The following is a 56420-nucleotide window of genomic DNA, read 5'->3' as shown; positions in this document are numbered from 1 at the left end:
AAGAAGATCATGCTCTATGACATGAGCATTACTATCGTGACGCTTCTGATTTTGGTCTTGCTGTGTTGGTGGCATCCGTCTGTCTGGTCATTGGCAATCGGAGGTGTCGCTAGCTCGACAATTAACATGGTGGCGAGCCATTTCGTCAATCGTAAACATCACAATCGCTTTCGGTTTGATAAAGAGATTCTCAAAGAAATTCAGAATTTTGGAAAATGGATTGCGGTGGCATCGTCGATGATGTTTTTAGCGGATCAAGCCGATCGCTTTATTTTGGCAAAGCTCCTCTCGTTTGAGAGGTTGGGGGTATATACGATCGCTTACACGTTAGCGAGTATTCCGCGGAGTGTGATTCAAGAATTGAGTGTAAAGGTGATCTTTCCCACCATCTCGAAGCAGTTGGATTTGTCGCGATTGCAGCTTCGCGCCAAAATTGTGAAACAAAGATGGTTACTTTTGGTGGGTACAGCAGTCTTTCTAGCCGGATTGACGGTGTGCAGCGATTGGTTCATTATGCTGCTGTATCAAGGGCGAAATAAGCATTGGGAGCAATACCAGGATGCAACTTGGATGATGCCAATTCTGTGTTCTGGAATTTGGTTTTCGATTCTGTTCTATACGACTAGCCCGACTTTAGTGGCAATTAACAAGCCGATGTATTCGGCGCAAAGTAATTTTGCTCGACTGAGCATCGTGGGCTTAGGGATGCCGTTAGCATTTTCTCAATTTGGTGAACTCGGTGCGATCGTGGTTGTGGCGATGAGTGATTTTCCGTTGTATGTGGTGAATCTTTACGGGTTGAAGCAAGAAAAGCTATCGTGTACGACGCAGGATGTTTATTGTACGGCTTTCTTTGTAACGACGCTTTCTCTCTTGCTTTTGCTGCGATATTCATTGGGTTTAGGTGTCCCAATTCATGTGCTTTTGCAAGGGTCTTAATAAAGTACAGCCTTTGATCATTTAGGAGAGGGTTACTTTGCAAAACAACCAAAGACAACCTTAGAGATTAAAAATGCCTAAATGAATCAGAATTGCTGTTAAGGTGTGAGATCCTAATCTTTTACAGAGTTCGTCCATGATGAAAGATCTTGATCTCGACAAAACAACTTACTTACTCAATTCCATTATGGAAGCAGAATTGGCGGGAGTTGTTCGGTATACGCACTATGCTCTCATGGTGACAGGACCCAATCGGATTCCGATCGTGCAATTTCTAAAAGCCCAAGCGAGTGAATCCCTGCTACATGCTCAGCAAGTTGGGGAGATTCTGACGGGATTAGAGGGACATCCGAGTTTGCGAATTGCCACGATCGAAGAAACCGATAAGCACTCGGTCTATGATATTTTGCTGGAAAGTTTGAACCATGAAACGAATGCCTTGAATCTATACAAACAACTGCTGGATGTTGTTGAGGATGCCAGCATTTATTTAGAAGAATTTACACGCGGAATGATTGGACAGGAAGAATTGCACGGCATGGAATTGAAGAAGATGCTGCGCGATTTTCATCCGAATTTAGCTTAGTCTACGTGCCAGGAAGCTGCCGAACTCTAACCCGAGATAGCCAATTGCGGCGCTTCCTAGCCAGTACAGTAAAGCAAGGCTATGATTGCCAGATTTGACCAGCACTGAGGTTTCGAGTGCGTAAGTCGAAAATGTCGTGTAAGAACCAAGAAATCCGACCGCAAAAAATAGCCGTAGTTCTGGTGTGCCGATGCCTCGATCGAGAAAATACGCCACAAAAAATCCCATCAGCATTGCCCCGGTAATGTTGATGAAAAAGGTTCCATAGGGAAATTGCACCCCAAACACCCGCCCAAACCATAAGGTGAGATAGTAGCGACTGAGTGCGCCTGGAATTGCACCCAGACTAATGGCGATCGCAGAAGAAACGTTCACGATTATAGATTTGTAGATGATGGACTGCGAGCTAGTTTTGAGCGTTTTGATTTTTGCGTGGATTCAGTTCTGCACATTTTGCAACGGCAGCTTCGTAGGCTTGAGTGTACTCTTTGCCACCTAGCATCAAATCTCCGTAATATTCATACGGGGTTGATCCATAAATCGGCAGTGGATCATCTTCTGGATAGTCCTCTTGCGCTTCTTCTAAAGCTTTTCTCAACTGTTTAGCTGTTAATTTTTGAGCAGGATAGTAGTGAATGTGTTCGGGCTTGCGGTTGAGATGTGGCAAAGACGGATCGAGAATGCGATCGCTTAACTCTAACCAGCCATGCTCGATCGGTTTATAGGGTGCACCAACACAAGCTACAAAGCCCTGCACATACAATGCGCCATCGACGACTGAAACTGCTTTCGAGGCATTTTGAAAACTTGATTTGGCTTTACTCTTGATGCGAGTCGCAAGCTCGATCGATTGGTCTGGATCTAGAGGTTTATCCATATTACATCAGTAGGATTCAGGCTCTTTCTAGGGTATCGAGAAACGGGCAATTTAAACAAATTCACCTTTTGCGACCAAAATTGTTTTGCCGCCCACAGAAATATCAAAGGTCTGATTTTCCTGGCTAGCTCGTAAGAACAACACTGAAGGTCGTCCGATCATATACCCTTGTTCGACTCGAATATCAATCTCCGTTTGCCCAAAGTAGGCATGTTGGACTAAATATGCGGCAAGGCATCCATTCGCACTGCCTGTTGCCGGATCTTCAGGAATGCCTAACCCATCGGCAAAGACGCGTACGCTCAGTTGATTGGCTGCATTGAGTGGCTCAGGGCAAAATACAAGGATTGCTTTCGCGTCCATCGTCTTGATGCGTTGGAAAAATAAATCTTTGTTCACTTTCGCCTGTTGCAAAGCGTCTTGAGTTTTCAGCGGCACGATCAAGAATGGAACGCCAGTCGAGACGGTTTCGATCGCAAACCGATCGTCAATTTGATCTAAACTCAGCCCTAGGATAGATGCAACTTCAGCATGATCTAGACCCATACCAAACGTAGGTTGATTCTGCTGCATCCAAAGCATGTCAATGGACTGATCGGCATACTCGATCGTCACTGGAATCTGCCCAACTTGCAAATTTAATCTCACGATTGATACTGAATCTTGGATAATCATCTGTTGCAAAACGAACGCAGTGCCAAGCGTGGGATGCCCCGCAAATGGTAACTCCTGCTCTGGTGTAAAAATCCTCACGTTATAGCCTTCTGATTGCGGACTTTCAGACAGAATAAAGGTCGTTTCAGAATAGTTCATTTCCTTTGCAATCGCCTGCATTTCCTCGGTAGTGAGTTGGGTACTAGCTCGAAAAACAGCAAGTTGATTGCCTGCAAATTTGTGTTCAGCAAATACATCTACGATATAGAACGGTAATGGCATAGTTTTAAGTTGTGGGAATGTGCCAAAAGGTACACGATTAAGCCAAAAAAGGCAGCTAGCCTAGTGAAATTACGCCTTGGGGATAATCCATTTTGTGTCGCGAGAACTTTATAATAACCCTTGGTAAAAGTGTATTGCTAAATACAATCTTGAGATTTAACCTCATCACAAATAACCAAAAATGTTGATACTCGGACTTATGTGGGTCGCTTCATGGTTTAGTGGAATCCCGAGTTTTGGGACGAAGCTACTAGAAACGCCCAAATTTCTCACCCATGTTCTGTGTAACAGCCGCGCGTGCCATTCTACCGTGCTACCTTCTTCTTCGCTTCAACCGCTGGTACTCGGAACTTCACCAACTTCTTCTGTTACTTCTTCTGTCTCGCTCGATCGCTCAGAAACTTCCACTTCCCAAACCTGGTTGAGCACAGTCGAGACACTCGTCTTTAATTCAGAAATTGCTCCAAATCTCAATACGATTCATCCGGTAACGCAGTTTATCGATGCAATGCAGTCTGTGTTTGATCAGTTGCCAGTCGTGGCTGACTCGAAACAGATGGACAGAGCGATTGCGATCGTTGAAGTGGGCTATGACGGAGCGCTGCTCGGCGAAAATCCTCCTATTCTCCCGAAACTGGGATTTTGGCAATGTCCAACCTGGCAAATTGGCTCGTCTGATTCGATTGGAGGCTATCAAATCTGGCTCAAGGGCTGCCAAATTGCAACGGTTCGCGATCGTTCGACCGCAGAACTGTTTAGAAAAGAGTTACGTCGAATGATGACGACTCCGAATTTCGATGCTTCAAAGGTGCGGGCTGCAATGGAATTGGGTCAGCCAAGGTTGAAGTTCGGCGATCGCAGCCTCTTGACGATTACGGATCAGATTGCTGCCCAAACTGGTCGTCCAGCGGAAATGATCGCGATCGAATGGGCAAACAATCTCCGCATCGCACTGGGGCAACCTAGCTTGGCTTTAGCAGATGCCCAAGCCCAGATGTATGGATTAGAGCCAACCCAGCAGTTTATCGATGGCATGGCATCCTGGTATGGACCCTATTTTCACGGTCGCCAGACGGCAAATGGAGAAATTTTCGATCAAAACGATCTGACGGCGGCACATCCGACCTTGCCTTTGGGGACATTTCTCAAAGTGACGAATCAACTCAACGGCAAGAGCATTGTCGTGCGGGTCAACGATCGCGGTCCGTATTTTGACAATCGCGTTCTCGATTTGTCGAAGCGCGCTGCTGCCATCATCAATGGCGAAGAGCGGGGCGTTGTCCCGATCGAAGCGGTAGTCATGCAGTCGGCGGTCGTCGCTCGGACTCCCATCAACAAACCCCCGCAGCAGGTGGCGCGCTTGGTGACAGGCTATTGATGCAAAATGATGTGGCGCTTGGTGTCGATAGAGAGCCAGCCAGCTTGTTTCAATTGACCGAGTAATCGAGTAACGGTCACACGAGTTGTGCCGATCGCGTTGGCTAATTGCTGATGCGTCAGGCGAATTGTGAATCGGGTGCCGCGTTGAGTCGGCTGCCCGATTTCATGCTGGAGCAGAATCAGTAACTGTTTCAGGCGTTCTTCAACGCGACGGCAGCCCGATAGCGCCAAAAAAGCTTCTGATTGTTGAAGTCGGCGGCTGAGGTGGCGAAACAGTCCTTGACAGAGTGCAGGAGAGCGTTCGACTTCTGCGATCGTCAAGGGCAGCAGATCGACATCGGTTAATGCGATCGCTTGATAGGGTGTAATCCAGGTCAGCGGTAATCCAAAGGGCATCGAAGGAGTCACGATACTGAGGAGTGCTTCATCGCCTGTTGGATGCAAGGTGTTGATCACGACCACACCGCGACAAGTCACCCAAATCTGATCAGGGCGCAATGGAATTCTCTGACCGCTTCGGAAGGGTTGAAGGGTTCGTTCTCGGTAAAGTTGTTCTAAAAGTCGTCTTGAATCGGGTAGCTCAATCTGTGGTGGTGCGAACGATTGAATCATGAACTCTGCTCCATCTTGAAAGCCCGCCATTCACTGTAGTCTTTGAAGATCAAGGGCAGGTAATCCCTGGGTTTGGATTGGGTTAAGATTTGCAGCACACTCCAAAACCGCGAAAGTCTTGCAGAGTTTTGCTAGGGCGACAATAATAGTCCTAATGCTTTGAAGGACGAGCCAGTGGCAGAGGAAAAACGATCTGATTCAGTAAACGAGCCAAATCATTATGCGTTGTTAGGGCTGCATCCTTCGACTTCGGTGCGGGAGATTCGTCAGGCGTATCGGGAACTGAGTAAGCTTTATCATCCGGATACGACGGAACTGCCGACCGCGATCGCAACGAGGAAGTTTCAGCGCTTAAATGAAGCATACGCGACCTTGAGCAATCCGGAGCGTCGTACAGCATACGATCGCGCAATTGGATATTCGCGGGTAGTTGTGGTGCGCCCTTTGCCGAGCCTGCACAAGCCGAATCAGCCTGAACCGAAGTCTTCAGCGTATTTGGATGCAACGGATCGACCTTTATCTCCGGGCGAATTGTTTGCGCTGTTTATTCTGGGTGTAACGTTTGTTGGATGTTTGATTTTGGCGATTATGATCGGCATTACTCGCGGTGATCAAGCATTTCAGCCACTCACGGCTCAGCATTTCACAGTGAAAGAAATTGTAGAAGAAGTGCAGCCAGTTCAAGAGACACCTGCACAAGAACTTTTACCCTCGCCGGAGACTGCATCTGAAAATTCTGCATTGAACTCTGCATTGACCACAGAGATTGAGCAAAAGACTGAGCCATCCAATCCGCCAGTGTCTTAGAGAACTTGGCTTTGAATTGAGGAATGAGCCAATCGTTGATAGAAATGAGATATACCCCAAATCCTTACAGGTGAAATTACTCTAGCTATGGCTTTACCTTCTGCCGACACTCCGCTTTACAATCATCCGCTGCCTGCGATCGAAGAATGGCTGTCTGATATGGGTTGCGAACAAGATAGCCAGGAACTTCACTGCTGGACGATCGAACGCCCAAAATGGCAGGCTGAACTGATGTTAGATGTCGATCAACTGAGCGTGCGATATCTCAACATTGAGGGGCGTGATATTCAGCGATCGTTCAAATATTCGCTCAGTCGTCAAGATGTTGAGGATGCGGTATTTGGTGGTCCTTAGGGCTTGAGTTTGCGCAGTCCTTGGAAGGCAGTTTGTCGCATCGATTTGGGCAAGAGCGACAGGGCTAAACCCGTATAGGCTTTAGAAATTGAAGCAAACTTGCCCGATCGCACCAAGTTTCGTCCGGTTTCGGTATCGCCGATTTCGATCAGACGCAATCCAAGCAGCAATTGAGTTTCAGCGAGCCGCGATCGCCGAATTTTCTCTAAACCTGAATCAGGGAATTCAAAATTGTTGAGATAGATAAGCTTGTCTTTGAGATAAGGAATGGCGCGATCGATGCCTTGCTGTTCCGCATGAACACGGTATTCCATGAGGCGTTGAGGTAAGTAGTATCCTTGCTTTCCCTCTAAGGCTAATCTGACGAACAAATCATTATCTTCGCAGTTTTGAATGTTGGGGCGCATGTAGTCTACCTCATGCAATGCTTGTGTTCTAAACAGCGTCGCTCCAATTTGAAAACTTTGTCTGACGAAGACCGTTGCTAATAGATTGTCAGGAATGCCTTCGGATAGTTCTGTTCTGCCCCATTTGTGAGAGTTCTGATCGCTAAAAGCATGGTCTCTCTGCCCTTTGGAATCGATGATCCAATGATCAGTTCCGACAAAATCTATCGTTGAAGTGCGATCGAGAATTTCACTTGTTTTCTCTAAGAACTCAGGTGTTAAGCGATCGTCATCGTCGAATTTAATAAAATACGTTCCGGTTGCGATTTCAAAGCCCGATCGCATGTTGTTACTTTTGCCAACATTGCGAGAATGCCGGATGTATCGAATTCGGGGGTCGTGATAGCGCGATAACACTTCTGGAGTGGCATCTTTTGAGCCATCGTCACAGATGATCAACTCCCAATCGGCAATCGTTTGTGCAAAAACACTGTCGATCGCATCCGGCAAAAGGTGGGCGCGATTATACGTGGGAATACAGATGCTAATTTTGGGCATATCGAAAGGGAGGTGGGTTCCCATTCAATATCGACAAGATTGGGGCGTGAATATCAGAGGGAGTGGGGACTTCCCATTCCCCTACTTCCCCACCTTAATAGGCAGTCGCAGACTTACGATGCTGAATCGCAGTCATTCCCGTCGTTTCGAGGACTTTGCCATTCTCGACAGTCGCGTACAGTAACCAATGATCGCCGCAGTCCATCCGGTTTTGGATTTTGCACTCTAGATAGGCGAGTGCATCGAGTAACACGACACAGCCGTTTGCCGCAGTTTCTGTACTTAATTCAGCAAAGCGATCTTCTCCGGGGGCAGTCATCTTGATGAAATTCCGTCTGACATTTCGACCTTCTCTCAGAATGTTCAGAACAAACGGCGTTTCAGCTTGATCGAGCACACCCTCAGCCCGACCTTTCGGAACCGCGATCGTCACACCAGGTGGTGTAAAAGTCGCTTGCGAAACCCAAGAAGTGAGAATTCCAAACGGCGTTTCTCCCTGATTTGCGGTAATGACGCATAATGACCCAATGACACGACCTAAAGCTTGCTCAGTACGATCGCTTTGAACTTCTGCAACAACTTGACGAGGCGCACGCGCTTTTTTCGCTTTCTTCAATGCCTGAGCGAATTCTGTCCCTGCCTTTTCACAGTGCTGTAAGTCTTCCTCAGTCGGCTTGAACTTGACGCGAATGGTGTCAAATCCAAAGGCAAATCCAGCATCTTGCAGTTTACTTTCAAGTAAGTCGATCGCTTCTCCACTCCAACCATACGACCCAAAAACGCCCGCAATCTTGGTCTTAGAGGCAGTAGAAAGGACTAAACCTAATGCAGTTTGCATTTGAGTGGGGGCATGTCCGCCGAGGGTTGGAGAGCCGATGACAAAGCCATCACATTGCTCGATCGCGGCTGTAATCTCTGCTGGATCAGCGAGTTCACAATTGATTGATTCGACGTTGATTTCAGTATCGGTTAAGCCTTTCGCGATCGCGTGAGCGACCGTTGCGGTATTGCCATAGGCGGAAGTGTAAAGCAGGGCGACGGAGAGTTCTTGAGTTTCTTGCTGCTCGCACCATTCTAGATATTCAAGTTTCAGGCGGCTTTGACTGTAGCGAACAATCGGGCCATGACCGACTCCATACCATTTGGGACGGAAGCGGGAAAGCTTGTCGATCGCATCTTCAACTTGTTTGGACTGAGCTGCATGTAGACAATCGAAGTAGTAATGTCGATCGTCATCGAGTTTTTTCCAGTTCTCATCGAAGATCGGATCATCGCAAACGTGAGCGCCAAAGAACTTGTCTGTATAGAGAATTCGAGTCGCTGGATCGTAGGTGCAGATTCCATCGACCCAGCGTGGAGTGGGTGTAAATGCAAACTGCAATTCATGCCCTTTTCCGAGATCGAGCACTTCTTCCCCTCGAACTGCGTAGAGGTTGAGTTCTTGATTGGGAAACGCCGCTTTCAGAGTATTGACCGCAGGTTTAGAGCACACGATCGTAATCTGTGGCGCAATTTCCAGCAGTCGCTTGATAGTCTCAATCCGATTGGAGTTCACGTGACCGAGAATCACGTAATCCAGCTTTTGAAAGTATTGATGATCGTGGAGTTCTTTCAGAAAAATATCGGTGAAGGATTCTCCGGGTGGATCAATCAGGGCACTTTTCTCAGCCTGAATGAGATAGCTATTCGCGGTTGTGCCTTTTTGTCGCGCGTATTCGACTTCAAACTTGAGACGATCCCAAGTGCGAGATCGTAAGACGCGCGTATTTTGGGCAATTTCGGCAACTTGGACATCTCGCGATCGAGGTTGAACCATAGGACAAATCAAGGGTTAGGGGGTAGGGAGTGGGGGGTAGGGAGTGGGGAGACGATAAGAATTTTTTGTTCTTTGAACCCTGAGGCGCAAACTAACTTACTCCCTACTCCCCACTCCCCACTAAAATTAATAGTGGTTTCCAACTTTCCGATGATGAACCGCTGTAAGCGAATCTGCTTTCGCAACTCGTCCAGCAGTCACGGTGCTGTAAACAATCCAGTGATCGCTACATTCCATTCGGCTGACGACTTCGCATTCCATGTATGCCAAGGCATCCGCAAGAATTGGTGAACCATTGGTCGCGGGATAGTTTGCGACATCAGCAAAGCGATCGGCTCCTGGGGCAAATCGCTTTAGGAAATGCTTCATTAAGGTCTGATACTTGCCCTCTTCGAGCGCATTCAGCACAAAGCGATCGCCGACATGCAGGAACGATTCAATTGCTCGATCTTTGGCAACCGCGATCGAGACTCCTAACGGCTCAGAACTCGCTTGAGCAACCCAAGAAGCCAACATCGCACTAGAGATGTCGCCCTTTTTCGCCGTGATGATGTACAAACCGCCGCTAATCCGACCGAGGGCTTTATCTAACTCGGTATCGAGCGCTTTCATCTGTTTGACGGTGCGATCGCGCGTTAGCCATTGTCCTAAGTCGGTTCCAGATTCTTCGCAAAGCTGATAAATTGCTTCGGTGGGTTCGACTTCAATCTTGATCGGCTCGAACTTCTCAGTTAATCCAATTTCACGGAACTGGTTGCGAATCGGGTAAACGGCTTCATCGTTTCCGCCCCCGACTTCAAATAATCCAAAGTTCTGTTTGGAGTTCGCCGCTGCCAGAATAGTTCCCAGTGCTGCCTGCGCGTTTTCTGCAATTTCGCCCACTTGAGGAGCCATGCCTAGCACGACCGCGCTGGATAATTCAACCAATTCCCGCACGTCTTGAGGTTCTGCAACTCGCAGATCCATCATTTCAACCGCAACGCCTGTTTTCGTGATTCCGGCTGCGATCGCTTGGGCAATGCGATCGCCATACCCATACCCGGAAACATAAAACAACCCAACGGTTGTGGTTGCTTTCGCTTGGCTCTGACTCCAATCTTTGTAGCGTCCAACTAATTCTGCAATGTTGTAGCGCAGCAGCGGGCCGTGACCAGTCGCGATCGTGGTGAATTCTGGCAATTCGCTGATGCGTTTGATGGCACCAAGTACCGATCGAGCATTCGGAGCCATCAAGCAATCGTAGTACAGACGAAATTCAGCTTCGAGAATTTCTAAATCTTCGTCGTAGGTGTGATCGTCGCAGAAGTGCATCCCAAATGCATCACAGGTAAAAAGCGTCTGGGTTTTGTGGTCGTAAGTAAAAATGGTGTCAGGCCAATGCAGATTCGGAGCAGAGACGAATTCGAGTTCGTGACCGTTGCCGAGATCTAAGCGATCGCCACTTTTAACAATCTTGCTCTTGAAAGACTGATGCACGAGTCCTTCTAAAAACTGAATCGCCACCTTTGCCCCAATCACCGTAATCTCAGGGTTGAGCGCTAAGACATCGCGGACTAAGCCGCTGTGATCCGGTTCAGTGTGGCTGATGATGAGATAATCAATTTCCTTCGGATCGATCAACTCATTCAGTGCGTCTAAATAGAGTTCTTGAAATTTGGCGTGAGAGGTATCAACGAGCGCGACTTTCTCACCTTTAATCAGAAAAGAGTTGTAGGTTGTACCGTTTTCGAGTGAGAATTCGATGTCGAAGCGATCGCGATCCCAGTCTAAACAGCGGATCGTCGTTGTCTCAGGAGCAATTTCAGCGATTTCAGTTGTGAGGCGCACTCTTGATCGAGCGGGGCGAGAAGCAGAAGCGACCATATACCAATCTCCCTACGAACAATATGTTAACGGTAAAACAATTTTCTTAATCTGTTTCAATTCTCTCTCGTTATAACTCAGTTTGTAAAGTTTTAATAAGCAAGGATACCTATAAATGAATCTAATCGATCGTGAATGGCTTGCGCTCAATATCGGCAATTCCCGGCTGCACTGGGCTGTATTCAAAAATGATCAGATTCAAGCAAAATGGGATACCCCGCATATTGTCGAGAAAACACAGGATTTATTGCCTTATTTTCCTTCTAATCGTATATCACATCTGATTAATTTTACTAATCAATCAAAGCCACGGAATGATATTGACTGCGAGCTATGGATCGCGTCTGTTGTTGCGAAGCAATCCAATTACTGGTCTGATTATCCTCAACTGTATTCAATTCAATTGCAAGATGTTCCGATTCAGCAGCTTTATCCAACTTTGGGTATCGATCGAGCTTTAGCGCTTTGGGGTGCAATTCAAGTTTATGGGAGTCCAGTGCTGGTAATCGATTGCGGGACAGCGCTGACCTTTACAGGGGCGAATGAGAACAATCAATTGGTTGGAGGTGCGATCGCGCCTGGCGTGCGGTTGCAATTTCAAGCGTTAGGAAATCACACAGCAGCATTACCTACGATCGAGCAAGTTGCAACGTTGCCGAATCGTTGGGCAACCAATACAGTTTGCGCGATCGAGAGTGGGATTTTGCACATTCTCTTAGCAGGTATCCGAGATTTTATTGCCGATTGGCATCGACAGGTGGGAGAAAGCGCGATCGTGTTAACGGGAGGAGATGCAAATTTGATTGCTCAATTCTTGGAGTTGGAACAGGTTCAGGTTGATTTAGATTTGGTGTTTTGGGGAATGCGATCGCTTCGGAATCATCAGAAAATGGTTTAGAGAATGCGGTCAGCTTTTTCGAGCGAAAACTCTGCATTGCCGCGATCTCTACTTACCATGCTCTATTGATCATGCCCTGGTCTATTAGGTCGCTTTAAGCATTGTTTCGACGATTTGTGCGGCTCGATTCAATCCATCAGTTTGTTTTAGCCTTGTAGCCATGTGTAAAGCCTTTTCCTGATAGCACTGATTGTGCAGCAGTTGATGAACTTTATCGGATACATCAATGCGACTAAAATTGCGTTTATTGATCTTTAACGCAACGCCCAAATCAACTAGCCGCGCGGCATTGTAATGCTGATCTCCGAAGAAAGGTAAGGCTAAAATTGGTTTGCCATAATAGAGAGACTCATGAATACTATTCATGCCGCAATGGCTGACAAAAACCACAACGTTAGGATGAGATAAAACTGCGGGTTGAGGGACAAAAGATTCAACTCGAACGGTAGAAAGTAACTTGGGCATAATTGATCGTTGGCTTTCCGGTAAAGACCATAGAACCTTAAGCCCAGTTTCCACTAACCCTTCTATGAGTGCTTTTGCTTGCCAAGCAGTGAGGGTTGCTAGGGTGCCAAAAGCCATGTAAATTACTCCAGTTCTGTCTGACTCTAACCACTCTCGCAGTGAATCGCCTACAGGTTTCTGACGACTTGAAAAAATCGGGCCAACCATATGAACTTTGGCCGGTAGTGGACGTTGTTGCTCAATACCAAATGAAGTTCCTACAATCATAGTTTGGTTGTCCCAAGGGCTGGGCAAATCTTTCTGGCTAGTACACTCCTGACGTACTTGATTCAACTTGAGCATTGTGGGCAAAAGGTAAAACGTTTCCAACCGTGGACTGAGAAAATTCAAGAACTTTTGCCATAGGTTCATCTGAGCAGGGTTATCAGTACCAAACTGCGGTTGATGGGAGCTGGGCTTGACCAAGTTACCCAAAAAACGAGTCTGAATTATGAATGGCAATTGCTGCTGGATTGCTAGATCTATCGCGGGTACCACTGCTCGATCGATCATTAGACAGTCCGGCTGATGCTCATACAGAAGTTTTTTAAGCGATTCATACATGGGACGGTAGAAAGTAATGACTCTTTCTAACATCAATTGGTTACTGCGCCAGGAACGAGGTTCCTGAGAGATTTTGTCCCAAAATTTGTTCTGCTGAGCAATGTATTCATCATCGCTGGTTACGGATTGAACTATCCAAGGAATAAACTGAATATTGTGATCGGTGACCCATGTCTTTGCCGCTGGATGAATCACAATGCTGACTGTGTAGCCTCTACGTGCAAGTTCTTCGGATAATGCTATGAGTTGGTTGGTGTGCCCCATGAGGGGTACCGAAATAGCCATAATATGATTTTTCATAGACAATATAGGCACGGGAGATCAGTGCAGAACTACGCGATTAGTAGGTAGTCTATCATCCGTATACGTTCTTTGATCTATCAGTGCTAGTGCAGTACCTCAAGACTAGCCATACCGTTGCTAGCAGAAATCCATTGTACTCTGCTGATAAACTCAAACCTGTAACCTTAACTGTTCACTTCAAACTACCTTAAGCTGATGCATCACAAAACGACTCTCGAACTATTTCTTCTACTTGAGGACTTGCGGCATAATGGTGAAGCTCAACAGCGGTGGATAGCTTTAGTATTCTCACCAAGACTCGATTCTGCCCGTTGCAGCGCAGTGTCGGAACTAGCTACATAGCGGTTCTTACCCGAGCGAGGTACATCCTCCAGCGCGAAATCCTTACTAGTAAGAGCTGGGTATACCTCATTAGTTCAAGAACCGCTATTACAAGCTATTACTGCGCACATTGATTAAATGGTTCACGAATGAAGTATAGTGCATCTCGACCTTGAACTTCGATTCCGCCGCGATTCCACGTTCCCCACCGAGTGACAAACTTCCTATTATTATCCTTTCTCTCAATTGCGACAGTAAAATTATTTCGTATTTCTTTGTAGCATCCCTCTAAATTGGTGAGCGTCAAATCCATAACCGGAGCATTAAATTTACCCAATCCCTTGTTAACAATAAAGAATCCTTCACTACCCCGTTCCATCATTAATACGGTTGGGCTATCGATTGTCTGTAAAACATTAGCCTTTACGTTACGGCCTTGGTTCTCTCTCTCATGCATGATCTGACGGAACTTGACTCCAGCAGGAATATAAGGAACTAAATTGTCTGGCCCAAATATTAATGGAGTGCCCTCCTGCCTAGCCAACACATAGGCTGTCGCTAGATAAGAATCTGTTTCATCATCGTAGGAATCTAAAGCGTCACTATTCAAACGTTTAATCTGGTCATGGTTTCGCCCAAATACTACGCTACGTGAATCATTAACGGCAAAGGGGACGCGCAGTGATCGCAGATCCCCACCAAGGGTAAATGCTTCTTTCATTGAGTTGTAGAGAACAAAGTCTTCTACAGCAGCAATGAAATTATAGTTGGTTGCACTCGTATCATTATCTTCAATTACCTCAAGATAATTCCATGCATGATTATTACTCGCTTGATTGATGTAGCTAATGTACTCTTGAACAACTTCTGGTGACATATGTTTAGCCGCATCAAACCGGAAGCCATCAATTCCCAAATCTAGCAACTTCTGCAAATGGGCTTTCTGAACCTCCTTAACAGTTGAATTGTCTTGGTTGAGATCAGGAAGAGCACCTCCCAACCAACAATTTACTTCCGTGTATCTGTTGCCATCATTGTAGTTGATGTTACACTGCTTGTGAAAGTAGGTCGATCCATTTTTCCTGACATCGCTAGCCATGGGATCGGGAAAGTCAGGAAAGTTAGTTAGAGAGCTATATTCATTCATGCTTGCCATGTGATTAAAAACCACGTCAGCAATCACCTTTATCTTACAGCTATGGGCCTTATTAGTTAGAGTTTTTAAGTCTTGCTCAGATCCTAATCCGTTAATCACTCTATAGCTAACAGGCTGGTAGCGCCCTGCCCATACATTTACAGCGGCATTTGGATCAGAATTAACGTTGTTAGGATTCGATTGTTGTGCGGGTGAGATTTGTATGTGGGAATATCCTTGATTAGCAAGCGTACAAACGAAGTCGTCAATCTCACTGTATTTTTGGTTAAATGCATGAAAGATCGCGATGGGCTGTTCTGCGGCAAATGCTTTGCTAGAAAAATCGAAAATCGTTAAAAATAGGAAGATGCAGCTAAACTTTTTAAAAGACATAGCTAAATGTTCTCCATTGGCTTTAGTTCAAATTCAGCAGGTTTCTCAAAATCACTGTTGCCGAGTCAGTCAAACTATTGTTTAGCCTGGCTCTTTACCGTCTAATTACCCGAACTTGGACAGCCCGAAAATAGTCGGCATAACATTCCTGTGGAGCGATTTAGGCTGTTGAGAGTCGGTACAACACCCTAGATTGGGAGTTAGAGCGACCGTTGCTGCCTAATTCCAGCTTTTGGAACATTAGATCGGCTAATTTTCCGCATAATACCCCTCGACAGCAAATTAGACGGAAAATTTAAGTATTTCTTCTCTAAGAAAGCAAGTTCTCGTCTGTCTGCGATCCAAGTTCATCTGACTAGGCCAAACAGTAACGATTTTGCTGTGTGGCGATGAAAGAACTATCAATGAAGCGAGGAAACTTTATTTGCTGCTCAAACAGAGCTGTGAACTAGCTGTAGAAGTTTTAGCTTGACTTCAAACTCCAGTTTGGAATAGTAAAAACAAACATCAAATTCAAGAAGAAGTTCCTCTGTCCCAAAACGAGGAAGTGTTGGGTCGCTTCATCCCTGCGAAAAGTCATTCGAGTGGCGGAAATTTTCTGAGTTCAGAGATCGCTTCAAAAGCATTGCTGAACTGCTACGATCGCTCACTATTTTGCTTTTGGAACTTACTTACTAATTGCATAGCAATAACAATCTCTTGGCTCTTCGGAAATATTCGGGTGAATGAACCATCGTTTCAAAACCCCTTCTCTCTGCATTCCAACTTTCTCCATCACTCGTGCCGATGCAGGATTTTCAACATCACAAAAAGCCCAGACTCGATAGATCTCATCCTGTGCTAATGTCCAATTCGTCAGTGCTTGCATCGCTTCTGTCATATACCCTTTACCCCATTCTGATCTTGCAAGAACGTATCCTAAATCTGCTTTGTACTGATTGATGCGAATTTCTGTCATCCCAATCAGTTGGGCATCTTGCTTGCAGATCAGTACATAAGGAAATGCAGAGTGATTCGCCCAAACCGAAATACATCGATCGATGAACTCATCGGTCTCTCTAATAGACTGATGAGATTGCCAACTCAGATACTTCGTTACCTCTGGGTCTTGTGCGTATTGCTCAAATATCAATCCTGCATCTTCAGGTATTGGCTGTCTCAAGCATAATCGCTTCGTTTCTAGAGTTTGTGGTGGTTTCATAGCACATTCCCAAGTTCCAGACTCAACTCACAGCTTACTAGATAGGCAAGGGCAGTGCAGACTCAACTCAGAATTTCAGCGCTAGGTTTCTCCAGTGTCGTCATAGAAAAGTGTGGAGCTTTTCTAGCTCTTGTACGATTTCGACTGCATGAGCAACTCCATCTTCAGCTTGAATCTTTGCTCCTAGATCGGCAGCACGTTGGCGCATTGCTGAATCACTCATAACCTGCTGAATTGCTTTTGCCAATCTTTCAGCAGTGAGGTCTTTACGAGGAATCGGTGCTGTCCCTATGCCTAATTCTGCAACGCGATGTCCCCAAAAAGGCTGATCACCAAAGAACGGAATCACAATGGTCGGTATCCCTGCTCTGAGTCCCGCGGCTGTTGTCCCTGCACCCCCATGATGAACCACAGCCGCGACACGTGGAAAAAGCCAAGAATGGGGGATTGAATCCACCATAAAAACTGTATCTGGCAAATCACGCTTACTCAGACCCCGCCAACCCGATTGCAAGATAGCACGTTGTCCCGTAAGTGAGATCGCTTGTAAGACTAGATCTGCTGTTTTTTCTGGATTTCGACTCACCATACTCCCAAATCCAATAAACACAGGGGGAGAACCACTTTGTAGAAACTCTAGTAAAGCGGGAGATGGAGACCAATTGGGAGGCTCATCTAAGAACCAATAGCCAGTCATATGAGTATTCTGCCAATCCGAGGGTTTCGCAATCACAGATGGACTTAACCCATACAGGATGGGATAACGCTGAAGATGAACCGAATGATAATCTCCCCAAAATGGGGCAGCGGGCAACTCTAGCACTTGTTGTCGTGCTAATCCATCCCCTGTCCGCGCTCCCTGCCACATGATCTGTCGAAAGACATGATGCGACAGTCGATTGACAGTTCCGCCAAATTTAGCAATAGATTGAGGAAACAAAACAGCGGGAAAGGCTTGAGTCGGCGTAAAAGGAAAGATGTATGCCTGAAGCAACGGGATCTTCAGCTTCTCAGCAAGGGAAACACCGAGGAAGAGTCCGCCTACGCCTGCAACTAGCAGATCCATTCCCTGAGCCGCGACCAATCCGCCCTCTGCCCAATTGATCGCGGCTCGTTGAGAAGCTTTCGCTGTACGTGCATTAATTGCCAGAAAATTTCCGGTTTCTAGCAACTGACGGTTCGCGGGGTCTTCTAGAAAAGCTTGGACGTTTCCCTTAAGCGGATAGAACTCTAGCTCATATGAATTGACTAACGATTCAAAGTTTTCATGCGTGGCAAGTCGAACGCTGTGTCCTGCGGTTTTCAGCCCCTTGCCCAAAGCAACGTAGGGCTGAACATCGCCTCGACTTCCCATCGCCATAATCATAATTCGCATCATTGACTCTCTCTTTTCATTGCTTGCTGTAGAACTTGCTTGTAAAATGTGAGTAATTACTCATAATTTTATGGGCGATCGCACTCCTCTGACAACTCGCATTTCGAGAAGCCCTACCGATGTCTCCTAAGCCTCCTGCAACCCCACGTAAACAACCCAAACAAGAGCGATCGCAAGTCACTGTTGAAGCGATTCTCTCGGCAACGGCTCACATTTTGACGGAAAACGGGTATAACCAACTGACGACGAATCGGGTGGCTGAACGGGCTGGTGTGAGTATCGGCTCGCTGTACCAATACTTTCCGAATAAGGAAGCTTTAATTTTTGCTTTAGCGGAGCAGCATGCTAATGAAATGGTGCAATTAGCAAAGCAGCATTTAGAAGGACTCAGCGATCGCACAATTCCAGAGGTGCTGCGACAAATTATTAAAGCAGCATTGGCGGCTCATGCTGTGAATCCTAAGCTTCATCGCGTTTTGCATGAACAGATTCCCCATAGTGAAGTGATGAAACGCTTAGATCAGGCAAAGATAGAAAATCTGCTGCAATCCTTTCTCGCACAACGCTCTGATCAGCTTCGACCCAAGAATCTAGAGTTAGCAGTTTTCATGGTTGAGCGCACGATCCGAGCTTTGATTCATGGGGCGATGATCGATCATCCTGAGTTGCTCAAGACTGGGGAATTGGAACAAGAACTAACGCTGATGTTGTCAGCATATTTAGTCAAAAAGTGACCAGAGTAGATTCAAGAGTTGCTTCAACAGATGGCTTTTAACATAAAAGTATTGGGCAGTCATTTTCTGCTATTTAATCCCAATCACCATCGAATCTGGGCCAACTAAATGCTCAATCCGGATCTGAGAAAAACCAGCTTCTTTCATCCATCCAGAGCAGTCAGCACCTGTGTAGTCGAAGCCTCCCGGTGTCTCGATTAGCATGTTCAGGCTCATCATCAAACCAAAGGCATTCTTTGAGCGATCGTCATCAATGAGTGCTTCATATACGACGAGAGCACCTCCAGATGGAACAGCATCGAATGCTTTTGCAATCAGCATTTTCTTCGTCGGTAGATCCCAGTCGTGCAGAATATGCCCCATCAGTACTACGTCAGCTTTGGGCAGATCGTGCTGGAAAAAATCACCTGGCACAAACGACAGACGGTCTGCTACCCCTGATGTCGTGCTGTACTCTTCAAAGAAAGGAGCAACCTGGGGCAAGTCGAATCCGAAACCCTGTAAATGCGGGTTTGCTTTTGCGATCTGAACTGCTAAATCACCTTGGGCTGTGCCTACATCTACGAAGGTGCGGTAGTCTTTCCAGGGAAAGCGTTGTGCGATCGCTACATTGGAACCCCGGCTCACTCCTGTCATCGCAGAAAGAAATTCCTTCAAGCGGTCTGGGTCGGCATAGAGGGTTTCAAACAGGCTAGGATTACCTGTCCGATATTCGTTTTGCGGTTGCCCAGTGCGAAGGGCGTCAGTTAGATGACCCCAGAAGGGATACAAGCGGTGATTCGCCATCTCTAGTATCCCTCCGACGTAGGATGGCTTGGTTCGATCGAGGAATAGATTAGTCTCGATCGTATTCGAGTAGAGATCGCCTGTGCGTTCCAGGAAGCCAAGCGCGACTAACGCATCGAGGAAGTCACGCGCCGAGCGTGGGTGCAACCCTACCAGATCTCTGATTACGTCAAATGGCTTGGCACCATCTGCCAGTTTAGTAAATAGGTCGATTTCGATAGCACTCAACAGCGTCTTTGATGCCCAGAAAGCTAGCCCTGTTTGCAAGATTTTCTCTGGACTTGGTTGTTCACTCATGCTGTTCTCCTAAAACCCAAAAGTCGCGCTCAGATATTATTTTTGTTTACTATTTACGATAGATTTACCCAACTTGTACAGACGAACGATTGTTCCGAATCATACCTTTCGACAGCCGATTAGACAGACAATTTAAGGATTTCTTCTCGAAGCGCTTAGCGCTCAAAAAAGTTCGTCTGTCTCAGAATGAATGAAATATTGGGGAGCTTCATCCCTGCAACAAGTCATGCGATCGGCGGAAGTTTAGCGCTCTCACAAAAAACTAGTAGATTGCTAAGATTGCCTCTCGCTTACTAACAAAAGCACTCCAAGTCTTTCAAAGACTTGGAGTGCTTATCTTATGAACTAACCTAATTACGAACTAGCCCATTCGAGATCGATAGTCCTCATACCCAAACGTTCGCCACAATTCAAACGAACCATCTTGTTTGAGACAACCGATCGATGGATGCGTTACCCCGTTAAACATTGTTGTTTTAACCATGGTGTAGTGCATCATGTCCTGGAACAATAAGCGATCGCCAACCTCTAAAGGTCGATCAAACTGATAATCTCCCAAGAAATCTCCAGCCAAACAGCTAGCACCACCTAAGCGATACCCAGTTTGACCTTCTGGCAACACAGAGGCTCCAGTAATCTCTGGCTGATAAGGCATCTCTAAGCAATCTGGCATATGTGCTGTGAATGAAACATCTAACATCACATGCGTCATGTTCGGCATTGGAATCAGATCCAAGACTGAGCTTAGTAAAAAGCCTGTCTGCCAAGCGATCGCTGAACCCGGCTCTAGCATCAATTGCAAGTTCGGATACTTCTCATGGAAAGCTTTCAGAACTGCGATCGCATGATCGACATCGTAGGTTTCATGCGTCATCAGATGTCCGCCCCCAAGATTGAGCCATTTCAACTGAGGCAGTAAATGACCATAGTGTTCCTCAATGTTGAGCAGCGTTTTCTCCAAAGCAAACGAATCACTTTCACAGAGGTTATGCGAGAGAAACCCCTCAATTCCATCCGGTAAGCGATCTCCCAATTGCTCAGGTAGTACCCCCAAGCGTGATCCTGGCACACAAGGATTGTAGAGCGCAGTTTTCACAGGAGAAAAGAGCGGATTGATCCGAATCCCGATCGAAGCATTGCGCGGGAATTTGAGCGATCGCTCCCACTGACTCAAAGAATTGAACGTCAAATGCGAAGCAGACGCGAGTAACTCCGGTAAGTCCTCGTCCCGATAAGCAGGCGAGTACACACACAGCGCACCCCCGAAAAACTCCGATGCCAGTTGCGCTTCCCACAGTGAACTTGCAGACGCTCCATATAGACTTTCGCGAATCATCGGAAAGCTATGAAACAAGGCAAAGCCTTTCAGCGCCAGTAACACTTTCACAGGCGCATCTCGTTGAACCCGCTCGAAAATTTGCAGGTTGCGTCTCAGCTTTGCCTCTTCCAGCACAAAGCAGGGCGAAGGAATATTCGCCAAGACCTCATTGACTTGTTCCATCAGTTAGATCGCCTCAAAGGGAGAAGGTTGACCGATGACTTCATGCCAAGGCAGCCCCATGTCACCCAACTTTGCTAAGAATGGATCAGGATCAAGCTGTTCAACGTTGAACACACCTGGTTTTTGCCAAGTTCCATTCGCGACCATCAGAGCGCCTAGTGCAGCCGGAACGCCTGTGGTATAGGAGATTGCTTGTGCCCCGACTTCTTGATAAGCCGCAGCATGATCGCAATTGTTGTAGATGTAGTAGGTCTTTTCTTGACCATCTTTGATGCCGCGAATGTGACATCCGATCGAGGTTTGCCCAGTGTAAGTTGCTGCTAGAGAAGCCGGATCAGGAAGCAGCTTCTTCAACATTTTCAGAGGCACAACGGGTGTCCCTTCATAGTCGATCGGATCAATTCGGGTTAATCCGAGCGTTTCTAGCACCTGAAGGTAGTTGATATAGCTCTGTGAAAAGGTCATCCAGAACCGTGCTCGCTTCAAAGTCGGAATGTGCTTCACCAGCGATTCGAGTTCTTCGTGATAGAGCAAGTAAGATTCGCGATCGCCGATATGGGGATAATCAACAGGGCGATGAATTGATAAAGGCGGAACCGTGATCCATGCGCCTTTTTCAAAATAGCGTCCCGGCTGAGTAATCTCGCGAATATTAATCTCTGGGTTGAAATTCGTTGCAAATGCTCTGCCATGGCTACCGGCATTGCAATCGACGATATCTAGCTCGTGAATCTCATCAAAATGATGTTTCAGAGCGTGAGCAGTAAAAATGCCGGTCACACCTGGATCAAAGCCACAGCCTAGAATCGCAGTTAGTCCGGCATCATAAAAGCGGTCTTGATAAGCCCACTGCCAGCTATACTCGAATTTCGGATTGTCTGGAGGCTCGTAATTCGCCGTGTCAAGATAATGCACACCTGCATTCAGGCAAGCATCCATCAACGCCAGATCTTGATAGGGCAATGCCACATTCACCAAGACATCTGGACGGAACGACTTCAAAAGAGCCACAGTTTGAGAGACATCATCCGCATCGACTTGCGCGGTTTGGACATGCCTACTGGAAATACTTTCTGCAATCTGGTTACACCTTTCTACCGTTCGGCTGGTAAGCAGAATTTCCTCGAATTCTTCCAGTGCAGCAAGTTTGTGAGCCACTACTCTGCCAACCCCGCCTGCGCCAACGACCATCACTCGTGCCATTTTTTCTCCTTTGCGCTTCGTTTAGAAGTCCGCGATTATCGATCCCCTAGATACTTCTAGATTTTCTGGACACATCATTATGACACGGGATCTTGTTCGTCGTTATGTATCAACAACACAATCTGGAAATTTCATTCAATCCACTGATAGGCGCGTTGAAATCGATCGCAATTCGTCTGGAATTTCACTGACTTCTGGAAATTCCAACAGCGTCTCAGACAATCCTAAGTATCCGGATTCTGCGAACGATAACAGCATTCGTTGTAATGCAAACCAAACTTCCGGCTCAAATTCCCAGTCGCGTCCTCGTTTGGCTCGACCTGCGATCGACTTTAATGCCCAAAAGTAACTATTCCGGACGATTGACCCACCTTTTTTGAAGGGCGGGACATCTTCGTGATGCAGATACAAAATATCCGACTCAATTCTTGCTCTCATCTGTCTTGAATCCAAAAGAAATTCCCCTAATGCACACACATTAGGGGAACCTAAATTTTAGCGAATCAAATTAATAGCGCTGCGAGAATCCACCGCTACGACCGCCACGACCGCCGCCACTGCGACCACCGCCGCCGCTACCCGATTCTTCACGGGGCTTCGCCTTGTTGACGCGCATGTCGCGACCCATCCATTCCGCACCATCGAGTGCCTCGATCGCTGCGTCCTCTTCGGCATCCGAAGACATTTCGACAAACCCGAACCCACGCATCCGTCCAGTTTCACGATCAACGGGAAGCTGAACGCGCTTAACAGATCCGTATTCTGCGAAGATCTCAGTTAAATCCTCGCGTGTAACCTCATAGGACAGGTTACCTACATAAATCGACATTGAAAGAATTCTCCAGAACCAGAAATGAACGAGGCAATCGTATCGGAGGGTGTGCCTGCTTTAGCGCTAACAAACTTGCAAGTTTTAATGGAAAACGAACGAGTCACTGTCTAGGAAAAACAAACTGAATCAGCCGAGCTAAATACCTCTCATTACTCACTGTAACACGAATCTTTATTGCAGACCGTTTGATTCAATTACACTTGAGAAGTTTCGATGTTGTCGCGGAGATGGCTATGGCTGTTGCATCTTATGGGGCGTGGAAGTCCCCGATTAGCTCAGATTTGATTGTGGCGGGCGCGATTGGGCTAGGTCAAATCAAGCTCGATGGAAAAACAATCTATTGGAGCGAATCGCGCCCGACCGAGGGCGGAAGGAATGTGATTATTCGACGTTCAGAGAACGGTCAGACAGTCGAGGTCACACCTACTGCGTTTAACGCTCGTACCCGAGTGCATGAATATGGAGGTGGGGCGTTCACAATCATTGATGAGACAGTTTATTTCTCAAATTTTGCTGACCAGCGCTTGTATCAGCAGAGGGTTGGAGAGGAACCGATCGCGTTAACTCCCGAAGCTGCGATTCGCTACGCAGATGTGATTTTAGACAAAAAACGCGATCGCTTAATTTGCATTCGAGAGGATCATCAAAATGCAGATCGAGAAGCAGAAAATACGATCGCGAGCATCTCTCTCAAGGATCACTCTCAAACTACCTTAGTCGCTGGATCTGATTTCTACATGTTTCCTCGATTAAGTCCGGACGGATCTCGATTGAGTTGGATTTGCTGGCATCATCCTGACATGCCTTGGGATGGAACCGAGTTATGGACAGCCAAAATTCAAGAGGATGGCACATTAGCAACGCCTGAAAAAATTGCAGGGGGACGAGAAGAAGCGATTTTTCAGCCGGAATGGTCGCCGGATGGAAATCTGATTTTCGTCAGCGATCGTACAGGCTGGTGGAATTTTTACCGCTGGAATCCAACGACTCAAACTGTAGAAGCCCTGTGCGAAAAAGCTGCTGAATTTGGATTGCCGCTTTGGGTGTTTGGCATGTCTACCTATGGATTTGCAGGCAACAACATTATTTGTGCTTATACCGAGAATGGGATGAGCAGATTGGCGAGTCTGGATCTCAACACACTTGAGCTTAAAAATCTTGAATCTCCCTATACCAGCATTGCAGGTGTTCAGGTTTGTCCAGATCATGCGGTTTTTGTTGGCGGATCATCGACTGCACCGAGCGCGATCGTCAAATACGATTTCAACACTCAACAGTTTGAAACTCTCAGACGAGCCAGTGAACTCAGGATTGATCCAGGCTATTTGTCCATTCCAGAAGCGATCGAGTTTCCCACGGAGAACAATCTCACGGCTCATGCGCTTTACTATGCGCCGAAGAACAAAGACTTTCAAGCTCCCGAAGGCGAGCTTCCTCCGATGTTAGTTAAAAGTCATGGAGGCCCAACGGCTGCAACTTCTGCTTCATTCAACTTGGGCATTCAGTACTGGACGAGCCGTGGGTTTGCTGTCCTTGATGTGAACTATGGAGGCAGTACTGGATATGGTCGAGCCTATCGAGAAAGACTCAAAGGGACTTGGGGAATTGTCGATGTGGCTGACTGTGCAAATGGAGCAAAGTATCTCGCAGAACAAGGAAAAGTTGATGGAGATCGCTTAGTAATTGCAGGGGGAAGTGCAGGCGGTTATACAACGCTGTGTGCTCTAACTTTCCGCAATACTTTCAAAGCAGGTGCAAGTTACTATGGCGTAAGCGATCTCAAAGCGCTTGCAGAAGATACGCACAAATTTGAATCACGGTATTTAGATGGCTTAATTGGAGCATATCCAGAACGGGCTGATTTGTATCACGATCGCTCTCCGATCACTGCTGTCGATCGCTTGTCTTGCCCAGTCATCTTTTTCCAAGGTGACGAAGATCGGATTGTGCCGCCAAATCAAGCTGAAATGATGGTCGATGCTTTGAAAGCGAAAGGCTTACCTGTTGCGTATGTTCTATTTGAAGGAGAACAACATGGATTCCGCAAAGCAGAGAATATCAAACGCGCATTAGATGGCGAGTTTTACTTCTATTCGCGAGTATTTGGCTATACGCCTGCGGATACGATCGAACCTGTTGCAATTCACAACCTCTAAAGTTCAACGTTTCCAAGCCTTAGATGGATTGCACCCTGATTTCAAACTGAAATGAGGTTCTACTGATCAAGTAGAACCTCAAAACGTCTTAGCGGAGACAAATGAATACCGAGTCAGCTTTCAAAGTGAACAGATTGACTGAACACGCCAAACTCTAAAATCCGAAAATTGTACTAGCTAGCACAGATAGGCTTATTGTTCGCATTCAAGCGAATCTTACCTTCTGACCCACCCACCATAAACGGTGCAGTCTGATCATCAACCACACGCACGAATGCAGGCTTATCTTTCAGGCAAGCACTCACGGCTGCGCCCCAAGCTGGCAAATCTTTCGCCATTTTATCAGTAATCGGGGTATCGCTAGTAACACTCGCTTCCTGAACAACAGCAATTTGGATCGGTAAGGTAAACTTCGCTGCTGTGTTAGCACTCTCAGGTAAAGTCACTTGCTGCACACCCGTGATCGTTTCGCTTTCTAGCACAGTTGTCGTTGCCATGGGTTGCGTGCTAGGAGTTGAAGACTGTTCAGCCGGAGCAGTTGGCTGAGTAGGCGTAGTTGTCGATTCCGGTGTGGTCGAAGGGGTAGTGGGAACCGTGGTATCCGGTGTGGTCGAAGGGATAGTGGGAACCGTAGTATCCGGTGTAGTTGTCGATTCCGGTGTGGTCGAAGGCGTACTCGGAGTCATCGGAGCGCTTGTTGGAGAAGCAGGCGTTGTCGATGAATCAGGAGCAGGCGTTGTTGTATCCGGAGTCGAAGGCGTTGTCGTTGCGCCAGGAGTCGAGGGAATTGAAGTTGGGCTGACAGGTGTGGTCGCGGGGGTTGCAGATTCAGCAGGCTTCTCGACTGTGGGTAGCGTCGGCTTACTCTCAGATGGCTTCTCTGTTGTTGGCATCGTTGGCATGGAGGTCGGAGTCGATGCAGGAGTCATCGTCGAAGGAGCCGAGGTCGGCATAACTGGGGTTGAACCTGGATTAGCAGGAGTGGTACTGATTGACGGCATCGAAGGCATTTCCGGCTTTGCGATCGGAGTCATTGAAGGCGTGCTGGTCTGGTTTACCGTAGGAGTTGCAGACTCAGTGTTAGAAGGCTTCTTCACCGATTCAGCGATCGTTGGAACCGCATACCCTGCTAAGACAGCAGCAGCTATACCAAAAGCAGCAATCTGTTTCCGTTTGCTCACGTTAGATCTCCGAAATTTGCTAGAGGGGCTAAATCTTCTTTCGTATTCAGGACGCACCTGGATGATTCACACAGCTGACATCTAGAGGTCGAGCAATGTCCGCATGAATTGGAAAGCGGCAGACTAAGCGAACCGTACCGAAGGATGTGTAAATGGCTCAACCAATCGGGAGACAGATAATAGATTGGCACAGGGTTAGGATACAAAGATGCAAAATCAAGGTCTTAAAGGCGAAATTCGGCGCTAAAGTAGGCTGTGCAGTAGGCTCAGTAGTGTGTTGAGGGAATCGAGCATGCAAGACCCGTATTATCGGCTAGCGCCTTTCATTCAGGAGTATATTTACTCACAAGGTTGGAGCAGTTTACGCCCAATTCAAGCAGAAGCATGTCGAGTTTTATTCGATACCGATCAGCATCTTCTAATCGCCGCAGGTACAGCATCCGGGAAAACTGAGGCTGCATTTCTTCCAGCGTTGACGTTACTGCATGAAAATCCATCTCGCAGCGTTGGTGCAATTTACATTAGTCCGATTAAAGCTTTGATCAATGATCAGTTCGATCGATTAACGGATCTCTTACGGTTCGCGGATTTACCTGTGTGGGCATGGCATGGAGATGTGTCTCAAAGCCGGAAGAAAAAGCTACTGGCAAATCCGCGTGGCATTCTGCAAATTACGCCTGAATCCTTGGAGAGTTTGCTGATCAATAAAAGTTCTGACATCGATCGTATATTTGGCGACCTTCGGTTTGTGATTATTGACGAAGTTCACGCATTCATTGGCAGCGATCGCGGTTGCCAAATCTTGTGTCAACTTTCGCGCCTTGCGAAGCTGACAGGTAACCAACCGCGTCGAATTGGACTGTCTGCAACTCTGGGCGATTATTCTTTAGCAGAAGCGTGGCTGCGGGCAGACACTTCTCCATCTGTCACCACCCCAAAAATTGAAGGAGCCGCGAGAAAAATTCAGTTGTCGATCGAACATTTCTATGATCCGGGTTTAGTTGTCCGGGCAAAAGGAGATACCCGCGATCGCGTCTTTAATCCCTATCATTTGTATTTGTTTCAACAGACAGAAGGACGCAAGAGCCTGATTTTTGCGAATGGGCGGACTGCAACCGAAGAAGCGATCGCGGCATTGCGAGAAATTGCCCAGGCGAAAGGCGCACCGGATATTTATCACGTTCATCACGGCAGTATCTCGGCAGCATTGCGAGAGACGGCTGAAGAAGCCATGCGGGATGAGGAGAAGCTCGCTGTGACAGCAGCAACCGTGACGTTTGAAATGGGAATTGATTTAGGACATCTCGATCGCGTGCTGCAACTGGAAGCACCTGCTTCGGTTGCTAGCTTTCTGCAACGCTTGGGTCGATCAGGGCGAAGAGGCGATACCGCCGAGATGCGATTTGTCTGTGCAGAAGACAAACCGACCGGCGAGGAGATTTTACCTGAGCAGATTCCCTGGCAGTTATTACAAGCGATCGCGATTATTCAACTTTACATTGAGGAAAAATGGATTGAACCTGCACGGGAAATGCAGTATCCATTCAGCTTGCTCTATCACCAAACAATGAGTACGTTGGCAGCGCTAGGAGAATTGTCGCCAAGTGCGATCGCGCAAAATGTTCTCAAATTGCCCCCCTTTCAGTCGGTGACTCAAGATGATTTTCGCTTGTTCTTACGGCATTTAATCGACATTGATCATTTAGAACAAACCCCGACTGGAGGCTTGATCATTGGCATTACAGCCGAAAAAATCATTAATAATTTCAAGTTCTATGCAATTTTCCCGGATACCGAGGAGTATCTCGTTAAGCATGATGGCAAAGCAGTTGGCAGTATCATCGTTCCGCCAATGGAGGGAGATCGCTTTTCGCTAGCAGGCAAAACCTGGGAAGTGATCGAGGTCAATGCAAAGAAAAAAACGATCGTTGTGATTCCTAGTACAAAATCCGTGACTTCTAGCTCATGGCGCGGCAGTATGGGCGAGATTCATACTCGAGTGTTGCGGCGCATGAGAAAAGTGCTGCAAGAGACAACGATGTATCCTTATTTGCAACCCGGTGCGAAACGGCGACTCCAAGAAGCAAGAGAGCTAGCGCAATACAAAGGCTTTTTACATCAGCCGATTCAATTGATTGAAGAGGATGTTTGCTGTATTCTGCCCTGGATGGGAACGATTCCATTTCGGACCTTGGAGCGATTTTTGCGGTTTTACGCGAAAGATGCTTTGGGACTGAAAAGTATTAAAGGGCGATCGCCTTATTTTCTAATCGTTCGATTGGGAAAATGCAAGCTAGAGACTTTGGATCACGAGATTCGATCGTTAGCCAATCGCCGCTTAGAAGCGAATATGCTCCTGCCTGATGATGAGATTCCAAAGCTGCAAAAGTTTGATCCTTACATTCCATCAGAATTGCTCAGAAAAAGCTTCATGAGCGATTATTTGGATCTAGAAGAACTCACGACGGCGATCGCCAAGTGGTAATACTCAATTTCACCAAAGCAGAGTTGAAGATGAAAGCCCTTAAGCGGAAAATCTGTCATCGTTTAACTTGGGTTAACTTGCCAACTTTTGCGGCGCAGTTCCCAGAGCTTCCTCTTCACTCTCAAAAATCTCAAATACTGAATCCATCATCGTGACTTCAAAGACCAGTTTTGCCTCTGGATGCACATTGCAGAGCTTAAAGCTGCCGCGTGCTTTATCTGCATCCCGCATCCCTGCTACTAGCGAAGTCAGCCCAGAACTATCAATAAAATTTACCTGACCTAAGTTGACAATAATATGATTTGTTTGTTTCGCAATACAGTCCTGTAGCTTGGTGCGGAACTGCCACGCTGTTGTGATATCTAAGCGCCCGCTCGGATTAAATACGACGATCGTATTGCCATCCGGGGTACTAAATACTCTTTGCTCCATGAGGATCGACTTCTGCTCCATATTAATCAGGACTTGCTTCGTGCAAGCGATTGGGGGGATTCTCTAGGTCAGTTATGCCCAAATCAGGGAAAATGCTAACACCATTACCTTCTGCAAAAAGAGGGAAGCGCTAGAAAAACGCTTCCCTCGACATGCAAGGCTTAACAAATGGATGTTAATGGCTAATCACCATTAAGCTGAGTGTGCCCCGTTTTGTGACCAATTGATCCAATCTTGTGGCTTCAAGAAAATGTCATACAACCGAGCTTCTGGACTTCCAGCTTCTGGTTCATACCCATATTCCCACCGCACCATCGGAGGCAGTGACATCAGAATCGATTCTGTGCGTCCATTGGTCTGTAAGCCAAAAATTGTGCCGCGATCGTAGACCAGATTAAACTCGACGTACCGTCCCCGGCGATAGAGTTGGAACTGGCGTTCGCGATCTCCATATTCGGTATTTTTGCGTTTTTCAGCGATCGGCGTATATGCAGGCAGAAACGCATTTCCGCAAGATTGAATAAACGCAAACAGATCTTCCCAAGTCCGACCTTGCACTGCACCCACTTGTTGACTGTATTGTGCGGCAGGAGTGTCCATTTGCGAACCTGGATAGAAAATCGGATACAAAACGCCTTGAGTGTCCTGATAGTCAAAGAAGATACCGCCAACTCCACGAGTTTCATTGCGGTGCTTCAAATAGAAGTACTCATCACACCAGAGTTTGAAGGTGGGATAGTATTCGGGATGATGCTGGTCACATGCTTGTTTTAGTGTTTGATGAAAATGGATAACATCTTCTTCAAAGGGATAGTAAGGCGTTAAATCAATACCACCGCCAAACCACCAAACGGGACCTGCTTCAAAGTAACGATAGTTCAGATGCACGGTTGGAATGTAAGGATTCCGGGGATGCAGTACCATCGAAGTCCCCGTCGCATAGAAGCTATGACCTTTCGCTTCAGGACGTTGTACCAAAATCGAGGGTGGCAAATCCTTGCCCCAAACTTCGGAAAAATTGACTCCGCCTTGTTCAAACACACGACCTTCGCGCATGACTCGCGATCGCCCGCCACCGCCTTCGGGTCTCGTCCAACTATCTTCGCGAAACGTCGCTTCACCATCAACGGCTTCTAAGCCTTTACAAACTTGATCCTGGAAAGATTTCATCCATTGGCTCACCCGCTCTCTTGAATCTTGAGGCGGTAGCGCTTGAGTCGTTTCGGTCTTGTCGGAAGTGGAGAAGGCAGTCATAAACGTCGGTTCCTGGAACGAATCGCTTTACTATCGGTGAAGAAGTTTAAAGGTTCCGTTAGGTTCGAGCAGCAGGATTGCTCAATCTAGACGGTTCAATTAGACTATCGCGAAACGGTTCCTGTCTAAACAGTTGAGCCGATTTACAAGGTGCGAATCGCGCATCCTGTGCGGAAAGTAGAGATCGTAAATGTTTATAACGTTCTGTGACTTCTGCCCCAAGAAGTCGGTCAGCATCTTGAGAAGGATGACGATCGGGGACTCAATTTGGCTAAGATCAATCACCCCGGCTTTAGCGTACAGGTTCGCCTTAGAGGAGATGAATATTATGCTGAACTTTCCTTGGACATTCTTCTACCGCAAGCGGCGACGTGTCGAAATGACATTAGCGCGATCGTACCAAGCGATTAGTTCAGCCTCGGTCGATGATCTCTGGAAAAAAGTCATCGATTTAGCGGATGTCTCGTGGCATCCGATGATTTCGCACACGAATGTTCCGCGAGGGCAGGTGGCAAAGCCGGGATTGATTTATGAAGCGGTGACGCGATTGGGACCGTTTCCGATTCGGATTTTTGTCGAGCGGGTTGATCCGCGGGAATTGTTGAGTGTGAGAATTATGGCAATTCCTGGGCTTGAGGAACGGATTCAGTACGAAGTGAAATCAACCGTTTCGGGCACGAGTATTGCGTATTCGGTGACATTGCAGGGGTGGTTGTCGCCATTGATTTGGTCAATTATTAAGCCCTATGCGGCACGAGTGGCTGAGGATTTGGCACATGCGGCGGAACAACCGGAATTACCGCGATCGAATCAACGCAGTTGTTTAGACTTCTAACGAGATCCGTAGAACGGTAAGATCGAATCAAACCCTGACTCGATCTCTCCATGCTAGAAACTCTTAGTGCAGAATCCGTTTTAGAAGTGCTTAAACCAGTTCAAGACCCTGAACTCCAAAAAAGTTTGGTGGCGTTGAACATGATTCGCAATGTGTCGATCGACGATGGCAATGTTCGATTTACATTGGTCTTGACGACTCCTGCCTGTCCGTTACGTCAGTTTATTGTCGAAGACTGTGAGCGGGCGATTAAAACTTTACCCGGTGTGACATCCGTCGAAGTCGAAGTGACCGCTGAGACACCGCAGCAAAAATCTTTACCCGATCGTACTGGGATCGAGGGTGTGAAAAATATTATTGCGATTTCCAGTGGTAAAGGTGGCGTTGGGAAAAGCTCAGTTGCCGTTAACGTTGCAGTGGCATTGGCGCAAGCTGGCGCTAAAGTCGGGTTAATCGATGCCGATATTTATGGACCGAATGCTCCGACAATGTTGGGGCTTGAAGGATCGGGTGTTGCAGTTACGCAAACAGAACAAGGTGAAATTCTCGAACCTGCCTTCAATCACGGAGTCAAATTAGTTTCGATGGGGTTTCTGATCGACAAGGATCAGCCTGTGATCTGGCGAGGTCCGATGTTGAATGGTGTCATTCGTCAGTTTCTCTATCAAGTTCGGTGGGGTGATCTCGATTATTTAATCGTCGATATGCCTCCGGGAACTGGAGATGCTCAATTGACGATGGCGCAAGCGGTTCCGATGGCGGGGGCAGTGATTGTTACAACTCCTCAAACGGTTGCGCTACTGGATTCTCGGCGCGGGTTGAAGATGTTTCAACAATTGAACGTCCCAGTATTAGGCATCGTTGAGAATATGAGTTATTTTATTCCGCCGGACATGCCCGATCGACAGTATGACATTTTCGGTTCAGCCGGAGGCGAAAAGACTGCGGCGGAGCTAAATGTGCCTTTGTTGGGCTGTGTACCGTTGGAAATCCCGCTGCGTCAGGGCGGAGACAAGGGAATTCCGATCGTCGTTGGCGATCCCGATTCTGCTTCGGCAAAAGCCTTGACACAAATTGCTCAGCAAATTGCTGCTAAAGTATCCGTTGCAGCACTCGCATAAGCTCAAATTTCTATGTTTCGCAAGAAAAAGTCTCCGATTCCGTCTACGCTCCGACCTTGGCTTCAACCCTGGCAAGATATGGACTGGTTTTTGTTAGGCGCAGTCCTAGCATTGACTATTTTAGGAGGGTTGATGATTCACAGTGTGCAACTGAATCATACGGAGCGACGGGACTGGATGTTTCACGCTCTGATTGGGAGTGTGGGCACCTGTTTGATCTTCGTCATCTCTCGGCTGCGTTATGACGCGCTGCTGGCTTGGAAATGGTGGATTTATGGTCTGACCAATGTAGCACTGCTGCTGGTAATGGTCGTGGGAGTCGAGGAAAAAGGGGCACAGCGATGGCTAAATGTCTTTGGGTTCGGGATTCAGCCGTCTGAGTTTGCGAAGTTGGGCGCTATTATTACGCTAGCTGCGATTTTGCATCAGCGATCGGCATCGACGTTGCCTCAAATGCTGAAAGTTTTGGCGATCGCTGCTTTGCCTTGGGCGTTAATCTTTTTACAGCCTAACTTAGGCACATCGCTGGTATTTGGTGCCATTACATTCGGGATATTGTATTGGGGAAATGCGAATCCGGGCTGGCTATTGTTGCTGATTTCTCCAGTCATTTCTGCGATTTTGTTCACAACGCTGGTGGCAAAAGGCGCGATCGGGATTGTGGGGCTAGGACTGTGGATTGCTTTCGTTGGGGTGGTTGCCTGGAGAACTTTGCCGTGGAAGACTTACGGGATTTTAGTACCCGTTGTGATTAATACGGTCGCGGGCGGGCTTGGTCAAGTGCTGTGGCAATTTGTGCTGCATGACTATCAGAAAGCTCGGATTCTGACGCTGATTGATCCAGATCAAGATCCGCAGGGGGCTGGGTATCATGTCATTCAGTCACGAATTGCGATCGGGGCTGGAGAAACTTTCGGACGAGGATTGTTTCATGGCACTCAAACCCAGCTAGAGTTTGTCCCTGAACAGCATACAGACTTTATCTTTACTGCGATCGGTGAGGAATTAGGCTTTGTCGGTTCGATTTTTGTGTTGGGCGCTTATCTGCTGATCTGTTATCGTCTGCTGATTATTGCTCAAAGTGCAAAGGATGAGTTTGGTTCACTGATTGCCGTGGGTGTGTTCTCAATGATTATTTTCCAAGTGTCGATCAATATCGGCATGACGATTAATCTTGCGCCTGTTACGGGAATTCCGCTGCCTTGGTTAAGCCACGGGAATGCGGCATTGCTGATGAATTTTTTGGCGATCGGGTTAGTCGAATCAGTGGCGAACTCTCGACAGAAGTCAAAATTCTAATCAATTGGAAAAGTGCGATCATCGCATCGACGAGAATCAATATCAGGGAAGCCGAGAGCCACGGTAAACTGATAGTGAAACGTATTGAAGCAGAATTATGTTTTTACCAGGTTCAGCCGTTCGCGTGACGAATGTTAACGATATTTACTACGGGTTCCAAGGACTCGTACAGCGGATTAGCGATGGGAAAGTTGCAGTCCTGTTTGAAGGTGGCAACTGGGATAAACTAATCACGTTTAGAATGTCGGAACTTGAAGTGGTTGAAACTGGGAAGAAAAAGGCAGGAAAGTAATCTGCTCAATTTTTTGAAGATTCTTTAGAACTCCAGGTTTTCTGAAAACTTGGAGTTTTTGCAATATGCAGCTTCCCAATAGGAAAAAGTGCAGTTCCTACTTCTCTACACTCAAAAATTCTTGTAATAGTCCAGCCACGATCGCAGGTTGCTCCAATGCGACTAACACTCCCGAATCCGGCACGACTTCAAACGATCTCACTCCTTCATTCAAGTCCGACAACCGTTGTCCTAATCGTACATCGGTAAACTGCGCTTCTTCTCCCCAAACGATTGCAGTGGGCACTGTCAATTGCGGCAAGTATCGTGACAGATCAAAATACAAATCTCCTCTTAAAAACGCCAATGCTGCATACTCTGCATTGGGCTGGCGCGCAGATGCAAGATAGGCATTTACCATCTCTGGAGTAATGCGATCGCGATTCACAAACAAGAAATTCTCTAAGAAATTCCGAACGGCGAATTCATTCGTGGCTCCGATCGCATAAATCACGCGATCTAAAATCGGTGTATTAATAATCTCTCTGGGAATTCGTCTGCCTGCTCCCTCGCCAAAATCATCAAATCCAGATGGACACACCAGAAACAGTGACTTCACTAAGTCAGGATGCTGAATTGCGACGCGAATCGCTAATGCACCACTCAATGAAGAAGCCACTAATATTGCAGGTTCACGGGTTACTTTTGGGAGAAATTCAGCGATCGACGATACATAATCTTCGGCTCGGTAATTTCGTGCAGGATGACTTGACTCTCCCCAACCTAAAAGATCCGGCACAATGATTTGATGCTGTCTTGCAAATACTGGATAGACTTTTGACCATTCATAAGCTGAGGAGCCACCACCGAAGCTATGAAGGAAGACGATCGGTGATTGTTCTACCACTTCAGTTTGAGTGTAGTAAGCGATCGTTCCTAAGCTAGTTTGAGTATTCTTCTGTCTAAATCCTGGGGGCTGAAATTGCAGCATGAGCCTCGCTTTGAACGCATCAAATATATTCTAGCTAGCTCTCACATTCGGCTGATGATCAATACCTTGCAATAGAGTTTGAGAAGTAGAGGTTAAAATGTACTATGAGCATATAATGCTAGAAATAAAAGACTAGGCGACCTGCTTGGGAATCGACCAAAACTATCAGACACCCCATCATCGCAATGAGTTCTAACCTGGCTTTTGACAAAATTTTAGGTGAGCGGCTGCACGTTTCTCCTGACCAAATTGCTGAATTCTGTCAGCGTTGGCATGTCCTGGAGTTTGCTCTATTTGGCTCTATCCTGCGCGACGATTTTCAACCGCATACAAGTGATGTCGATGTGCTGGTAGCGTTTCATCCAACGGCAAAACAAGGGCTAACGGAATGGCTAGATATGCAAGATGAACTCGAAGCGCTGCTTCAACGTAAAGTGGATCTCGTTAGTAAGAAGGCAATTCAGGAAAGCCGAAACTGGATTCGGAAACGCAACATCTTGGAATCGGCACAGGTAATCTATGGCAACTAATCGCGATGCAGAAGCGATTTTAGATATTGTAGATGCTGCTCAACAAATTCAGCGTGCCGTGCGGGCTTTGACCCTTGAAGCGTTTCAGTCTGATCGAGAAAAGCAAGCGGCAGTCCTCTACTTTTACATCATCATTGGCGAAGCAACGAAGCGCGTTTCTACAGAACTGCGATCGCAGTTCCCCGATATTCCTTGGCGCGACATGGCTGGTCTTCGAGATATTGCCGCTCACCAGTACGATCGCGTGGACTTAGAGACAATTTGGATCATTACACAGACCAGCATCCCTGATTTACTCATCCGCCTCGAACCCCTACTAGAACCGCCCGAAGAGAGCCAGTAACGAGCGGGGTGGGGAGTGGGGAGATGAGGTGATGTAACCATAACTATGATTTCAGACCTTTCCCCTATCTCCCTATCAGCTTGGTTGTGATGAACTACTACCTTGGAGTGGGAGGCTTTAGAACCACTTTCTAAAACCGCAGTCAGACTTTTATCGACCTGCCGCAGGCTGATTTGGCTGCGGAATCGTAATATCTACAGCTGTTACAGGTTGTCCCAAAGTCGATAACGGTGGATTAATTTCCTTCTCATTTCCAACTACGATCGTGACTAACTTTTCAGGCTGTAAATATTTCTGTGCAACCCTTTGTACATCTGCAACTGTCGTCGCTTCTACGCCTTTACGGTACTGGAAAATGAAATCCTTGGGATAGCCATAGTACTCATACCGCAACAATCGAGAAAGCGTCTGTGCTGGATCTTGGAAATTAAAGATAAACGAATTCAAAACTGTATCTTTCGCAAATCCTAGCTCCTCTTGTGAAATCGGCTCTTTGCGAATCCGTTCAATCTCTTTTTTCACAGCTTGAATGAATGGCACGGTTGCCTGCGATCGCGTTTCTCCCGCTGCTAAAAACACACCCGGATGATCAAACTGCGCCCCCCAACTTGCATACACTGAGTAAGCTAAGCCTTGACGCGATCGCACTTCATTAAACAATCGCCGCCCAAACCCACTTAGCACATCTTCCATCACGCTTAAAGCCGGATAGTCAGGACTGTTCAACGATCCGCCTAAATGTCCAATTTGCAGATAGCTCTGATTCAATTGAGGCTGATTGACAAAGAAAATGCCGCCTTGCTTGGCTTGAGTGACCTGTGGAAGCTGACGAGGCATCGCTTGACCTGTCGGTTTCCAGGTTCCAAACTTTGCTTCGATTAGCGATCGCATTTGTTTCGGATCAAAGTCTCCCACTATTCCAAGGAGCATCTGATCCGGGCGGAACGATCGCTGATAGAAATTGACTAAATCCTGGCGAGTAATGTTTGCAAGTGTTGAAAACTCAGTGATTCGAGCATAAGGACTCTCAGCACCGTAGATCAATTTCTGAAACTCTCGTCCTGCAATACTATTCGGGTCATCATTGCGTCGAGCAATTCCGCCCTGGGCTTGAACTTTCGCGATCGCGACTTGATTGTCTGCAAATGCAGGTTGTTGAATCACTTCTGCAAACAGATCAAAAACTTCTGGCAAATCTTCGGTCAGCGTATTGAAACTCGCATTTCCAGCCGTGGTTGAAATACTCGTTTCAATGCTGGCGGCACGTTGTTCTAGGAATTGATTCACCTGATTGGCACTGCGTTTCTGAGTGCCGCCAGAGCGCATCACGATTCCTGTCAGTTCACCGAGTCCAACTTGATTTGCAGGTTCAAATCGATCCCCAGTTCGGACGATCGCAGTTCCACTCACTAAAGGCAATTCGTGGTCTTCCATCAAATACACGGTTAAGCCATTTTTGAGCTTGAACTGGGTATAGTCGGGGACTTTGACCTCTGGAGGGGACGAGAATTTGAGATCTGTATAATGCTTGGGCGTATCTGCCACGGCGGGATGAACCCGCAGCAAAACAACCAGACAGGCAAGAACAAATAAACTTGAGAGTCGGAATAATTTCATCGTGCTTATCCTTGCGGCAAAATTCGACCAATGGTGCGGTTTTGATCAGTAAAAGTTGCGGTGGCAACTCGCTGAATATCCGCAGGAGTAATTTTCTCGATCGCATCAACTTGCTGAAACAAATTCCGCCAGCTTCCCGTTTTCACCTCGTATTCCAACAATGCCTGAGCCATGCCCATATTAGAATCGAGCGATCGCAGTAATCCGGCTCTAGCTTGAGTTTTAACGCGATCGAGTTCTTGTGCTGAAACTGGCTGAGTTTTTAAGCGCTCAATTTCTGCTCTCAGTGCAGATGCCACTTCTTCGAGCGATCGACCGGGAGCCGTCAACGCATAGAACAAAATCAAATTCGGGAATTTATCTCCGGGGAATCCATTTAGTCCCTGTGCGGCTAATGCTAATTTTTTCTCTTCGACCAGCGATTTGTAGAGTCGAGAAGTCCGTCCGTCGCTGAGAATCGATGTCAGCGTTTCATAGACGGCATTATCTGGATGGTTCAATGCCGGGCGATGATAGCCTTCCAAATACCAAGGCTGAGATTGCAGCTTGAGAGTAACTTCTTTCTGCTGCGTCTGCGGTGGCTCGACTGCAAGGACTTCTGGCGGTGCAGGTTTTGCTTTATATCGACCGAAATAAATTTGAGCGAGACGTTTGACTTCGGTGGGATTGACATCACCAACAATGGCGATCGTCAAATTATTCGGAGTGTAATGCGTGTTAAAAAAGTCCGTTACATCCTGGCGAGTCAGATTGACCAAATCTTGTGAATAGCCAATCACTGGGCGGCGATAAGGATGAACTGTAAACGCTTTTCCTGTGAAGGCTTCGATCAATTGCCCGATCGGAGAATTCTCAGTTCTTAGCCGTCTTTCTTCGAGGATGACAGATTTCTCTTGATAAAACTCTCGAAACACTGGGTCTAAGAAGCGCTCAGATTCCAAGGACATCCAAAGCTCTAACTTATTCGACGGAAAACTGTAAAAATAGCGAGTCGCATCTGCGGACGTATTTGCATTTAAGCCAACTCCACCCGCCTGCTCAACAATTCGCCCTAATTCGTTCTGTCGCCCTAGCCGTGTGGCTTCAGCTTCAATGCGAGTAAATTCTGCTTGCAGGGCTGTGACATCTTTCTTTTGATCTTTTGCAGCTTTAATCTCTGCTGCTAGCTGATCTAATTTTTCTAGGAGTGGCTGCTCGGCTTTGTAATCACTTGTTCCAATCCGAGTTGTTCCTTTAAATGCCAAATGCTCTAAAAAGTGGGCAACGCCAGTTTTTCCTTCTGGCTCATCCGCTCCACCGACATCGGCATAAGTGAGAAACGAAACCACTGGCGCTTGATGCCGCTCCAAAACAATAAACTTCAAGCCATTCTCTAACTTAAACTCGGTAATATTCTGAATGACTCGATCGAGATAAGGCTGAATCGATTGAGTCTGAGGCAGAGTTCTCGCCCATCCGATTCCTGGCGCACTTTGCCAACTCAACAGAAAAACTAATCCAAAGCTCAGGATCGCTCGACTTATTCTTTTCATTCCACGAAACCCTTAAGGCACGTTCTCTATCCTAGAGAGTTTCGTCAAAATTGACCTATTTTGCGTCGAACTTATCCGTTGAAGTCGTAACTGTAAAGATGTACGTATCAAACAAACCACCGACCACAGCACACGCGCATCCAATAACAATGACACCTTCCCAAGCACTGCCATTGCCAAAGGTTGCAAGGAAATAGAGCAATTGAGTCGCGCAGGCTTGCCCGAACAACATCAATCCCGGTACAGATCCAATGCAGAGCAGAATGATGATTGCACTGCCAATTAACGCGATCGGTGTAAGAAAGCTGAGCAACACCGCGAGCAATAGCGACCTTAGATAACTGATGGTGATGCCAAATGACATAGATTCACCTCAATGAAACGAACTTGAATGAACAGGTTGAACTCTTCTAACAATACGGGGGATTTCTAGGTTTGGGGCGAGTTGTTGCTAAATCTTAAATCTTTATAAAGAAACTTGGTGAACTAGATTGCAATGATTATTGCACTGGGGCTAAAAATCAAGCTGTAAATCGGGCTACAGGTTTATAAACCCTTACATTCCGAATCTTGCAGTTGATTTCCAGCGATCGCAATATATCGATATCCGGCGATCGCAGCGTCCGAAACTGGTCTAACAAAAGAAAGATTTTTCCTCACTTCTAAAGGCTGATGAAGCTGACTTAACGCATTTCTAAGATCGCTTCTAGAACCCTATAAAACTGGATCTATTTCTTATGCAAGTCCTCAGACATCCTGAAGCAACGAATGACCCCAGAGATCCCCGCAATAACGAGGTCGTTTCTCCCGGTGCTGATATTTATGACGGCAACCTATCTACGCCAATCAATTCTTCTCCGCTCGTCAAATCCTATCTTTCAGCGCTGCCTGCTTACCGCCAAGGTCTTTCTCCTCAACGTCGCGGCTTAGAAGTCGGCTTTTTCCACGGGTTGTGGATTATTCTTCCCTTTACCTTGCTAGGTCCTTTACGCGACACTCCAATGGCAGCGCTCTCTGGCTTGCTCTCCGGATTTGGGTTGCTCTTGATTTCAGCCCTGAGCATCTCACTCTACGGCGCAACCAATCCCCCCGCTCCTACTGCAACGATTACTACTCCTAACCCGCCCCAAGAACTCGCAACTGGGCACGGTTGGAATGAGTACGCAGGTGGATTTCTGCTTGGCGGGGTTCTCGGCGCGGTTCTGACCTACTTCTTATTGTCCAATACAGCCTTATTCCAGCACTTTGGGACGGGTCTGTAAACTCTGTTAACCCGTTAAACTAAGTGGGCATCATAAAGATCGCCCACTTGTTGTAGTGTGTAGTCAACTTGACTGCACGAGACAAATTGCTGCGCTAAATTGACTCAGCAGACAGCTGCAACTGGCTCGAATAAAGCGATTTCAATTTCGCCCAGCGCCCGTTCTAAATCGTCATTGACAATCTGAATGTCAAATTCCCCTGCTGCTTCTATCTCTTCCCAAGCTCTCTGGAGCCGACGCAAAATTGCGGCTTCAGGATCTTGGGCGCGTCCTCGAATGCGAGCTTCGAGTTCTACCATGGAAGGCGGAGCGATGAAGATTTGCAGAGCGCTCGGGAACGATCGCCGAATTTGGCGAGCGCCATCGAGTTCGATTTCGAGAATGACCCATTTTCCGGATCGGATTTTTTCTTCGACGGGCTTGCGAGGAGTGCCGTAGCAGTTTCCAGCAAATTCAGCCCATTCGAGAAATTCCCCTTGGGCGACCATACGCTCAAATTGTGGTCGGGTGACAAAGTGATAATTTTTGCCATCGACTTCTCCGGGGCGGGGGGATCGAGTGGTTGCCGAGACAGAGAGAAATAGATCGTCCTTGTGGCGCTGAAGAAGCGACTTTAGCAAGGTTCCTTTTCCGACTCCGCTTGGCCCTGTTAAAACAATTAGTCTACCCTTGCTCATGGCTGCCTAATTAATTTGATGCGCTAGTGTTCCCAGTTTTCTGATTCTGTGAGTATAGCTTGCAACGCTCGTTGATAGGATGAAGGATTCGGCGGAAAAAATAAAATTTTCTCGGAAATTACGGTTTTCTTAGTTCTACCCTTCTAAAAAACGATGCGCAACTGTCTCAGGTTGGATCGCTGAAAGGACGACGTGACCGGAGTCCATGACAATGACAGCGCGGGTTCTGCGTCCATAGGTGGCATCGATCAGCTTCTCCCCTGTACGGGCGTCGCTGATGATACGCTTAATGGGTGCGGATTCGGGACTGACGATCGCGATGACTCGGCTGGCGGAGACGATGTTGCCAAAGCCGATGTTAATGAGTTTGATCTCCGTCATGAGAAAAAATTGAGAGAACTTGTTTTTTCACAATACTGAAAAAATAAGAGGGGGTAGAAAATGCAACCAGTTGATTTCACAACGCTAATGGCGGTCTGTGCGGAATTGCGATCGCAGTGGCTTCCAGCCAGATTTGAACAGGCGTATCAGCGCGATCGCTTTACAGTTTTATTGGCGTTGCGAACGCTAAAGCAGCGGGGATGGTTAACTCTATCCTGGCATCCGCAGGCAGCCCGGATGCATATGAGTGAGCCGCCGCCTCGCGATCCGGATACATTCACATTTAGTCAGCAATTGCGGCATCAGCTAGGTGGATTAGCCTTGGTCGCGATCGAGCCTGTTTCGCCTTGGGAAAGAGCGATCGATTTGCAGTTCGCTCATCGTCCAGGGGAGCCTGCGCTATGGCATCTCTATATTGAAATTATGGGTCAGTATAGCAATGCCATCTTGGTGAATCAGGAAAATGCAATTGTTACAGCAGCGCATCAGGTGAGTTCCAATCAATCGAGTGTGCGTCCGATTCAGACAGGGCAGCCGTATGAGTTGCCGCCTGCTCGACTCGATCCGGCTCCGAGTTTGGCAGAAGATTTTGAACGTTGGAAATCGAGAATTGCTCTTGTTCCAGGTGCAATTCGGAAAAATCTGGTCAAAGCTTATCGAGGATTAAGTTCTTCGCTGGTTTTATCGATGGTTAAAGCGGCAGAAATTCAGCCAGATCGCTTAACTGATGAAATGTCTGACGGTGAATGGCAACGATTATTTGAATGTTGGCAATTTTGGTTGAAATCGCTTGAGGCTGAAAATTTCCAGCCAGGATTTACTTCATCCGGCTATACAGTGCTCTGGGGTCAGGGAGAAACGAGCGTTCAGAACATGATCGATCGCTATTATCGCGATCAGTTGAATCAGCAGGTTTTTACTCAACTGCTTCACCAGATCACTCAGCGATTAAATGCTGTCCTTGGAAAGCTACGAGTCAAAGCAGAAGGATTTGAGAGTCGATTAGACCGCTCAGATCGAGCAGACCAAGCGAAGCAACAAGCGGACTTGCTCATGGCTCATTTACATCTGTGGGAGCCAGGTATGCAATCCATCGAGCTTTGCGATTTTGAAACCGGGGAGCCTGTAACCATCCCACTCGATCCAGAAAAGAATGCAGTTCTGAATGCTCAAAGCCTTTACAAGCAGCACCAGAAATTAAAGCGAACTCGTGCCGCGATCGAACCTTTATTAAAAGCGGTTCAAGATGAGATGTTTTATTTAGAAGAGATTGAAACGGCGATCGCGCAATTCGATCGCTACGAAACTCCAGACGATTTGAAAGCGCTCGAAGAGATCCGGGATGAATTAGTTCAGGAAGGCTATCTCGAAGGCTCTGAGTATCGAAAAGCGACAACTCAGCAAGATTCTGAAACTCAACCCTACCGCTACAAAACGCCAGGCGGATTTGAGCTTTTGATCGGTCGGAATAATCGCCAGAATGATCAACTCACGTTCCGAACGGCGACGGAATACGATTTGTGGTTTCACACTCAAGAAATTCCGGGCAGTCATGTTTTGTTGAGACTGGAACCGGGAGCGATCGCAGATGAACAAGATCTGCAATTTACGGCAAATTTAGCCGCGTTTCATAGCCGTGCCCGTCAAAGCGAACAAGTTCCCGTAGTTTACACAGAACCAAAACACGTTTATAAACCGAAGGGCGCAAAGCCTGGAACCGTTATCTATAAACAGGAGCGGGTCATTTGGGGGCAACCGCAGCAGGGTAGAGAATTTGCGATATCGCACCGACCGATTAGCTAGATCTTAGAAAGAGAGAATCAGTCATCAGGAAGATATATGTCCGAGAACCATGAAGTTTCATGACAAAAGTTTTGTGTATGTTGTTACAATAGCAAGCGAATAGGGATTATTACTCTATGAACCCGCTGCAATTTTGGGAAAAAGCGCAGATGGGTTTTCTCCAATGTGAAACGACAACAGGTTGATTCAGAGCCGATCTCTCAAGGGGTTGGCTCTTTATTTATGTTTATCAGTATCCGATAAAAATCATTGTATGTTATGTAACAACAGATTGCGATCTTTGAGCGATTAGACTGATTTTGATCTTGTTATTGAGTCTGAATTAATACTCAGATTATTGATTCTTTTGCAACGGTTGGAGTGATTCAGTTGTCCCTGGAGTCTTCTCATTTTGGGAATCTAGGAGTCTTCTTGAACTTACAATCGCCTCCAACTCGTTCCATAAAGCTCAAAACTCTAAGCGATCGCGAAACATCCTTCATAGACGGTTCGACCCACTGCTTTTGCCACAGGCTGCACACTTTGCACCAACTGCATCATGCTCTCGATCGACAAAGCCTGTTGTGCATCTGAAACCGATTGATCAGGTTCGGGATGACACTCAATGATTAATCCATCTGCTCCACACGCGATCGCGGCTCTCGACAAATCTGCAATCAATTCTCGCCGACCTGCCGCATGGCTCGGATCAACAATCACAGGTAAATGCGTAATTTGCTTCAACGCAACTACAGCACCCAAATCCAAAACATTGCGGGTGTAGTTGTCGAAGCTGCGAATTCCTCGCTCACAGAGCACGACATTCGGATTGCCGTGGCTCATGATGTACTCGGCTGCCATCACGAATTCTTCGATCGTGGCTGCGAGTCCTCGCTTCAGGAGAATCGGCTTATCCGTCTGTCCCAACGCTTTGAGTAAATCGAAATTCTGCATATTCCGGCTGCCCACTTGCAGCATGTCAGCATATTGAGCGATCTCTTCAATTTGAGAAATTGCCATGACTTCTGTGACGACCGGCAAATCATAGCGCTGACGAACGGTTGCTAAGATTTCCAGTCCAGCTAAACCAGAACCCTGGAAAGAATACGGGGAGGTGCGTGGTTTGTACACACCTCCCCGTAATGCTTGAATCGGAGCCGATTTTAATTCCCGTGCGATCGTTTCCATCTGTTCCAAACTCTCGACAGCGCAAGGACCGCCAATAATCACGATCGCGTCGCCGCCGATGGCAACACTGTTGGACAGAGACACGATCGAGTTGGAAGTGGACTCAGTTTTGCGGACTAATCTAGCGTCTTTCATGGAATGAACTCCTTAAATTGGTTGGGTGAACTTCAAACAAAAAACCCGGAACCTGATTTGAGGCTCCGGGTTGCAATCACACATGCAAATGACTTACCCAGAGCGCCTGCGGGTAAAAAAGTAAAAACCGTAAAGCCAGGAAGTGAGATAAGTCATTGCAAAGAGGATGTTGAGAAAGAAGATTTTGAGAATAAAAAAACCGCAGATGTTACTCTGCGGTTCACCGGACGGACTCATGAGGATTTACCTCGCCGGGTGAACCGCCGATCGCCAAAAAAAGTAAAAGTAGGAAGTGCCGAGTTGCATTTCTCTAGGTTGGCTTGTAAATCTGTTACTTTGAACCCTAACAGAGCTTTCTTAGGTTCGTCAAGTACCCGATTGGGCGACTTGTTTGGCGGGGATGGATTGAAGTGCTTCTTGAACGAGTTGTAAAATCTCCGATCGCACTTGTTCGTGATGAATCGCAGCACACCAGGGACGTAAATACAAAATTGTTGCGTCAGGTGTAATGCTCTCGACGTGACAAGTTGGACGGGGTTCGCGCAATACGAGGGGATGAGGTTGTACCAGCGATAACAGATGCGTCATGGTCGAGTCAATTTCGCGATGACCAATATTAATCTGCAAATCGACTCGCCGCGTTCCCATAATCGTATTATTCTTCAGGGTTCCACTAAATAAATTGCTATTGGGCACGGTAATGCGGACATTATCAGGCGACACGATCGTCGTCGAAAACAATCCAATACTATCAACCATGCCTGCGACACCTGCACCTTCGATCGAGTCTCCGACTTCAAATGGTCGAAAGCTAACTAACATAACGCCTGCCGCAAAGTGGGACAAGCTATTTTGCAAAGCTAAACCAATGGCTAAACCTGCTGCACCAATGATCGTAATCACGGTTGTCGTTTGAATCCCGATCGCATTTAAAGCTGCAACGGTTCCCGCAATCCAAACCATAATCGATGCGACTTGAATCAGGAACTTTTGCAGGGTTGGCTCTGCATATTTAAGTAGGCGAAATCCGATCGGTCGAATAGCGTCTGCGATCCAACGAGTAACAAGCAGAATCACGATCGCCCAAATCACTTTCGGCAGATTTTGAGATGCTAAATTGATCAAGGTATCACTCAGGGATGTCACTGTTTGAGCATTGAATGTCATGAGTTTCTACCTCCTCTAGCTTATCTAGTGAGGATTCTACAGAAGAAATGTGAAGCATCCCGCATCACTATTGACAAATTTCGTTCTGAGTAATCACAATGTATATACATTGTGATTTTAATTTATGAGTGGAACAATTCGGACTCGACTCGTCAAATTTGGCAATTCTCAAGGGATTCGGATTCCGAAGCCATTACTAGAGCAAAGTGGCATTCAAAGTGAAGTTGAGATCGAAGTCGAAGGCAATCGTTTGATTATCCGTCCTATATCTCATCCTCGTGCTGGATGGGAAGCAGCGATCGCTGCGGAAATCAAAACATCTGGGGATGAAGGCTTACTTGACGATGAAACTTCAACCCAATGGGATGAAACCGAATGGCAATGGTAGTGCGTCGGTTTGACGTGTTTCTCGTTCAGCTAGATCCTACCGTTGGTTCTGAAATCCAGAAGACTCGCCCTTGCGTGATCATCTCTCCTGATGAAATGAACCGCCTACTCAAAACAGTTTTGATAGCTCCATTAACTTCTGTAAGACGAAACTTCCCATTTCGAGTGGATTGTCAGTTTCAAGGCAAAGCGGGTCAAATTGTCCTGGATCAAATTCGAGCAGTAGATAAAGCCCGACTTGTTCAATTTCTAGATCAAATTTGCGAGGAGCAAAGAGCGATTCTCGATACGCTAGCTGACATCTTTGCAGAATGAGCTTTTGGCAGGAAGTTTTCAAGAAATGTGAATCAGAAATAAGAAAGGTAGGCAGCATAACACTACCTACCCAAAGTGTAGATTAGACGGTCGGGAACGATTAGGTTCCAGAAGTCCAGGAGTTGATGTACTCGATTTGCGACTCGGTTAAGCTATCGATCGAGAAGCCCATTGCCTGTAATTTCAAGCGAGCAATTTCTTGATCTAACTCAGTCGGAACCGGGTAAACACCTGGCTCTAGCTTGCCTTTGTTCTGCACCAAATACTCTGCTGCCAATGCTTGGTTTGCAAAGCTCATATCCATCACTGCGCTCGGATGTCCTTCAGCCGCAGCTAAGTTCACCAAACGACCTTCACCCAACACAACAACGGATTTGCCGCTCTTGAGGGTGTACTCTTCGGTGAAATTACGAACGGTCTTCACTTCGCTTGCACGCTCTTTCAGAGCTTCGAGATCGATTTCGATATCGAAGTGACCAGAGTTACATACGATCGCGCCATCTTTCATTGCATCGAAGTGGCTGCCATTGATCACGTGCTTGTTACCTGTCACGGTGATGAAGATATCGCCACGCTTCGCAGCTTCATCCATCGGCATGACTTGGAAACCGTCCATCACAGCTTCGATCGCTGCAACTGGGTTGATTTCCGTCACAATGACGTTTGCGCCTAATCCACGCGCACGGTTTGCAGTTCCCTTACCGCACCAGCCGTATCCTGCAACGACAATCGTTTTGCCAGCAAGCAGAATATTGGTCGCACGGATGATACCGTCGAGGGTGGATTGACCTGTGCCGTAACGGTTATCGAAGAAATGCTTGGTTTCAGCATCGTTCACGTTTACTGCCGGGAACGTCAGCGCACCGTCTCTTAACATCGCTTGAAGACGGACGATCCCGGTTGTGGTCTCTTCCGTGGTTCCAATGAGGTCTTCGAGTTGGTGTTTGCGTTGTTGTACTAATGTTGCAACGACATCACAACCGTCATCAATGATGAGGTTAGGACGGTGGTCAAGCGCGATTTGCACGTGCTTGTGGTAGGTATCGTTGTCTTCACCTTTGATAGCGAAAACGGGAATTTCGTAGTCAGCGACTAAGCTTGCTGCTACATCGTCTTGAGTTGACAGCGGATTACTTGCGATCAAAATCGCGTCAGCTCCACCAGCTTTGAGTGCAATCGCGAGATTTGCAGTCTCGGTCGTGACATGGCAACATGCGACGAGTCGAATGCCTTCAAACGGCTTCTCTTGAGCGAAACGATCGCGGATCTGCTTCAAGACGGGCATTTCCCGCCCAGCCCATTCGATCCGCTGTTTTCCAGCAGGTGCGAGGGCAAGGTCTTTGACTTCGTATTTCAAGCGGACGGGTGTTGCGGTCATGAAAATGTTCCTTTTTCAGAGAGACATCAGAGTTGGGGTGTAATTCCCCTTAACAAACTAACTTGCCGCTTCAAATTAATCCATCTCGTCGGAAAAATTCTTAGATATGGATCGCTGACGTAGCAAGTCATTCCCACTGTCAAGGGGGAAGTCACTAAAGTCAAGGTGATCAATAAAGCTTTTTAGGGGCTTTACAAAGCCTTGCTCGACTTCTTTGAAAGCTTAACCTTTCTTTAGGAACTGTGTGCACTTTACATATAAATCGGCTAATATAGTACATATATACCAAACACGGTGTGAGGGGATAAACCGCCCCATGTGAGACGGGAATTGCGCTAAAGCAGGCGAATTTTTGTAGTGGATTTTAACTACAATAGAAGAACGACACATTCTTTCCTTTCTATGAATACTTTTGTCCCGATCGGTCGATTTTTCTCGCTGCGAGATGGACGTGTTGGACAATATCTTTCGAGTCGAGTTTTAGTAGTGCGCACTCCGTTTCGGCGATCGCTGAGTAGTTGTTATTTCGGTTTTGACAAGCTAAATCAAGCTCAAAAATTTGCTCAATCGCTTGCGAGTTCTGGTTATCGATTCTCGGTGCAGAAAAGCCAAGTTTTGACTCAGTTTACGTTTGAAATTAAGCTTGTCGGCGACACTGAGATTGCGAAACGCTTGGCATATTGGGATCGCAAAGATCAGCAACAACTGCCCAAACTCCGCCGTAAAATTCTTGCCGCTTAAGCTTGAAATCGTAGCGATTTTACACTACAATAGTACAAGTGATTCAAGGTTCTTGTTCCATGACGAAGCATTACATTCTTCAGCTTGATCCGAATGCCAAGTATGAATGGGATCGTTGTTCGTTACGTGACCCAATTACCGCCGATCGACCTGGTTTTGCAGAACTGATCGCGCAGGCAGTGGGCGAGCAACCCGGTTCTTATCTCGTGTCCGTCAAGATTGAAGTGCAGGTACTCGAGCAAGCTGCGCCTCAATCCCAACTGATTCCTCCGACTCTGACCGAATTGCCGTCTGAGTTAACGGCTCGTGTGCCTCAACTCGTCGCCTAAGGCTTGAAAGGCTGTCTGTTGTTCGTAGTCGGTGTCAGATTTTGACCCGATGGCTACTGACCACTTCATTATTTTCAGGATGTCAGTCATGAAACTTCGATTAGATCAATATCCCAGTGCGATCGCGCAAGCTTCTCAGCATGTGAATGAGCTAGAGCAAAATATCGCAGAAATTCGCTACCACATTGCTCGATTGGAAGGCAATGCCGATATGGTGGTGGCGTTTGAGACGGCGCTAAAAAATGACAACCAACGCAAAGCTCGGCGATTTGAAGTCCTGCAAGTGAATTCCGAGTATCAGCGGGCAGTGGATGCGCTGAATCGGGCTACGACCGAGAAGGCGAATGCATTTGCTCATCTCGAGCGGTTGCGGAACGAGTTCAGTGTCGCCAAGTTAGAAGCACGATTGACGATCGCGCAACAGTTGAGCGGTTTGGAAGCGCGTGAGTTAGTTGGTCTGTAAGACATTGAAACCCGGTTGGCAGCAGAGCGACGCAGCGTTCTGCTGCTTTTCTATGGAAACATCTGTACGATATATCAGCGTAAAAAAAGACCTTTACCATATGCGGCAAGGTCGTTCAGTTGATTCAAGTTCTCAGAAGCATAGCGTAATCGAAGGTGGGGCTTTATGCAAGAAAGAGTGGTGGAAGTAATTCGGGAACTGATGAAAACCCAAGGGCTGAGCATTCGTCAGATTTCCGCCAAAATTGCTGAGGAGCATGGTGGGAGTGCATTAGGCTACACTCAGCAGATCAATCGGATTTTAAACGATCCTCAATATGAGCCGAGTTTCGCCACGGTGGAAAAAATTCTGGCAGCCTTAAAATTTTCGATGTGGCAGATGCCAATCAATTTGAAGACCGTAGAAGTGCGATTAGATCATCTGAGTAGTGAGATCTCAGAAATTAAATCCTCGATCGCTCAACTGATGTCAGAGATCGAAGGATTGACTAAACCCAAGACCTGAACCACATCCGCAATTTGTATTCATCTAGGGTCAGCGGTAAGCCGAGATAGATGGGCATCCAAAAGATAAAACTGATGGCACAAATTACCATCACACCAATCCCGATCGCACGAAATTCGCGGGTTCTAAACCAGCGATCGACGAGCCAAGCCAAGCCCATCCCGGCATATACCGATGAACCCATATAGTGATACAAAAACACACATCTCGATACAGGAACCCAGGGTAATAGATTCGCTACATAGCTAATCAGCAAAAATAAGACAATCCACAACTCTTGAGGCGGCAAAAAACTGAGTCTGGGCGCATTGGGGATAGCCAAACTCGGCAGGATCTTCCAGTGTTCGAGCAGTATCCAAACGAGAAATGCGATCGCGATCGACGAAAACCACCAAAGAAACGGATTCCCCAGGGCATGAACATCGTAAACAACCCGCCCTGGCTCAAGTACTAATGCCGAGTTTCCACTAGGGATCGGAGCGTTGACAGACTCGGTAACCTGGTAAAAATACGCAACAGGGCGGAGCATGGGTATCCAACTGTACCAGGTTGAACAGTAAGGATGAATGTTTGATCCGCTGCCAACTCTTTGGTGATAAACCAGAATTTGTCTTTGAACTTCGAGAAAGTCAAACTCTGGATTGAGGTGAATATGAGGCAGCCAAATTAGCCAATAAACGAGTGCAGGAATTGCAGCGAAACAGAGTAAAAAATATAACAAATTAATCTGTGTAAGGCGATATACAGACGAAGTCGGTAATGAATTGGTCGGAATTTGTTCACTTCCTTTTGAGCTTTGACGAAACCAATTCAGCACACGAAAACTCCAGCCAATTCCCCACAATAAATAAATGCTTGCCAAGAACCATAAACCATTCCATTTGATTGAAGCAGACGCTGCAAAAAATACGCCGGATAATACCAGAGAAAAATTCAATCTTTTGGACGATCGTAAACTTAATAACAAACACCATTGCCCTAATAATCCGAATAGCACCAGATAGACATTATTGAGGGCATAACGAGACTCAACTAAGAATAGACCGTCCATCGCAGCAAGGCTTCCAGCGACGAGAGCATAGCTTCGGCGGCGGCTCAGCTGGAATGCGATCGCGGCAATAACCAGTGGAATAAATGAGCCTGTCAATGCATTTAGCCAGCGGTAACTCCAAGTACTCAGTGTGGAACCCGTGAGCGAATTAACAGTATCTCGACCGATCGGGATTTGATTGCCAATCCAAATTCCGATCGCGATCAAATATTTACTTAAAGGCGGATGTCCATCAAAAAAATTTGTGCCAGTCAGGTAGTTATTTGCAAACTTTGCATAGTAAACTTCATCAAAGACTAGGGTATTGAATCGCTCGAGTCCCCAAAATCGGAGACCCAACGAAACGAGAAATATTCCAAGTAGTCCTAGCCGAAACCATGCAATCGGCTTGATCGGTTGCTCAGTCTTCCGCATCACAGTTTGTTGGAGCCTATTTTTCTAGTCTTTCAGCATACTGATTTCTCAATGGATTTGGTAAATTTCTGTCACAAAAGACTTGATTTCTTCTATCAAATAATAAAAAATACGTTTGGTGAAGTTTCGTGAACGATTTGCATGACATCTTTGATTTGCTAAGGAGCATCTGCGATCGCAGCCAGGTTTGGTTCAGAGTCTGCGTGATTTCTTGGATATCCAAGCCCTATGCCTGAAAATCAATATTGAGTTGAGGAACCGATTATCATGATTCGCGTATTGCTGGCAGACGATCAGAACCTGATTCGAGAGGGTCTGAAAGCGCTTCTAGATCAAGAACCCGATCTACAAGTGATTGCGGATGTGGATAACGGCTATGACGCAGTGCAGCAGGCAGAGGCGCTCCTGCCCGATGTTGTGCTCATGGATTTGAAAATGCCTCGAATGGATGGAATTACAGCGACGCAGACTATTTGTGAACGTTGTCCAGACACGCGGGTTTTGGTCTTGACTGCTTCGGATGATGAAATTTCAGTGCGCAATGCCTTACAGGTCGGAGCACACGGCTACCTGCTGAAAGACATGTCCCCCGATGAATTGGCAAATGCGGTGCGGACGGCTCATAAGGGATTTACTCAGCTGAGTCCTGGGATTTTACAGAAAGCAATGGCTCCAGCGATCGAATTAGAAACGATGCCCATTGAAACCCCTGCCACAAATGTTTTGCCTTTCGTTCCGTCTCAGCGCCGCACGTCTTCGAGCAATTTACCGCCTGGATTTTCCAAGCTGACCGCACGTGAGCGTCAAGTTTTGCGTTTGATTGCAGAAGGCTCAAGTAATCGAGAAATTGCAAGAACTCTTGACATTTCCGAGGGCACAGTTAAGAACCACGTTGCGAGTATTTTAGGACGGCTGAATTTGCGGGATCGTACGCAAGCCGCGATCGTTGCCACTTCAGTGATGCCATTACTGAACTAGCGTTTTCTCGGACTCTGCTTAGAAATCCATGTGGTAATACTGTGCTGAAAGGAAACACGCTGTACAGAAAATACTCATGGCACACTTCATCTTAGACTTACCGACTTGGTTGAATAGTACGACGCATCTCGGCGATCTGTTCCAAACCATGCAATCGATCGATGTCACCATTTTTGCTCAAGAATTCAAACCGACTGATATCACCGGAGATGTCAGCAAAAGTTGGAATCACTTCGTCAGAACCGGACAAGTCTGGGCGTTCGTGATTGGAATCGTAGCTGGCTATCTGGCTAAAACTTTTACTTCGTTTGGCTAAGCAATGGGGTGGGGATGAAGAAATTTTATTTGGGCTTCATCCCTCATGTGATCGCGGTTTAGGGTAGGCTTAAAACTTGCAGTCGAGCGAGAAAAATTTCTCTTGAGTTCCCAGCCTTCTGAATCCTCTCAACCCTCCCAAACCTGGAGTCAACGCTTTGAATCTGCGTTGCATCCTGCGATCGCGCAGTTTAACGCCAGTATCGGGTTTGATATTGAATTAATTGAATACGATCTCACCGGATCGCAAGCTCACGCGAAAATGTTGGCAAAGACCGGCATCATTTCTGAAGCGGAAGGTGAGCAACTTGTCACAGGATTAGAGCAGATCCGCCAAGAATACCGTGCCGGACAATTTCAACCCGGAGTGGATGCGGAAGATGTCCATTTTGCGGTGGAGCGGCGCTTAACCGAGATTACGGGCGATGTTGGCAAGAAGTTGCACACGGCACGATCGCGCAATGATCAAGTCGGAACCGATACCCGGCTCTACTTGCGTGCCCAAATTCAAGACATTCAGCAGCAGCTTCGAGAATTTCAAACCGTCTTGCTGGATTTGGCACAGCAGCATGTAAAAACGCTGATTCCGGGCTATACGCACTTACAGCGCGCTCAGCCGATTAGTCTGGCGCATCACTTGCTGGCATATTTTGAGATGGCTCAGCGAGATTGGACGCGACTTGGAGAAATTTACCAGCGAGTGAATGTATCGCCTTTAGGCTCAGGCGCGTTGGCGGGCACAACGTTTCCGATCGATCGACATTATGCCGCTGAGTTACTCGAATTCGGCGGATTGTATGAAAACAGTTTAGATGGCGTGAGCGATCGAGATTTTGCGATCGAATTTCTCTGTGCTGCCAGTTTAATCATGGTGCATCTTAGCCGCCTATCAGAAGAAGTGATTTTCTGGGCATCGCAAGAGTTCAGTTTTGTGGCACTGAAAGATAGCTGTGCGACGGGTTCGAGTATCATGCCCCAGAAGAAGAATCCCGACGTTCCAGAATTAGTGCGCGGAAAAACAGGACGGGTGTTTGGACATTTGCAAGGCATGTTGGTGCTGATGAAAGGCTTGCCGCTGGCGTACAACAAGGATTTGCAAGAAGACAAAGAAGCCTTGTTTGACTCCGTGAAAACAGTCCGGGCATGTCTAGAAGCGATAACCATTCTGTTCCGTGAAGGATTGGAATTTAAGACGACGCGGCTAAATCAAGCCGTATCTGAGGACTTTTCTAACGCGACAGACGTGGCAGATTATTTAGCGGCAAAAGGTGTGCCTTTCCGAGTGGCATATAATCTGGTCGGTAAAGTCGTGCGATCGTGTTTGGCAGAAAATAAATTGCTCAAAGATCTGTCGCTCACTGAATGGCAGGAATTGCATCCAGCCTTTGAGGAAGATATTTACGAAGCGATTGCCCCTGTTCAAGTGGTTGCGGCTCGAAATAGTTTCGGGGGAACAGGATTTGAGCAGGTTGAACGGGCGATCGCTTCGGCAAAACAACGATTAGGGTAACAACTATGGCGCTGAAAGTGGGCGATCGCGCTCCTGATTTTTCACTCCCTGATACCGATGGAAATCTCGTTAATCTAGTGGATTTACGCGGCAAACGGGTGATCTTATATTTCTACCCTCGCGATAATACACCAGGCTGTATCAAAGAAGCTTGTGGCTTTCGGGATGCCTATGCCGATTATCAAGCTCAAGACTTCGTAGTGTTAGGGGTGAGTACAGACGATGCAAAATCGCATGCGAAGTTTGTTAAAAAGCACAATCTTCCATTCCCCTTACTTTGTGATGAAGGCGGCAAAGTTGCGGAGACTTACGATAGTTTTGGTCTAAAGAAATTTATGGGTAAAGAGTATTTAGGCATTACCCGGAATACATTTGTGATTAGTCCAGATGGTACGATCGAGAAAATCTACCTCAAAGTTAAGCCAGAGTTTCATGCGGCTCAAGTTCTCGCGGATCTAGCCTGAACTACAACGTTAGATTTCTTTGTGCTCAGGGTATTACTCAGACATCCCTACAAATTCTGTTCCCTAAGTTTATGAGTCGGTTGTGGCACTTTTTTCAAACTGTTTTAGGGGTGGTTTTCCGTCATCCTGTGACTGGCACAAGCATTATTACGGTGTTGCCAGACGATCGCATTGTGTTGATTCGTCGCCGTGACAATGGCTTATGGGGCTTGCCGGGGGGAATTGTCGATTGGGGGGAAGATTTACCAACGGCGATTCGGCGTGAATTATTTGAAGAAACAGGGTTAGAACTGACCAAAATTCGCCGCTTAGTTGGAATTTATTCGGCTCCCGATCGCGATCCGAGAATGCATTCGATCTGTGTGGTCGTTGAGGTCGAAGCAACAGGCAAGTTTAAGCCGAAAGATGTCAATGAAGTCTTGGATGTGAAAGCTTTCCATTGTTCGCAGTTGCCGCCCGGAAAGCTTTCTCATGACCATGGTCAGCAACTGCAAGATTACTTTGCAGGACGCACTACGCTCGCCTAAAGCAAGGAATTTAAACTGAGTTCAATGATTTCAAATCCTGGCGGAAATGAGTTGGATCGCACGCGAAGCCTGCATCCGAACGGTTCCAGGTTAAATCTGAAACAGTTGCAAATAGCTTGATATCCATTGCTCTCCCCAAAAGAGACTTAACCCCGCTCCCAAAGCCAAAAATGGACCAAACGGCATCGCTTGCCGCCGCGCCAATTTTCCAAGCGAGAGTGCCCAAAGTCCAGCAATTGATCCAGTCAAACAACCCAAGAAACCCGTCAATAACAACAGCTTCCACCCTAACCAAGCTCCTATCATTGCCATCAGCTTTGAATCACCTGCTCCCATTGCGGTCTGTCCGAGCATCATCGATGCCACAATTGAGATCGCATCCAATAGCCAAATTCCGACAATTGCTCCAATCACTCCCGTCATAAAATGCTGAATTGCTCCTGGTATTCCTGCGATCGAGAACCCAACGATCGCTTGAAACACCAATCCCAACACTAATCCTGATTGCGTCAAGGAATTGGGCAACAGCATGGTGTCGAAGTCGATCATCGACAGCGCCAAGAGCCAACTAATAAATGCCCAAAATCCCAGCGTTTGCAGCGAAAGATTGAAAACCGCAAAGACCAGGACAAAAAGCATCCCGGTTGTGGCTTCTATCAATGGGTAGCGAGGGGAGATCGGACTCTTACAATGTCCACATTTTCCTTTTAGTCTGAGCCATCCAAACACCGGAATGTTCTCGCGTTTTCTCAAGCGAGTTAGACAATGCGGACAGCGCGAAGGCGGATAGATCAAAGATAAACCAGCAGGTAAACGGTAGATGACCACATTGAGAAAACTACCGATCGATGCACCGATAAAAAAGACAATCAGAAAAGCTGGAACTGCGAGAATGTCCATCACTTGAGACAAGTATTAGGGCAACTCTCATTTAACTCGATCGAATTCAATTCAGCGCCCTAACCCTTCAATTCTCGTATTTTTACTCAATCAATTCAAACGGCACAAAACATTCTTGAGGCAGCAAAATCGGTTTCCCCGAAAAAATAATTTTGCCGCGATGTGTAATCCGATTAATCGCGACCCCTAATGGTCGATCGATATCGGGATGTACCGAAAAATAAGTTTCATAGATCAGTCGCGCCGATTGAATGAGAGTCGGATCCAGATAAGTTGAAAAATCATCTACATCCATTTCTTGATCAACTTTCGTCAAAACATCCATCTTCAGTCACATAGAGATT

General features: G+C 46.9%; 59 protein-coding genes and 1 pseudogene (1 of these 60 only partly in view). 29 read left to right on the top strand and 31 right to left on the bottom strand.

Features of this window, described 5'->3' with window-relative positions; translation table 11 throughout:
- A protein-coding gene (locus OU814_RS10870) for an oligosaccharide flippase family protein (RefSeq protein WP_268182684.1) crosses the window boundary here: on the top strand, window positions 1-939 show its 3' portion. 444 nt of this gene lie to the left of the window's left edge; 939 of the gene's 1383 nt are visible here — the last part of the coding sequence; its start codon lies beyond the left edge, outside the window; the stop codon is at window positions 937-939.
- Window positions 940-1075: 136 nt separating this feature from the next.
- Entirely contained in the window at window positions 1076-1525 is a 450-nt protein-coding gene (locus OU814_RS10865) for a ferritin-like domain-containing protein (RefSeq protein ID WP_017285975.1), read from the top strand.
- On the opposite strand, the gene crcB is transcribed toward OU814_RS10865, so the two are convergent.
- The 3 genes from crcB to OU814_RS10850 are packed head-to-tail and all read right to left on the bottom strand — an operon-like array spanning window position 1517 to window position 3338.
- Window positions 1517-1900 (bottom strand): fluoride efflux transporter CrcB, encoded by a 384-nt coding sequence (crcB, locus tag OU814_RS10860; protein WP_017285974.1) that lies wholly within the window; start codon window positions 1898-1900, stop codon window positions 1517-1519. The genes OU814_RS10865 and crcB overlap by 9 nt on opposite strands.
- Window positions 1901-1931: 31 nt before the next feature.
- A complete protein-coding gene (locus tag OU814_RS10855) occupies window positions 1932-2402 on the bottom strand; it encodes a hypothetical protein (protein ID WP_017285973.1) in 471 nt (156 codons plus the stop codon).
- 51 nt (window positions 2403-2453) lie between these two features.
- Window positions 2454-3338: a PhzF family phenazine biosynthesis protein gene (locus tag OU814_RS10850; protein ID WP_268182680.1), complete on the bottom strand. Its 885-nt coding sequence runs from the start codon at window positions 3336-3338 to the stop codon at window positions 2454-2456.
- Window positions 3339-3537: 199 nt separating this feature from the next.
- On the opposite strand from OU814_RS10850, the gene OU814_RS31320 reads away from it, so the two are divergent.
- Window positions 3538-4716 (top strand): septal ring lytic transglycosylase RlpA family protein, encoded by a 1179-nt coding sequence (locus OU814_RS31320; protein WP_326498297.1) that lies wholly within the window; start codon window positions 3538-3540, stop codon window positions 4714-4716.
- Here the strand turns inward: OU814_RS31320 and OU814_RS10840 are convergent.
- Window positions 4710-5330 (bottom strand): Crp/Fnr family transcriptional regulator, encoded by a 621-nt coding sequence (locus OU814_RS10840; protein WP_036045169.1) that lies wholly within the window; start codon window positions 5328-5330, stop codon window positions 4710-4712. The two genes, OU814_RS31320 and OU814_RS10840, sit on opposite strands and share 7 nt — an antisense overlap.
- A gap of 174 nt (window positions 5331-5504) precedes the next feature.
- Here OU814_RS10840 and OU814_RS10835 point away from each other — a divergent pair, with 174 nt between their 5' ends.
- Window positions 5505-6137 (top strand): J domain-containing protein, encoded by a 633-nt coding sequence (locus OU814_RS10835; protein ID WP_268182678.1) that lies wholly within the window; start codon window positions 5505-5507, stop codon window positions 6135-6137.
- 87 nt (window positions 6138-6224) lie between these two features.
- Entirely contained in the window at window positions 6225-6491 is a 267-nt protein-coding gene (locus OU814_RS10830; RefSeq protein ID WP_017285968.1) for a DUF3143 domain-containing protein, read from the top strand.
- Here the strand turns inward: OU814_RS10830 and OU814_RS10825 are convergent.
- The 3 genes from OU814_RS10825 to OU814_RS10815 form a co-directional block, all read right to left on the bottom strand.
- Window positions 6488-7435: a glycosyltransferase family 2 protein gene (locus OU814_RS10825; RefSeq protein ID WP_268182675.1), complete on the bottom strand. Its 948-nt coding sequence runs from the start codon at window positions 7433-7435 to the stop codon at window positions 6488-6490. The two genes, OU814_RS10830 and OU814_RS10825, sit on opposite strands and share 4 nt — an antisense overlap.
- 94 nt (window positions 7436-7529) lie before the next feature.
- Window positions 7530-9251 carry a diflavin flavoprotein gene (locus OU814_RS10820; protein WP_017285966.1) on the bottom strand — a complete coding sequence of 574 codons (1722 nt, stop codon included), beginning with the start codon at window positions 9249-9251 and terminating at the stop codon, window positions 7530-7532.
- 126 nt (window positions 9252-9377) lie between these two features.
- Complete coding sequence (locus OU814_RS10815) at window positions 9378-11114, bottom strand: diflavin flavoprotein (RefSeq protein ID WP_017285965.1); 1737 nt, start codon at window positions 11112-11114, stop codon at window positions 9378-9380.
- 115 nt (window positions 11115-11229) lie between these two features.
- On the opposite strand from OU814_RS10815, the gene OU814_RS10810 reads away from it, so the two are divergent.
- A complete protein-coding gene (locus OU814_RS10810) occupies window positions 11230-12012 on the top strand; it encodes a pantothenate kinase (RefSeq protein ID WP_268182671.1) in 783 nt (260 codons plus the stop codon).
- Window positions 12013-12096: 84 nt separating this feature from the next.
- Here OU814_RS10810 and OU814_RS10805 read toward each other — a convergent pair whose 3' ends face one another.
- The 4 genes from OU814_RS10805 to OU814_RS10790 all read right to left on the bottom strand — a co-directional run bounded on the left by OU814_RS10805 (window position 12097) and on the right by OU814_RS10790 (window position 17808).
- Window positions 12097-13365 carry a glycosyltransferase gene (locus tag OU814_RS10805; protein ID WP_268182669.1) on the bottom strand — a complete coding sequence of 423 codons (1269 nt, stop codon included), beginning with the start codon at window positions 13363-13365 and terminating at the stop codon, window positions 12097-12099.
- 457 nt (window positions 13366-13822) lie between these two features.
- Window positions 13823-15232: an alpha-amylase family glycosyl hydrolase gene (locus tag OU814_RS10800; protein WP_268182667.1), complete on the bottom strand. Its 1410-nt coding sequence runs from the start codon at window positions 15230-15232 to the stop codon at window positions 13823-13825.
- 667 nt (window positions 15233-15899) lie between these two features.
- Window positions 15900-16433, bottom strand: coding sequence for a GNAT family N-acetyltransferase (locus OU814_RS10795; RefSeq protein ID WP_268182665.1), 534 nt, complete (start codon window positions 16431-16433; stop codon window positions 15900-15902).
- Between the two features lie 100 nt (window positions 16434-16533).
- Window positions 16534-17808, bottom strand: a complete 1275-nt coding sequence (locus OU814_RS10790) for a glycosyltransferase (RefSeq protein WP_268182663.1) — start codon at window positions 17806-17808, stop codon at window positions 16534-16536.
- A gap of 119 nt (window positions 17809-17927) precedes the next feature.
- On the opposite strand from OU814_RS10790, the gene OU814_RS10785 reads away from it, so the two are divergent.
- Entirely contained in the window at window positions 17928-18542 is a 615-nt protein-coding gene (locus OU814_RS10785) for a TetR/AcrR family transcriptional regulator (protein WP_268182661.1), read from the top strand.
- 69 nt (window positions 18543-18611) lie between these two features.
- Here OU814_RS10785 and OU814_RS10780 read toward each other — a convergent pair whose 3' ends face one another.
- From OU814_RS10780 to OU814_RS10760, 5 genes are all read right to left on the bottom strand, one after another.
- Entirely contained in the window at window positions 18612-19625 is a 1014-nt protein-coding gene (locus tag OU814_RS10780) for a methyltransferase (RefSeq protein WP_268182659.1), read from the bottom strand.
- Window positions 19626-19986: 361 nt separating this feature from the next.
- A complete protein-coding gene (nspC, locus tag OU814_RS10775) occupies window positions 19987-21126 on the bottom strand; it encodes a carboxynorspermidine decarboxylase (RefSeq protein ID WP_017285958.1) in 1140 nt (379 codons plus the stop codon).
- 3 nt (window positions 21127-21129) lie between these two features.
- Window positions 21130-22329 (bottom strand): saccharopine dehydrogenase family protein, encoded by a 1200-nt coding sequence (locus OU814_RS10770; RefSeq protein ID WP_190651493.1) that lies wholly within the window; start codon window positions 22327-22329, stop codon window positions 21130-21132.
- A gap of 135 nt (window positions 22330-22464) precedes the next feature.
- A complete protein-coding gene (locus OU814_RS10765; protein WP_017285956.1) occupies window positions 22465-22767 on the bottom strand; it encodes a hypothetical protein in 303 nt (100 codons plus the stop codon).
- A 70-nt stretch (window positions 22768-22837) separates the two neighbouring features.
- Window positions 22838-23158, bottom strand: a complete 321-nt coding sequence (locus tag OU814_RS10760) for an RNA recognition motif domain-containing protein (RefSeq protein WP_017285955.1) — start codon at window positions 23156-23158, stop codon at window positions 22838-22840.
- 236 nt (window positions 23159-23394) lie between these two features.
- Between OU814_RS10760 and OU814_RS10755 the strand changes: the two genes are divergently transcribed.
- Window positions 23395-25317: a S9 family peptidase gene (locus OU814_RS10755; protein ID WP_017285954.1), complete on the top strand. Its 1923-nt coding sequence runs from the start codon at window positions 23395-23397 to the stop codon at window positions 25315-25317.
- A gap of 173 nt (window positions 25318-25490) precedes the next feature.
- Here the strand turns inward: OU814_RS10755 and OU814_RS10750 are convergent, their stop codons facing one another.
- Window positions 25491-26003: a hypothetical protein gene (locus OU814_RS10750; RefSeq protein WP_144056124.1), complete on the bottom strand. Its 513-nt coding sequence runs from the start codon at window positions 26001-26003 to the stop codon at window positions 25491-25493.
- On the opposite strand from OU814_RS10750, the gene OU814_RS10745 reads away from it, so the two are divergent.
- Both OU814_RS10745 and OU814_RS10740 read left to right on the top strand, forming a co-directional pair.
- Window positions 25978-26583: a hypothetical protein gene (locus tag OU814_RS10745; RefSeq protein ID WP_017285952.1), complete on the top strand. Its 606-nt coding sequence runs from the start codon at window positions 25978-25980 to the stop codon at window positions 26581-26583. The genes OU814_RS10750 and OU814_RS10745 overlap by 26 nt on opposite strands.
- A 207-nt stretch (window positions 26584-26790) precedes the next feature.
- Complete coding sequence (locus tag OU814_RS10740; protein ID WP_268182652.1) at window positions 26791-28983, top strand: DEAD/DEAH box helicase; 2193 nt, start codon at window positions 26791-26793, stop codon at window positions 28981-28983.
- A gap of 72 nt (window positions 28984-29055) precedes the next feature.
- On the opposite strand, the gene OU814_RS10735 is transcribed toward OU814_RS10740, so the two are convergent.
- A complete protein-coding gene (locus OU814_RS10735; RefSeq protein WP_197693294.1) occupies window positions 29056-29415 on the bottom strand; it encodes an STAS domain-containing protein in 360 nt (119 codons plus the stop codon).
- Between the two features lie 192 nt (window positions 29416-29607).
- The gene (gene hemF, locus OU814_RS10730) at window positions 29608-30669 is read right to left on the bottom strand and encodes an oxygen-dependent coproporphyrinogen oxidase (RefSeq protein WP_268182649.1); all 1062 of its coding nucleotides are present in this window, start codon (window positions 30667-30669) and stop codon (window positions 29608-29610) included.
- 328 nt (window positions 30670-30997) lie between these two features.
- Here hemF and OU814_RS10725 point away from each other — a divergent pair, with 328 nt between their 5' ends.
- The 4 genes and pseudogenes from OU814_RS10725 to OU814_RS10710 all read left to right on the top strand — a co-directional run.
- The gene (locus OU814_RS10725; protein WP_017285948.1) at window positions 30998-31504 is read left to right on the top strand and encodes a hypothetical protein; all 507 of its coding nucleotides are present in this window, start codon (window positions 30998-31000) and stop codon (window positions 31502-31504) included.
- Between the two features lie 50 nt (window positions 31505-31554).
- On the top strand, window positions 31555-32625 hold the full coding sequence (locus OU814_RS10720; RefSeq protein WP_268182647.1) for an Mrp/NBP35 family ATP-binding protein: 1071 nt from the start codon (window positions 31555-31557) through the stop codon (window positions 32623-32625).
- A 12-nt stretch (window positions 32626-32637) separates the two neighbouring features.
- Complete coding sequence (gene rodA, locus OU814_RS10715; RefSeq protein WP_017285946.1) at window positions 32638-33924, top strand: rod shape-determining protein RodA; 1287 nt, start codon at window positions 32638-32640, stop codon at window positions 33922-33924.
- A 103-nt stretch (window positions 33925-34027) separates the two neighbouring features.
- Window positions 34028-34216 (top strand): annotated as a pseudogene (locus tag OU814_RS10710) (NAD(P)H dehydrogenase subunit NdhS); the annotation flags it as partial.
- A 97-nt stretch (window positions 34217-34313) separates the two neighbouring features.
- Here the strand turns inward: OU814_RS10710 and OU814_RS10705 are convergent.
- Window positions 34314-35186, bottom strand: a complete 873-nt coding sequence (locus tag OU814_RS10705) for an alpha/beta fold hydrolase (RefSeq protein ID WP_268182643.1) — start codon at window positions 35184-35186, stop codon at window positions 34314-34316.
- 185 nt (window positions 35187-35371) lie between these two features.
- Here OU814_RS10705 and OU814_RS10700 point away from each other — a divergent pair, with 185 nt between their 5' ends.
- The gene (locus OU814_RS10700) at window positions 35372-35716 is read left to right on the top strand and encodes a nucleotidyltransferase family protein (RefSeq protein WP_017285943.1); all 345 of its coding nucleotides are present in this window, start codon (window positions 35372-35374) and stop codon (window positions 35714-35716) included.
- Window positions 35706-36059 (top strand): HepT-like ribonuclease domain-containing protein, encoded by a 354-nt coding sequence (locus OU814_RS10695; RefSeq protein WP_268182640.1) that lies wholly within the window; start codon window positions 35706-35708, stop codon window positions 36057-36059. Before OU814_RS10700 ends, OU814_RS10695 begins: the two co-directional genes overlap by 11 nt.
- Before the next feature lie 150 nt (window positions 36060-36209).
- On the opposite strand, the gene OU814_RS10690 is transcribed toward OU814_RS10695, so the two are convergent.
- From OU814_RS10690 to OU814_RS10680, 3 genes are read right to left on the bottom strand one after another with little or no spacing between them, the layout of a single operon-like run.
- Entirely contained in the window at window positions 36210-37676 is a 1467-nt protein-coding gene (locus tag OU814_RS10690) for a M16 family metallopeptidase (protein WP_268182638.1), read from the bottom strand.
- A 5-nt stretch (window positions 37677-37681) separates the two neighbouring features.
- On the bottom strand, window positions 37682-39208 hold the full coding sequence (locus tag OU814_RS10685) for a M16 family metallopeptidase (protein ID WP_017285940.1): 1527 nt from the start codon (window positions 39206-39208) through the stop codon (window positions 37682-37684).
- A 55-nt stretch (window positions 39209-39263) separates the two neighbouring features.
- Window positions 39264-39572 carry a hypothetical protein gene (locus OU814_RS10680; protein ID WP_017285939.1) on the bottom strand — a complete coding sequence of 103 codons (309 nt, stop codon included), beginning with the start codon at window positions 39570-39572 and terminating at the stop codon, window positions 39264-39266.
- Window positions 39573-39945: 373 nt separating this feature from the next.
- Between OU814_RS10680 and OU814_RS10675 the strand changes: the two genes are divergently transcribed.
- On the top strand, window positions 39946-40470 hold the full coding sequence (locus OU814_RS10675; RefSeq protein ID WP_017285938.1) for a photosystem I reaction center subunit XI: 525 nt from the start codon (window positions 39946-39948) through the stop codon (window positions 40468-40470).
- Window positions 40471-40574: 104 nt separating this feature from the next.
- Here OU814_RS10675 and gmk read toward each other — a convergent pair whose 3' ends face one another.
- Both gmk and remA read right to left on the bottom strand, forming a co-directional pair.
- On the bottom strand, window positions 40575-41147 hold the full coding sequence (gene gmk, locus OU814_RS10670) for a guanylate kinase (RefSeq protein ID WP_017285937.1): 573 nt from the start codon (window positions 41145-41147) through the stop codon (window positions 40575-40577).
- A gap of 135 nt (window positions 41148-41282) precedes the next feature.
- The gene (gene remA / locus OU814_RS10665; protein ID WP_017285936.1) at window positions 41283-41528 is read right to left on the bottom strand and encodes an extracellular matrix/biofilm regulator RemA; all 246 of its coding nucleotides are present in this window, start codon (window positions 41526-41528) and stop codon (window positions 41283-41285) included.
- A 60-nt stretch (window positions 41529-41588) separates the two neighbouring features.
- Here remA and OU814_RS10660 point away from each other — a divergent pair, with 60 nt between their 5' ends.
- Entirely contained in the window at window positions 41589-43331 is a 1743-nt protein-coding gene (locus OU814_RS10660) for an Rqc2 family fibronectin-binding protein (protein WP_017285935.1), read from the top strand.
- A 456-nt stretch (window positions 43332-43787) separates the two neighbouring features.
- Here OU814_RS10660 and aroF read toward each other — a convergent pair whose 3' ends face one another.
- Both aroF and OU814_RS10650 read right to left on the bottom strand, forming a co-directional pair.
- Window positions 43788-44633 carry a 3-deoxy-7-phosphoheptulonate synthase gene (aroF, locus tag OU814_RS10655; protein ID WP_268182631.1) on the bottom strand — a complete coding sequence of 282 codons (846 nt, stop codon included), beginning with the start codon at window positions 44631-44633 and terminating at the stop codon, window positions 43788-43790.
- Between the two features lie 366 nt (window positions 44634-44999).
- A complete protein-coding gene (locus OU814_RS10650) occupies window positions 45000-45800 on the bottom strand; it encodes a mechanosensitive ion channel family protein (protein ID WP_268182629.1) in 801 nt (266 codons plus the stop codon).
- Between the two features lie 124 nt (window positions 45801-45924).
- On the opposite strand from OU814_RS10650, the gene OU814_RS10645 reads away from it, so the two are divergent.
- Both OU814_RS10645 and OU814_RS10640 read left to right on the top strand, forming a co-directional pair.
- Entirely contained in the window at window positions 45925-46188 is a 264-nt protein-coding gene (locus OU814_RS10645; RefSeq protein WP_268182627.1) for an AbrB/MazE/SpoVT family DNA-binding domain-containing protein, read from the top strand.
- Complete coding sequence (locus OU814_RS10640; RefSeq protein WP_268182625.1) at window positions 46176-46502, top strand: type II toxin-antitoxin system PemK/MazF family toxin; 327 nt, start codon at window positions 46176-46178, stop codon at window positions 46500-46502. The genes OU814_RS10645 and OU814_RS10640 overlap by 13 nt, the downstream gene beginning before the upstream one ends.
- A gap of 100 nt (window positions 46503-46602) precedes the next feature.
- Here OU814_RS10640 and ahcY read toward each other — a convergent pair whose 3' ends face one another.
- Complete coding sequence (gene ahcY, locus OU814_RS10635; RefSeq protein WP_268182622.1) at window positions 46603-47880, bottom strand: adenosylhomocysteinase; 1278 nt, start codon at window positions 47878-47880, stop codon at window positions 46603-46605.
- Window positions 47881-48282: 402 nt separating this feature from the next.
- Here ahcY and OU814_RS10630 point away from each other — a divergent pair, with 402 nt between their 5' ends.
- From OU814_RS10630 to OU814_RS10615, 4 genes are all read left to right on the top strand, one after another.
- Window positions 48283-48621: a hypothetical protein gene (locus tag OU814_RS10630; RefSeq protein ID WP_268182619.1), complete on the top strand. Its 339-nt coding sequence runs from the start codon at window positions 48283-48285 to the stop codon at window positions 48619-48621.
- A gap of 59 nt (window positions 48622-48680) precedes the next feature.
- The gene (locus OU814_RS10625) at window positions 48681-48950 is read left to right on the top strand and encodes a hypothetical protein (RefSeq protein ID WP_017285925.1); all 270 of its coding nucleotides are present in this window, start codon (window positions 48681-48683) and stop codon (window positions 48948-48950) included.
- An 88-nt stretch (window positions 48951-49038) separates the two neighbouring features.
- On the top strand, window positions 49039-49413 hold the full coding sequence (locus tag OU814_RS10620) for a hypothetical protein (RefSeq protein WP_017285924.1): 375 nt from the start codon (window positions 49039-49041) through the stop codon (window positions 49411-49413).
- Window positions 49414-49578: 165 nt separating this feature from the next.
- Window positions 49579-49917: a helix-turn-helix domain-containing protein gene (locus tag OU814_RS10615; RefSeq protein ID WP_190651528.1), complete on the top strand. Its 339-nt coding sequence runs from the start codon at window positions 49579-49581 to the stop codon at window positions 49915-49917.
- On the opposite strand, the gene OU814_RS10610 is transcribed toward OU814_RS10615, so the two are convergent.
- Window positions 49901-51382, bottom strand: a complete 1482-nt coding sequence (locus tag OU814_RS10610; RefSeq protein ID WP_268182613.1) for a dolichyl-phosphate-mannose--protein mannosyltransferase — start codon at window positions 51380-51382, stop codon at window positions 49901-49903. The genes OU814_RS10615 and OU814_RS10610 overlap by 17 nt on opposite strands.
- Window positions 51383-51649: 267 nt before the next feature.
- On the opposite strand from OU814_RS10610, the gene OU814_RS10605 reads away from it, so the two are divergent.
- The 5 genes from OU814_RS10605 (at window position 51650) to OU814_RS10585 (ending at window position 55176) form a co-directional block, all read left to right on the top strand.
- Complete coding sequence (locus OU814_RS10605) at window positions 51650-52360, top strand: response regulator (protein WP_017285921.1); 711 nt, start codon at window positions 51650-51652, stop codon at window positions 52358-52360.
- Window positions 52361-52436: 76 nt separating this feature from the next.
- Window positions 52437-52676, top strand: a complete 240-nt coding sequence (locus OU814_RS10600; protein WP_017285920.1) for a hypothetical protein — start codon at window positions 52437-52439, stop codon at window positions 52674-52676.
- Window positions 52677-52778: 102 nt separating this feature from the next.
- Window positions 52779-54185: an argininosuccinate lyase gene (gene argH, locus OU814_RS10595; protein WP_268182610.1), complete on the top strand. Its 1407-nt coding sequence runs from the start codon at window positions 52779-52781 to the stop codon at window positions 54183-54185.
- A 5-nt stretch (window positions 54186-54190) separates the two neighbouring features.
- Window positions 54191-54649, top strand: coding sequence for a thioredoxin-dependent thiol peroxidase (gene bcp / locus OU814_RS10590; protein ID WP_017285918.1), 459 nt, complete (start codon window positions 54191-54193; stop codon window positions 54647-54649).
- Window positions 54650-54720: 71 nt separating this feature from the next.
- Entirely contained in the window at window positions 54721-55176 is a 456-nt protein-coding gene (locus OU814_RS10585) for an NUDIX domain-containing protein (RefSeq protein WP_017285917.1), read from the top strand.
- A 90-nt stretch (window positions 55177-55266) separates the two neighbouring features.
- On the opposite strand, the gene OU814_RS10580 is transcribed toward OU814_RS10585, so the two are convergent.
- Complete coding sequence (locus tag OU814_RS10580) at window positions 55267-56076, bottom strand: prepilin peptidase (protein WP_190651535.1); 810 nt, start codon at window positions 56074-56076, stop codon at window positions 55267-55269.
- A gap of 82 nt (window positions 56077-56158) precedes the next feature.
- Window positions 56159-56401, bottom strand: coding sequence for a hypothetical protein (locus tag OU814_RS10575; RefSeq protein ID WP_017285915.1), 243 nt, complete (start codon window positions 56399-56401; stop codon window positions 56159-56161).
- Between the last annotated feature and the right edge of the window lie 19 nt (window positions 56402-56420).

It is taken from the genome of Leptolyngbya sp. GGD, assembly GCF_026735145.1.
In the GTDB taxonomy this organism is placed as follows: domain Bacteria; phylum Cyanobacteriota; class Cyanobacteriia; order Leptolyngbyales; family Leptolyngbyaceae; genus Leptolyngbya; species Leptolyngbya boryana.
This window is presented reverse-complemented; position numbering and strand designations above follow the sequence as displayed.

Coding starts and splice junctions, on each gene's coding strand:
- OU814_RS10865 (WP_017285975.1), top strand. CDS start 1,076: ATGATGAAAGATCTTGATCTCGACAAAACAACTTACTTACTCAATTCC.
- OU814_RS10855 (WP_017285973.1), bottom strand. CDS start 2,402: ATGGATAAACCTCTAGATCCAGACCAATCGATCGAGCTTGCGACTCGC.
- OU814_RS10850 (WP_268182680.1), bottom strand. CDS start 3,338: ATGCCATTACCGTTCTATATCGTAGATGTATTTGCTGAACACAAATTT.
- OU814_RS31320 (WP_326498297.1), top strand. CDS start 3,538: ATGTGGGTCGCTTCATGGTTTAGTGGAATCCCGAGTTTTGGGACGAAG.
- OU814_RS10840 (WP_036045169.1), bottom strand. CDS start 5,330: ATGATTCAATCGTTCGCACCACCACAGATTGAGCTACCCGATTCAAGA.
- OU814_RS10830 (WP_017285968.1), top strand. CDS start 6,225: ATGGCTTTACCTTCTGCCGACACTCCGCTTTACAATCATCCGCTGCCT.
- OU814_RS10825 (WP_268182675.1), bottom strand. CDS start 7,435: ATGCCCAAAATTAGCATCTGTATTCCCACGTATAATCGCGCCCACCTT.
- OU814_RS10820 (WP_017285966.1), bottom strand. CDS start 9,251: ATGGTTCAACCTCGATCGCGAGATGTCCAAGTTGCCGAAATTGCCCAA.
- OU814_RS10815 (WP_017285965.1), bottom strand. CDS start 11,114: ATGGTCGCTTCTGCTTCTCGCCCCGCTCGATCAAGAGTGCGCCTCACA.
- OU814_RS10810 (WP_268182671.1), top strand. CDS start 11,230: ATGAATCTAATCGATCGTGAATGGCTTGCGCTCAATATCGGCAATTCC.
- OU814_RS10805 (WP_268182669.1), bottom strand. CDS start 13,365: ATGGCTATTTCGGTACCCCTCATGGGGCACACCAACCAACTCATAGCA.
- OU814_RS10800 (WP_268182667.1), bottom strand. CDS start 15,232: ATGTCTTTTAAAAAGTTTAGCTGCATCTTCCTATTTTTAACGATTTTC.
- OU814_RS10795 (WP_268182665.1), bottom strand. CDS start 16,433: ATGAAACCACCACAAACTCTAGAAACGAAGCGATTATGCTTGAGACAG.
- OU814_RS10790 (WP_268182663.1), bottom strand. CDS start 17,808: ATGCGAATTATGATTATGGCGATGGGAAGTCGAGGCGATGTTCAGCCC.
- OU814_RS10785 (WP_268182661.1), top strand. CDS start 17,928: ATGTCTCCTAAGCCTCCTGCAACCCCACGTAAACAACCCAAACAAGAG.
- OU814_RS10780 (WP_268182659.1), bottom strand. CDS start 19,625: ATGAGTGAACAACCAAGTCCAGAGAAAATCTTGCAAACAGGGCTAGCT.
- nspC (WP_017285958.1), bottom strand. CDS start 21,126: ATGGAACAAGTCAATGAGGTCTTGGCGAATATTCCTTCGCCCTGCTTT.
- OU814_RS10770 (WP_190651493.1), bottom strand. CDS start 22,329: ATGGCACGAGTGATGGTCGTTGGCGCAGGCGGGGTTGGCAGAGTAGTG.
- OU814_RS10765 (WP_017285956.1), bottom strand. CDS start 22,767: ATGAGAGCAAGAATTGAGTCGGATATTTTGTATCTGCATCACGAAGAT.
- OU814_RS10760 (WP_017285955.1), bottom strand. CDS start 23,158: ATGTCGATTTATGTAGGTAACCTGTCCTATGAGGTTACACGCGAGGAT.
- OU814_RS10755 (WP_017285954.1), top strand. CDS start 23,395: ATGGCTGTTGCATCTTATGGGGCGTGGAAGTCCCCGATTAGCTCAGAT.
- OU814_RS10750 (WP_144056124.1), bottom strand. CDS start 26,003: ATGACTCCGAGTACGCCTTCGACCACACCGGAATCGACAACTACACCG.
- OU814_RS10740 (WP_268182652.1), top strand. CDS start 26,791: ATGCAAGACCCGTATTATCGGCTAGCGCCTTTCATTCAGGAGTATATT.
- OU814_RS10735 (WP_197693294.1), bottom strand. CDS start 29,415: ATGGAGCAAAGAGTATTTAGTACCCCGGATGGCAATACGATCGTCGTA.
- hemF (WP_268182649.1), bottom strand. CDS start 30,669: ATGACTGCCTTCTCCACTTCCGACAAGACCGAAACGACTCAAGCGCTA.
- OU814_RS10725 (WP_017285948.1), top strand. CDS start 30,998: ATGCTGAACTTTCCTTGGACATTCTTCTACCGCAAGCGGCGACGTGTC.
- OU814_RS10720 (WP_268182647.1), top strand. CDS start 31,555: ATGCTAGAAACTCTTAGTGCAGAATCCGTTTTAGAAGTGCTTAAACCA.
- rodA (WP_017285946.1), top strand. CDS start 32,638: ATGTTTCGCAAGAAAAAGTCTCCGATTCCGTCTACGCTCCGACCTTGG.
- OU814_RS10705 (WP_268182643.1), bottom strand. CDS start 35,186: ATGCTGCAATTTCAGCCCCCAGGATTTAGACAGAAGAATACTCAAACT.
- OU814_RS10700 (WP_017285943.1), top strand. CDS start 35,372: ATGAGTTCTAACCTGGCTTTTGACAAAATTTTAGGTGAGCGGCTGCAC.
- OU814_RS10695 (WP_268182640.1), top strand. CDS start 35,706: ATGGCAACTAATCGCGATGCAGAAGCGATTTTAGATATTGTAGATGCT.
- OU814_RS10690 (WP_268182638.1), bottom strand. CDS start 37,676: ATGAAATTATTCCGACTCTCAAGTTTATTTGTTCTTGCCTGTCTGGTT.
- OU814_RS10685 (WP_017285940.1), bottom strand. CDS start 39,208: ATGAAAAGAATAAGTCGAGCGATCCTGAGCTTTGGATTAGTTTTTCTG.
- OU814_RS10680 (WP_017285939.1), bottom strand. CDS start 39,572: ATGTCATTTGGCATCACCATCAGTTATCTAAGGTCGCTATTGCTCGCG.
- OU814_RS10675 (WP_017285938.1), top strand. CDS start 39,946: ATGCAAGTCCTCAGACATCCTGAAGCAACGAATGACCCCAGAGATCCC.
- gmk (WP_017285937.1), bottom strand. CDS start 41,147: ATGAGCAAGGGTAGACTAATTGTTTTAACAGGGCCAAGCGGAGTCGGA.
- remA (WP_017285936.1), bottom strand. CDS start 41,528: ATGACGGAGATCAAACTCATTAACATCGGCTTTGGCAACATCGTCTCC.
- OU814_RS10660 (WP_017285935.1), top strand. CDS start 41,589: ATGCAACCAGTTGATTTCACAACGCTAATGGCGGTCTGTGCGGAATTG.
- aroF (WP_268182631.1), bottom strand. CDS start 44,633: ATGAAAGACGCTAGATTAGTCCGCAAAACTGAGTCCACTTCCAACTCG.
- OU814_RS10650 (WP_268182629.1), bottom strand. CDS start 45,800: ATGACATTCAATGCTCAAACAGTGACATCCCTGAGTGATACCTTGATC.
- OU814_RS10645 (WP_268182627.1), top strand. CDS start 45,925: ATGAGTGGAACAATTCGGACTCGACTCGTCAAATTTGGCAATTCTCAA.
- OU814_RS10640 (WP_268182625.1), top strand. CDS start 46,176: ATGGCAATGGTAGTGCGTCGGTTTGACGTGTTTCTCGTTCAGCTAGAT.
- ahcY (WP_268182622.1), bottom strand. CDS start 47,880: ATGACCGCAACACCCGTCCGCTTGAAATACGAAGTCAAAGACCTTGCC.
- OU814_RS10630 (WP_268182619.1), top strand. CDS start 48,283: ATGAATACTTTTGTCCCGATCGGTCGATTTTTCTCGCTGCGAGATGGA.
- OU814_RS10625 (WP_017285925.1), top strand. CDS start 48,681: ATGACGAAGCATTACATTCTTCAGCTTGATCCGAATGCCAAGTATGAA.
- OU814_RS10620 (WP_017285924.1), top strand. CDS start 49,039: ATGAAACTTCGATTAGATCAATATCCCAGTGCGATCGCGCAAGCTTCT.
- OU814_RS10615 (WP_190651528.1), top strand. CDS start 49,579: ATGCAAGAAAGAGTGGTGGAAGTAATTCGGGAACTGATGAAAACCCAA.
- OU814_RS10610 (WP_268182613.1), bottom strand. CDS start 51,382: ATGCGGAAGACTGAGCAACCGATCAAGCCGATTGCATGGTTTCGGCTA.
- OU814_RS10605 (WP_017285921.1), top strand. CDS start 51,650: ATGATTCGCGTATTGCTGGCAGACGATCAGAACCTGATTCGAGAGGGT.
- OU814_RS10600 (WP_017285920.1), top strand. CDS start 52,437: ATGGCACACTTCATCTTAGACTTACCGACTTGGTTGAATAGTACGACG.
- bcp (WP_017285918.1), top strand. CDS start 54,191: ATGGCGCTGAAAGTGGGCGATCGCGCTCCTGATTTTTCACTCCCTGAT.
- OU814_RS10585 (WP_017285917.1), top strand. CDS start 54,721: ATGAGTCGGTTGTGGCACTTTTTTCAAACTGTTTTAGGGGTGGTTTTC.
- OU814_RS10580 (WP_190651535.1), bottom strand. CDS start 56,076: ATGGACATTCTCGCAGTTCCAGCTTTTCTGATTGTCTTTTTTATCGGT.
- OU814_RS10575 (WP_017285915.1), bottom strand. CDS start 56,401: ATGGATGTTTTGACGAAAGTTGATCAAGAAATGGATGTAGATGATTTT.